Source organism: Acuticoccus kalidii, assembly GCF_021556395.1.
Taxonomy (GTDB): Bacteria; Pseudomonadota; Alphaproteobacteria; order Rhizobiales; family Amorphaceae; genus Acuticoccus; species Acuticoccus kalidii.
Map to the genome: position 1 here is coordinate 342820 of NZ_JAKGCS010000024.1, position 57671 is coordinate 400490.

A 57671-nucleotide genomic window follows, 5' to 3' on the forward strand; every position below is an offset into this window, starting at 1 on the left:
CGAGGGGCGGGCGAACGAGATTCCCGTCTCCGAACGGCACGATTACGACCAGTTCGATTACGGCTATGCGCTCACCGTCCATAAGGCGCAGGGTTCGCAATGGGACACGGTGTGCCTCTTCGACGAATCCTTTGCCTTTCGCGACGATCGCGCCCGGCATCTTTACACCGCGATCACCCGCGCCGCCGAACGGATCACGGTCGTCGCCGGTTGAGCCCGTGCCGAACCTGGCACCGGATCATCGGCACGGTCACCGGCGCAGTCACCGGCACCGTACATAGGTTCGCCGCCGCGACTGGCGGCGCCTGCAGCACGCCCGCACTGGAGAGCGCATAAACGCATGCGGTCCATTGAAGGCAGCGCCACAATTGAGCCCTAATCGGACAACGGCACTCGAACAAAATCAATACAACTAGATCGATTGCCCAGATGCAACTTTACATCCGCCCTATTCGGTAATCCGAGCCCTTCCCTCGCTCCCCATTGCGAGGTTCGCAGACGCTCAGCCGACTCTCTCCGCCTCGCCGATGCGGCGGCGAAGAGCGCAATTCACGAAATCGAAAATACGCTCAACGCCAGCCAAACCGCAGCTTGCGATCTTATATTCGATTGCCGCCTCAAGCTCACGATCGATCGCGAGCTCGAGTTCTCCCCCCACCTCGAACGCCATATCCGGCGACGACAAGGCTGCTTCAGAATGTGCCACCATAGAAACACCAATCACCCTGCGCGAACATCGACCCAACATAGAGACAATTCAGGAACGCAACCAAGAGTAACATGAGCCGAACAAAGTCTGCAACTTTAAAACCGCCATGCACGGCGCCCTACAAAATCCTCAAATAAGGGGATTTTTTATGCATGAAACTGTAAATTTTGACCTCGATCGCAGCGAAATGCTCTCGTAATAGACGATGAGCGACACAAAACGGTCACATCACAATCATCCATCGATGCATGAATGCAATGATGGATTGCCGATATACGAGCCGCGCAAGCAAAGGCGTCTCGATAGTCGCCAACAAAAAATGCGAAATTTCCAAAACGGCCGGAAAAAACGGTTGCCGGCCTAACGCCCCAGATAGGAAAGCCGCACCGTTCGGTCGTGCCGGCCGACCCGATGCTCGATCAAATAGATCGCCTGCCACGTGCCGAGTTCCAGCCCCGCATCGCCGACAGGCAATGTCAGCGTCGTGTCAGAAAGCATCGCCTTGATATGGCCCGGCATATCGTCGGGCCCTTCGAGCGTGTGGCGATAACGGGCCTCTTCCGGGGCAAGCCCCGCGAGCGCGGTGAGGAGGTCGCGCTGCACGTCGTCGTCGGCATTCTCCTGGATCGTCAGCGAGGCGGTGGTGTGCGCGACCATGAGGTTGAGGACGCCGTCACGGGCGCCGATCTCGGAAAGCCAGCGCGAGCACGCCTCGGTCAGGTCGAAGAAAGCCTGACGCCCGGTCGAAACGGTCAGCGTGCCCTTGACGAGACGGGACAGGCTCGTCTCGCCGTCGGTGCGGACGCGGATCATTGCACCTCATCGGAGGTCAGCGCGTCGTAAAGATTGCGGAAGCGCCGCACCGCATATTCGGTGACGTCGATCGCCTCGTCGATCCCGCGCCGCGCCTCGGAGCGCAGACGCACGCTCGCCGCCTCGTCTGCCGCCTTGTCGGCGTCATAGCCCTCGACGAGCGCCCCGATCTCATTGAGGCGGCGCTCCAACTCCGTGACGCGCGCCTTGAGGGAGGCGTTCTCGTCCGCGAGCGCCGTCGCCGCCTCCCCCCGCGAAAGCGGCACGGGCGCGACCACCTCGTTGCAGCGCCAAGCGCCGCCATCGGCCTCGGCGCACAATTCGATCGCCCCGGTCACCCGGTCGAGACGCAGAACCGTCTCGCCGACCGGCACGATCTGAAAGCGCTCCGCCGTCTCGGCGAAGGCCGGGGACGCGACCATCACCGTCGCGAGGGCCGCGGCCGAAAGGATACGCTTCGTCATCGTCGTCCTCCTTGATCGGACGGCCGGGCCCGGTGGCAGCGCCGGACCACGGGCAAGGCGCGCCGGCTGGAGCGCCGACGCGTTCACCGTCTTCAGGCGAAAGTCTTGGTGTCGAGGTCGATCAGCTCGACCTTGTAGCCATCGGGATCCTCGATGAAGGCGATGTGCGTCTTGCCGTGCTTCATGGGGCCGGGCTGACGGGGAATGTTTGCGCCCGCGGCCTCGAGCCCCTTGCACACGGCATAGATATCGCGGACGCCGATCGCGATGTGGCCGTAGCCGGTCCCGATCTCGTAACCGTCATCATTGTCCCAGTTGTAGGTCAGTTCGAGAACGGCCGTGTCCTTTTCCGGGCCGTAGCCGAGAAAGGCGAGCGTGAATTGCCCGCCCGGAAAGTCGTCACGGCGCAGCAGCGTCATGCCCAGAAGGCGCGTATAAAAATCGATCGATTTGTCGAGATCCTTGACGCGCAGCATGGTGTGCATGAGCTGAAAGTTCGAGCCGTCCATAAAAATCGTCCTGTTTCTTCGTGATGGTGCCGACGGCCCTCGGGCCGCTCCTCCCCAAAGGCGGGCCGCCTTTGAGCGCGACGCCGCTTTCGTACCGGCGGCGGCGCCGTCGCCATTTTAACAAGCGCCGCCGAAAAAGACACTGGCCCGCGGGGCGCGCGTGCGCCGCGCCGTCACCGCAACGATGAAGATGCGGCAAGCTATTCCGCTCAAATGCAATTCTTTTTTCTATCAGTCTCTCCACCATGACAGCGCCGACTGCGATCTTCCCGATAGTGTATCCGAACGGATACAGGAACAGGCCAAGCTCTGTGGCAGATTATGCGGCGTTCTCTACACGTGAGACTGCGAGAGCAATCAAAGGACGCAAACACTGTGAAACTCTTTCGTTCCTTCGGGATACTTCTTCTGGCGGTGGGGATCACCCATGCCGCCGATGCGGCGGACCTCGGTGCGCCGCCCCCCGAGCCGGAACTGCCTGCGTCGGCGAAGGATTGGCAGTTCGCCATCGCCGCGTATATTTGGGGAGCCGGCTTGGACGGTACGGTGGGTGTCGGAAGACTTCCCCGTGCTCACATCGATATGAGCTTCGGCGACATTCTCAGTGACCTTGATTTTGCAAGTTTTACGTCCGCCGAACTTCGGTATCGCCGTTGGATTGGCTTCATGGACCTTCAATATGTGAAGATCACGCCATCCGCGACGACGCCCAATTCGATCCTGACCGACCGCGTCAAGCTGCGCAGCGAGACGCTGTCCTGGATCTTCGCCGGCGGCTATCGCGCCTATGACGGCGACCGTATCCAGGTCGACGCCCTCGCCGGCGGCCGCCTCTGGAGCGTGTCGAACCGGGTGTCGGTCTCCGGCGGGCTCCTCGGCTCGCGCTCGCGCGAGTTGACCGAAACTTGGGTCGATCCGATCATCGGCCTCAAAGCCCGCGCCGACCTGAACCCCAATTTCTACGTCCTCGGCTGGGGTTTCGTCGGTGGCTTCGGCGTCGCCTCCGACATCGACTGGGACGTGCTCGGCGCACTCGGGTGGTCCCCGAAGGAGAACTTCTCGCTCCTCGTCGGCTACCGCGCCCAGGGCGTCGATTATTCGACGTCGAGCTTCGAGTTCGACGTGATCCAGCATGGCCCCGTCATCGGTGGCATCTTCCGCTTCTGAGCGGGATCGGCGCCGGGCGAGCCCCGGCGCCTCCTTCGTCAATTGGCGGAGCGGTCGGCCCAGCGCTCCATCAGGGCCTCATATCCCTCGTAGCTCGTGGGATTGTCCGGGCAGAGGCCGGTGCCGCACTCGGCGAGCGTCGACACGCCGTTGCCGAACGCCACCAGAAAGAACAGCACCGTCGCGAGCAGCCCCATCGGCGAACGGAAGGACCCGCCGATCCCCGGCCGCGGGCGGAACACCAACATGATCCCCGCGCCGACCAGCACCAGGGCGAACACGATGAACGCCCAGGTGTAGAAATGCAGCCCGAACACCGGATCGCCATAGGCGCCCGTGCCCGGAACGACATGCAGCGCGACCTGGCGCAGCGCCACCGCGCCCCCCACGACCGCGCCGAGGATCATCAGCCCATAATGCCGGGCCGACGGGCCGAAGATCACGTTGAGCGCGAGGCCCGCGCCGACGATGCAGAAGCCGACGCGCTGCAACAGGCAGAGCGGGCACGGCAGATCGCCGCCGACGAACTGGTCATAAAAGGCGAAGAGGAGGATGCCGGAGATCGCGAAGAGCGCGAGGATATTGAGGGCGTGAGCGAAACGTTCGGGCATGATCAAAGCGCAATGTCGAGAGCGTCGGTCGCATGGAAGCGGAAGAGGACGAGAAGGACGACGACCGAGATCAGCGTCATCGCGATCGCGCCGACCCGCAAGCCGCACCAGGCGAGCACCACCGCCAGGGCGCTCGTGAAAAATGGAATGCTCATCATCGCCGGCTCACCTCGTCGCTCCCGCGTCCGGCCGGCCTGGGGTCGGCCAGCCACGGCGAACCTACGGGGGCCGAGCCGCGTCCGGCAAGGCGAGCTGCCGATCCAACGCCGGTTCCACACCGGAGATTGCGCGATGAAGGCGCCTCAGACCGCGCGTGAATGGCGCCCGGCGCCGGTTCCCCGATAGGCGTCGAATGCGCTCGCGAGAAGGCGCACGAGGGGCCGGCCTGCCTCGGTCGCCCGGAGGTGGCCCGCGTCGAGCCGCGCGAACCCGTCGGCGATCAGGGGCGCCAGTGTGGCGATCGCCTCGTCCGCCCAACCCTCCACGGCCGCATGGGCGGTGCCGATCGCGCCGAGATCGGCCTCGCCGGTGCACATCAACGCCTCGATCACCGCCGCGCGGAGCCGGTCCTCCTCGCTGAGCGCGACGCCTTTGGCGATCGGCAAGCGCCCCTCCCCGACCGCGCGGGACCAGGCCCCCGTCTCGCCGATATTCTGCACATAGCCGGACGGGGTGCGGCCGATCGAGGTGGCGCCGATCCCGAGGAGCGTCGTCGCGCTGTCGGTCGTATAACCCTGGAAATTGCGGCGGAGCGTGCCCGAGCGGGCGGCCTGCGCCAACGTGTCGTCCGGGCGGGCGAAATGATCGAGCCCGATCGCCGTCATGCCGCCTGCGACGAGCGCGGCGGCGGCGGCCTCGGCCTGCGCGATCCGGGCGGTAGCGCCGGGCAATGCCGCCTCGTCGATGAGGCGCTGTTTCTTCGCCATCCACGGCACGTGCGCATAGCCGAAGAGCGCGACGCGGCTCGGGCCGATCTGGAGCGCGCGGGCGACGGTCGAAAGGAGCATGTCGCACGTCTGGTGCGGCAGGCCGTAAACAAGATCGAAGTTGACGCTCTCGATCCCCGCCGCGCGCAGCCACCCGGTCGCCGCCTCCACCATTTCGGGCGGCTGAACGCGGTTGATCGCGGCCTGGACCGCCGGATCGAACTCCTGGACACCGAAGCTCGCGCGATTAAAGCCTGTCGCGCCGAGCGCATTCGCCATGCTGCGATCGAAGGTGCGCGGATCGCATTCGATCGCGATCTCGGCGTCGGCGCGGATGTCGAAGCGGGCGGCGACGGCGTCCATCACGCGCGCAAGCTCCGCCTCGCTCAAGACCGTCGGCGTGCCGCCGCCCCAATGCAGATGGGAGATGGCGAAGCGGCCGGGGAGCCTCTCCGCGAGGAGGGTAAGCTCGGCGAGAAGCCCGTCGACATAGTCGGCGACGGGTGTGCGGCGGGGGCCGACGAGCTTCATGTTGCACCCGCAATACCAACACACCTGCCGGCAGAACGGCACATGAAGGTAGAGCGAGACCGGCGCGGCGGGATCGAGCGCGGCCAGCCATTCGCCATAGCGCGCCGCATCGATGCCGGCGTGGAAGTGCGGCGCGGTCGGGTAGCTCGTATAGCGCGGCACGGCCATCATCGAATAGCGGGCAAGGGTCGCCGACATCGCTGTCTCCTCGAACATGCGGCGCGTCCGAGAGACGGCCGGCGGAAGCGGCTCGCCTCCGCCATCGGCCTTGGCACGGGCCGTCTTCGGCTTCGTTGACCCGGATCAACCGGATCCTGCGCGCACGGACGAGGTGCCGCACGCGCGGCGCATGGCCTCGTCACCCCGTCGATCAAATTGCGGCGCGGGGCTCGACGGAGCCGGCCCGAGGGACCAATCTGCGGGCCGCCCGCGGCCCGGCCGACGGATGGCCCGCGCCATGTCGCGCGCCGTCGCCGGGCGACGATCGTGGGCCTTCCCGTCAGGCAACGCCCGACGACACGGCCGAATGAACAAGGAGAGTCTCATGCCGAACGCAGCCCTCAATCGCGGTTCCGTCGCCGTCATCACAGGCGGAGCGCAGGGGATCGGTTTGGCCGCGGCGAAGCGCTTCGCCGAGCGTGGTCTGAAGGTCTGCATCGCCGACATCGATCCGGACGCCCTCGAGGCGGGCGCCGCCGCGCTCGGCGCGATCGCCGCCGGCGGCGCAGACGACGTGATGACGGCGACGGTCGATGTCGGCAAGGTCGACGCGGTCAAGGCGCTCGAAGAGGCCGTCACCGCCCGCTTCGGCGGTACCGACATTCTCATGAACAATGCCGGCATCCAGCCCGGTAGCGGCATCTTCGGCCCCGCCGAGGCATGGACGCGCATTCTCGACGTCAATCTCTGGGGCATCATTCACGGCGCGCAGACCTTCGTGCCCAACATGATCGCGCGCGGCAAACCCGGCATCGTCATCAACACAGGCTCGAAACAAGGGATCACCACCCCGCCGGGCGATCCGGCCTACAATGTCGCGAAGGCCGGCGTGAAGGCCTTCACCGAAGCGCTGGAGCACGAGTTGCGCAACACTGCCGACGGGCGGATCAGCGCCCATCTCCTCATCCCCGGCTTCGTCTATACCGGCCTCACCGCGCGCGGACGGACGGAAAAGCCCGAAGGTGCATGGACGCCCGAGCAGACCGTCGATTTCATGATGGAACGCCTCGACGCCGGCGACTTCTATATCCTTTGCCCGGACAACGACGTGCCCCGCCCGGTCGACGAGAAGCGCATCTTGTGGGCGGCGGGCGATATCGTGGAGAACCGCCCGCCTCTGTCGCGCTGGCATCCCGATTATCAAGAGGCGTTCGCCGCCTTCCTGAAGGGCTGAGATGCGCGGGGGGAACGCCCCCGCCAGCCTACTGGGCGCCGGAGAAGAGGCTCTTTTGGAGCACGCCGTGGACGCCCCAATTGCCGTCGACGACTTGCGTCACGCCGAAATCGGTGGCGACCGACATCAGCGAGATGGCCTCGTCCTCATCGAGGCCATGGGCGGTCATCAAGAAGCGGCGCATCTTGCGAAAGGCGTCCTTCATCGCCCCGTCGATCGACGAGTTCGAGTAGATGTCGGACTGCGCCGTCTCGCCGAGCGCATCGAGATAATTCGCATAGCTGAAGCCGTGGACGACCCACTCGTCCGCGGTCTCGAGGAGCGGGAAATCGAGCCCTTCGAGCGGGGTTCCGCCGAGGCTGTCCGCCTTGTGGAGTGTCACGCGGACGATGCCGGTGAGCGAGGTCTCGATCGCCGTTCCGGCAAGCTCCGAATCGCCCTGCGCGGCGTGCGGATCCCCGGCCGATAGGAGCGCCCCCTCGACGGCGATCGGGTAATACATCGTGCCGCCGGCCCCGATGCGCCAATTGTCGATATTGCCGCCGAAATAAGACGGGGGGATCGAATCCACGAAATCCGCCTCGCGCGGCGCGACGCCCATCGTGCCGAAATGCGGGCGGATCGGCACGCGCACATCGGTCAGCACCGCTTCGTTCTTCTCCACGGTGTCGTGGTCGACGGGGACGCCCGGATAGTCGATCGTCTCGTGGACGACGCCGCTCGGGTCGGTCTGCGGCGTCCACTGATAGTTATAGACCGCCTTGGCCCAGTTCTTCATCCCGGTGCTGTCGATCTCGTAGATCGTGATCACCTCGCGCTTCTGGTCGTCGAGGAGGTCGTTATAATGAAAGCCCCACCACGCGGCGGCATTGCTCCCGAAGGTCTTGCCGGCATGATCCGGGTTGCCGGACGGGCGCGGCGCGAGGTCGAGGATCTGCACCTCGAGAACGTCGCCCGGCTCGGCGCCGCAGACATAAATCGGGCCCGTCAGGATGTGGACGCCGAAGCCCTCGCCCGCCCCGCGCCCATGGATCGATGCGTCGACGGGCCCCGCGCCGCGGCGGTCGACACCCTTCGCACCCTCCTCCCATTTGAAGACGCTCTCCGCGCCCGGATCGCCGTCGACCATGCGCGAGGCGTCATCGTTCGCGTGGTGGGTGAGCGTCTCGATGGTGACGAGATCGCCGGAGTGGATCACCGCTTTCGGCTCGGCCTCCTTGGAGAAATAGCCCCAATGGACCGTCTCGGCGTTCGCCTCGATGGTGTGATGGGCCGGCGTCGCGGGCGCATCGGCGCAATCGACTTGGGCGTGCGCGGTGCCGAGACCGGCGGCGAACAAAGCGATCATGCTCGCCGCCGTCCGCAGGCGGGACGGATTGATACTCATGGGCTCCTCCAATTTTCGGCGGCGCGGTTGTTCGCGCCAAAGGAGGAACCAGCAATTTCCGTGCCGTTAGGTTGTCGATAATTTCGCGGTCATGTGCGAAAGGTTCGCGCTGCGCACCCGGTTCGTGACGATATTGCGCTCCCGCCCCAATGAAGGCGGGCGGGGACGGGTTCGGCGGCTCCGCGTTTACGGGACGAGAGCCGCCTTCTCAGCGATCAGCGCATCGATATCCGCCGCCGCATAATGCGCTTCGGCGAGGATTTCGCGCGTATGCTCACCGAGCAGCGGCGCATGGCGCGTCACGGCGCCGGGCGTCGCGCCGAATTTGATCGGCAGCCCGATCGCCTTCGTCGCCCCGGCCACCGGATGCTGGAGGTCGACAATCATGTCGCGCGCCTGAACGTGCGGATCGGCGTGCATCTCCATGACCGAGAGGACCGGACCGGCGGGCACACCGGCCGCCTCCAGCTTTTCGAGCCATTCGTCGGTCGTGCGGGTGACGAAATGGGCGGTCAGGGCCTCCGTCAGCGCGTCGAGGTTCGCCATCCGGCCGGCATTTTCGGAAAAGCGCGGATCGCTGCCGAGCTCTGGCGCGCCGATGACCGTGAGGAGACGGGTCCAGTTGCTGTCATTGGCGGCGCCGATATTGATCCAGCCGTCTTTGGTCTCGAACGCCTGATAGGGCGCGTTGAGGGGGTGGGCCGAGCCCATCGGGCCGGGCGAGACGCCGGTGGCGAAGGCGATCGCCGATTGCCAATAAGTGTGGGTGATCGCCGCCTCGAGGAGCGAGGTGTCGACCATCTGCCCCTCCCCGGTCTTCAATTTGTGCGTATAGGCCGACGCGATGCCGAGCGCGGCGAGGATGCCGGCGGTGATGTCGGAGACCGGCGCGCCGACCTTCACCGGCGGCCGGCCGGCCCCTTCCCCGGTGATCGACATGAGGCCCGACATTCCCTGCGCGACGAGATCGAACCCGCCGCGCGTCGCATAGGGGCCGGTGCGGCCGAAGCCGGACACCGCGCAATAAATGAGGCCCGGATTGTCGGCTTTCAGCGTCTCGTAGCTGAGGCCGAGTTTTTCCATCGTGTCGTGGCGATAATTCTCGATCACCACGTCGGCGTCGGCGAGGAGGCGCTTGAGCGCGGCCCGCGCCTCCTCTTTCTTGAGATCGAGGGCGATCCCCCGCTTGTTGCGGTTCATCATCATGAAGGCGGCGCTGACGCCGTTGACGTGCGGCACGTTGCGCCGCGTGTCGTCCCCGCCCGGCTTTTCCACCTTCACCACGTCCGCGCCCATATCGGCGAGCATGAGCCCCGCAACGGGGCCCGCCATGATGTGCGCGAGCTCGATCACCCGCATCCCCGCGAGGGGGCCCTTGCCGCTCATCGTCCCGAAAACTCCGGTTTGCGCTTGCCGAGGAAGGCCTCCATTCCTTCGCGGAAGTCCTCGCTCATGTAGGTCATCAAAATGAGGTCGTCCCCCTTCGCCTCGGCGCCCTCGACGCGCAGGCGCCTGAGGCCCTCTTTCGTCGCCCGCAATGTCAGCGGGGCGAGGCCGGAGATCGTGGTCGCGAGCTCGTTCGCCCGCGCCATCAGCGCCGCATGATCCGGCAGCACCTCCGAGACGAGGCCGAGCGCCAACGCCTCGTCCGCCAGCACCAGGCGCGCGGTGAAGATCACCTCCTTGACGCGCGCCGGGCCGATGATGGCCGCGAGGCGCGACAGGTTGGAGATCGACAGGCAGTTGCCGAGCGTTCGGGCGATCGGGAAGCCGAATTTGAGGTTCGCGCTCGCGATGCGGATATCGCAGCCCGACGCGATCCCCGCCCCGCCGCCGGTGCAGGCCCCGGAGATCGCCGCGATCGTCGGCACCTTGCAGCGCTCGACCGCGCCATAGACGCGGTCCATGTTCCGCTCGTAATCGAGCGCGTCCTGCTCGGTCTTGAAGCCGCGAAACTGGGTCATGTCGGTGCCGGCGGCGAACGCCTTTTCGCCGGCGCCGGTGATGATGATGGCCTTCACCGAGCCGTCCGTCGGGACGGTGTCGCAAATCTCGGCGAGGCCGTCATACATCGCGAAGGTGAGCGCGTTGCGCGCTTCGGGCCGGTTGAGCGTGACGGTCAGGATGCCGTCACGCTGTTCGTGGATCAGTTCGTTCTCGCTCACACGTTCACCTGTAGAAGAATTCGACCAGGAACATCGGGATCGCCGGCACGTAGGTGCACATCAAGAGCACCACGAGCAGAACCCCGACGAAGGGCAGGTTTACCTTTGAAACCTCCCAGATGTTAGCCTTCGCGATCGAACAGGCGGTGATGAGCACGCTCGCGACCGGCGGCGTCTGCTGGCCGATGGCAAGGTTGAGCGTCACGACGAGACCGAAATGGACGGGGTCGATCCCGGCCTGGGTGATCAGCGGCACCACGATCGGAATGACGAGGATGATCGCCGCGGCCGAGTGCAGGAAGAAGCCGATGATCAGGAAGAAGACGTTGAGGATCAGGAGGATCAGGAACGTCTGCGTCGTGATGTCGAGGATCGCGGCGGCGAGCTGCTGGGGAATGCGCGCGGCGGTGAGATAGCCCCCCATCAGGACCGAAGCGGCGACGAGCAGCATCACCACGGCGGTCTGCATCCCGCCTTCGAGCATCGCCTGCTTGAGGCCGCGCCAGTTGATCTCGCGATACCAAAGGCCGACCACGATCGCCGCGAGCACCGCAAGCCCCGCGCCTTCCGTCGCGGTGACGAAGCCGCCGAAGATGCCGCCGAGAATGATCACGGGAAGCGCAAAGCACGGCAGCGCGTCCTTGAACGTGGCGCCGAGCCGGGCGAACTCGAACCGGCCTTCCGTCGGAAGATTGTAGCGCCGGGCGAGGAAATAGGCGACGCCCATCAGGCCCGCCGCCCCGATGAGGCCGGGCACGATCCCCGCGACGAAGAGCTCCTCGACGCTCGTCCCGGCCGAGACCGCGTAAAGGATCATCGGGATCGATGGCGGGATGATGATGGCGAGCGAGGCGGACGAGGACGTCACCGCCGCCGCGAACGGTCCGCCATAGCCGCGCTTTTTCATTTCCGGGATCAGGACCGAGCCGATCGCCGCGACATCGGCGACGGCCGAGCCGGAGATCTCGGCGAAGAACAGCGACACGCCGATCGTCACCATCGAGAGGCCGCCGCGCACGAAACCGATGAGGGCGGAGACGAAGGCGATGAGGCGCCGCGTGATCCCGGTCGCGTTCATGATCGCGCCGGCGAGCACGAACATCGGGATCGCGATCAGCGAGAAGGAGCGTGCCCCGCCATACATATCGAGGCCGACGGTGACGAGCGCACCAAGCCCGTCGGTGATCGCGATACCGACGACGGCCGCAAGAGCGAGCGCGATCGCGATCGGCACGTTGATCGACACCATGATCACGAGCGCGATGAACATGAGGGCGATGATCATCGTGCGCCCTCCCCGCTCGCGTGGTCCGCCGGGGTCTCGCCATGGGCGAGCGGCGGATGCTCGGAGAAGTGGCCGGACATGATGTCCTTCCAATAGGCCGGAAATGACAGGATTTCCGCGATGATGAAGAGGATCGCACCGATCGGGATCACCGACTGCGTGACCGACACCGGGACCCAGGTGAGGCTCACGAGCGTCTCCCCCTGGAGAATGTCGAGGATGGTGAGACCGGCCCACGCGAGGAGCGCGAAGAAGAAGATCACCAACGCCTCGGCGATCAGCACGGCGACCTTTCGCGCCTTGATCGGCAGCGCGAGGAGGACGTCCTCGAAGCCGATATGGCTTCGTTTCAGCGCCGCGAGGGCCGCGCCATAATAGGTGATCCAGGCAAGCAGGACCGAGGCGACCTCATCGTACCAGGACAACGAGGCGCCGGCTTTGCGGTAGATGACGGCGAACACGACGACCGCGGTCAGCACCACCATCAAGGTAATGACGATCCAGGTGAGGGCCTCACCAAGGAACCGGGCAAGCACACGCACGAAGGCGTCTCCTTCCGAGCCGGAACAAAAGTGTCGGGTGAGAGAGCGGCGGCGCGTGCGAGCACGGCCGCCGCCGATCGGTGAGGCTCGGCCTAGGAGGTCGAGTCGAGCGACTGGATCTTCTCGATCAGTTCCTTGCCGCCATCGACCTCGTTGCCGAACTCTTCATAGATCGCGCCGGAGGCGTCGATGAAGGCCTGCTTGTCGGCATCGTTGACCTCGACGCCGGCTTTCTTGATCTCGTCGATCAGGGCGGCGTCCATCTCGGCCGACTTCTCATAGGCGAAATCGCTCGCCTTGAGTGCGCAGTCGGAGACCGCCTGTTTCACGTCGTCGGGCCACTTGTTCCAATTGCGCGAAGAGGTCGCGAGATAGGCCGGGGAATAGACGTGCCCGGTCATCGAGAGGTACTTCTGCACCTCTTGGAACTTGCCGGAATAGATCTGCGCGAGCGGGTTTTCCTGCCCGTCAATCACGCCGGTCTTCAGCGCCGTGAAGACCTCCGAGAAGGCCATCGGCGTCGGGTTCGCGCCATAGGCCTGGAACATCTTCACACGCCACTGGCCCTTCGGCGTGCGCAACTTGATGCCTTCGAGATCAGCAGGGACGTTCACCGGCCGCACATTGTTGGTGATGTTGCGGAAGCCGTTCTCCCAGAAGCCGACGATCTCGTACCCCTTCTCGCGCGCGGCGTCGCGGAACGTGTCGCCCGCCTCGTCGCGCACATGGCGCATGTGGTCGCGATTCTTGATGATGTAGGGCATCTCGAACACGCCATAGACGGGCGAGACGGAGCTCATGATCGAGGACGGGATCGAGAAGGCGAGCTGGCCAAGCTTCAGCTTCTGCAGCATCTCCTCGTCATTGCCGAGCTGGGAGGAGCCGAAGGTCTGCACCTCCGCAGCGCCCGATTCCTCCACACAGGCGGCGAACTCGGCCGCCGTCGCCTCATAGAGCGATCCCGGATCGCCCACGTGGCCGAGTTTGAGGACCGGCCCGTCGGCGAGCGCCGGAGCCGACAACAGCGCAAGCGCTGCACCGGCCAACAAAAGCCCCTTCTTCATGCGTTTTCTCCCGGTTCATGTTGTTGTTCGTTGTCGCAGCCGCCCGAAGCGGCCTTACGCGCCCTTGCCGGTCTTTGCCGCCTTGGTGAGCACGTCCATCGCGGCCTCGGTCCCGCCCTTTCGGTGCGGCACGTCGGCAAGCTCCAGCCCCATCTCGACGCCGGACAGCGTTCCCATCAGCATCAAATCGTTGAAGTCGCCGAGATGACCGATGCGGAACACCTTGCCGCTCAGCTTGGACAGTCCGTTGCCGAGCGACATGTTGAAGTTTTCGAGCACCACCTTGCGGAAGGCGTCCGCGTCGTGACCCTCCGGCATCTTCACGGCGGTGAGCGCGCCGGAATGATGACGCGGGTTCTCGCACAGCACCTCGACCCCGCCATTGCCGCCCCAATGGGCGACCGCCGCACGCGTCGCCGCCGCATGGCGCTGGTGGCGGGCAAAGACGTTGTCGAGCCCTTCCGCGTTCAGGAGGTCGATCGCCTCGGCGAGGCCGTAAAGGAGGTTCGTCGCCGGCGTCGAGGGGAAGACGCCCTTGCTGTTCGCCTCCAGCATTTCGTCCCACGCCCAGTAAGAGCGCGGCAGGCCGGCATCCTTCTGCGCTGCGATCGCCTTGTCGGACAGGGCGTTGAAGGAGAGGCCCGGCGGCAGCATCAGCCCCTTCTGCGAGCCGCCGACGGTGACGTCGACACCCCATTCGTCGTGCCGATAATCGATCGAGCCGAGCGAAGAGATCGTGTCCACCATGAAGAGCGCCGGATGGCCCGCTGCGTCGATCGCGGCCCGCACTTCGTCGACGCGCGTGGTGCAGCCGGTCGACGTCTCGTTGTGGACGACGCACACCGCCTTGATCGCGTGGCCCGTATCGGCCCGCAAACGCTCCTCGATCTTCGCCGGATCGACACCGGAGCGCCAATCGCCCTCGATGAACTCCGGATCGAGGGAGAGCCGCGTCGCAAGACGCTTCCAGAGCGAGGCGAAATGGCCGGTCTCGTACATCAACACCTTGTCGCCGGGCGACAACGTGTTCACGAGCGCCGCCTCCCACGCCCCGGTCCCCGACGCGGGGTAGATGATGACGGGGTTCCGGGTGCCGAAGATTCCGCGAATGCCCGAAAGCACCCGCTCGGCGAGCGCCTGAAATTCGGGCCCGCGATGGTCGATCGTCGGCATGTCCATCGCGCGAAGGACGCGATCCGGCACGTTCGTCGGCCCCGGAATCTGAAGAAAGTGCCGACCCGGCATCGTGTTCATCCGTGCGCTCCTTGAAGCCCCAAGCGGTCGAACGTCGCGGCGTTGCGTCGATTTTCCGCGAATTTCAAACTTGCGGGCACATCCACATCGGAGCAAAGTGGATTATGAATTCATAATTTCGTCAAGGGGTCTCGATGACGGAACTTCTTCGGCCCGGTCTCGCGCGGCGGTTGGAGCGGGAGCTTCAGGGGAGCGCGCACGTCGACCCTTTCACGCGGGGCCGTTACGCGACGGATGCATCGATCTACCAGGTGATGCCGACGGCCGTCGTCCTTCCGAAGACGATGGACGACGTCGCCCTCACCCTCGATATCGCCCGCGAGGAAGGCGTTCCGCTCACCGCGCGCGGCGGCGGCTCCTCCCAATGCGGGCAGACCGTCAATTCCGGGCTGATCGTCGATTTCTCACGCCACCTCAACAAGATCATTTCGCTCGACATCGAGGGGCGGCGCGCCGTCGTCGAGCCGGGCATCGTGCTCGACGAATTGAACCGAGCATTGAAGCCGCATGGCCTGTGGTATCCGATCGACGTGTCGACCGCCTCGCGCGCCACGATCGGTGGGATGGCGGCGAACAATTCCTGCGGCGCGCGCTCGCTGCGCTACGGCATCATGCGGGACAATGTCCTGTCGATCGACGCGCTGAAGGCGGACGGGACGCCGGCCCATTTCGGCCCTCTCGCGCCCGGCACCAACGACGCCCTCGCCCACGACATGCTCGCCCTCGGCACGCGTGAGGCCGAGGAGATCGCGGCCCGTTTCCCCCACGTCTCGCGCCGCGTCGGCGGCTACAATATCGACGCGCTGGTCCCGAACGGCGCGCCGGTCAACATGGCCCATCTCCTCGTCGGCTCGGAAGGCACGCTCGCTCTGTCGACCGCGATCGAGATCAAACTCTCCCCCCTGCCGCCGAAGAATGCCGCCCTCGCGGTCTGCCATTTCCCGACCTTCCGCGCCGCGATGGAGGCGCCGCAGCACATCGTGCCGCTCGGGCCGACCTCGGTCGAATTGGTCGACGCGACGATGATCGGCCTCGGCCGCGACATCCCGATCTACCGGCAGACGCTGGAGCGCTTCGTGAGGGGCGCGCCGGCCGCCCTCCTCCTCGTCGAGTTCGCCGAGGAGACGGACGCCGAGAACGCCCGCCGCATCGAAGCGCTCGAAGAGGTGATGGCCGAGCAGGGCCTCTCCTTCGGCGGCGGCGGAACGCGCGAAGGCGGCGTCGTCGTGGTGGCGGATGCCGGGCTCAAGGCCAATATCGGCGAGTTCCGCCGCGCCGGCCTCAACATCATGATGAGCATGAAGGAGGCGGGAAAGCCCGTCTCCTTCGTGGAGGATTGCGCCGTCCCGCTCGACCATCTCGCCGACTATACCGAGCGCCTCACCGCCGTTTTCGAGCGGCATGGCACGCGCGGCACCTGGTACGCGCACGCCTCGGTCGGCTGCCTCCATGTCCGCCCCGTCCTCAACATGAAGCTCGAACAGGACGCGAGGACGATGCGCGCGATCGCCGAAGAGGCGTTCGCGATGGTGCGCGAATATAAAGGCTCTCATTCGGGCGAGCACGGGGACGGCATCGTCCGCTCCGAGTTTCACGAATCTATGTTCGGCTCACGCATCGTCCGCGCCTTCGAGGATGTGAAAGACCGCTTCGATCCCGAAGGCGTCCTCAATCCGGGGCGCGTCGTCCATCCCCCGCGCATGGACGATCGCGACCTCTTCCGCTACCCGCCCTCCTACCATGCCGAGCCGCGAGAGATCGCGCTCGACTGGTCGGCGTGGCCGGGCGGGCTCGGCGGTTTTCAGGGCGCCGTCGAGATGTGCAACAATAACGGCGCGTGCCGAAAACTCTCCGGCGGGGCGATGTGCCCGAGCTACCGCGTCACCCGCAACGAGCGGGACGTGACGCGCGGGCGGGCCAACACCTTGCGCCTCGCTTTGTCCGGTCAGCTCGGCGAAAACGCCCTCACCTCGGACGAGATGATGGAGACGCTGTCGCTCTGCGTCTCCTGCAAGGCCTGCAAGCGCGAATGCCCGACCGGCGTCGACATGGCGCGCATGAAGATCGAAGTGATGGCCGCGCGGGTGAAGGAGAAGGGCCTCACGGCGAAGGACCGGCTGATCGCCTACCTCCCCCGCTACGCGCCGAAGGCGGCGCGCGCTGGCGGCCTCCTCGCGCTGCGCGAGGCGATACCGGGGCTCGCCGCCCTCTCCCAGTCGATGCTCGGCTTTGCGAAGGACCGCTCGCTGCCGCGCTTTGCCCGCGATCCGTTCCGCGATGGCGAGGCGGAGGCCGGGGCCGTGGGGCGACCGGAATTCGTCCTCTTCGCGGACACCTTCAATCGCTGGTTCGAACCCGACAATTTGCGGGCGGCCGTCCGCGTCCTCGCCGCCTCGGGTGGGCGCGTCGTCCCGCTCTCGCCGCCGGCGGGTGAGCGGCCGCTGTGCTGCGGGCGGACCTTCCTCGCCGCCGGTCTCGTCGATGAGGCGCGGGCCGAGGCGCGGCGCATGGTCTGCGCTCTTGCCCCCCATGTCGCGGCCGGGCGGACGATCGTCGGCCTCGAGCCCTCGTGCCTATTCACCCTGCGCGACGAGTTCGCCGCCCTCCTGCCCGGCGAGACCGATGCGATCGCCTCACGCGCGAAACTCTTCGAGGAGGCGCTTGTCGCCGCAGTCGACGCGGGAGCGTTGACGCCGCCCTTCGCGCCGCGGCAAGGAAAGGCCTATCTTCACGGCCATTGTCATCAGAAGGCGTTCGGCGCCTTCTCCGTCTCGGAAAAGGCTCTGCGTCTGGTGCCCGAACTCGAAGTGTCGACGATCGAATCGAGCTGTTGCGGCATGGCCGGGGCCTTCGGCTACGATGCGAAGACCGCCGATATCTCCCGCGCGATGGGGGAAGCGGCGCTGCTTCCGGCCGTCCGCGCGGCCGAGCCCGACGCGATCATCGTCGCCGACGGCACGTCCTGCCGGCATCAGATCCACGATGGCGGCGGGCGCGAAGCGGTCCACGTCGCCGCCGTCCTGGCGCGCGCTTTAGAGGGGGCGCCGACATGAATGTCCTCGACACCGCGCTCAGCCGCCCGCCTCTGTCCGTCGAACTCGCCGACCGGATCCGCGCGATGATCATCGCCGGCGAGCTTGCCGATGACGAGAAGGTGCCGGAGAAGGCGCTGACCGAGCGCTTCGGCGTCTCCCGCACGCCGCTGCGCGAGGCGTTGAAGATCCTGTCGGCGGAAGGCTTCGTGCGCCTCGTCCCCAACCGGGGGGCGCGGGTCTGCCGGGTCACCGTCGACGAGGTGGAGGAGGCGTTTCCCGTCCTCGCCGCGCTCGAAGCGCTCGCCGGCGAGCTCGCCGTGCAGCGGATCGCCGAAGACGAGATCGCCGACGTCGCCGCGAAGAACGCCGCGATGCGTACGGCCTTCGAGGCGGCCAACATGCCGCTTTATTTTGAGCTCAACCAGGCGATCCACGGCGCGATCCTCGCCGCGGCGGGCAATCCGACCCTCACCCAATATCACCAGATGCTGTCCCAGCGGGTGCGCCGCGCGCGCTATCTCGCCAACATGACGCCCGATCGCTGGCGCCAGGCGATGGACGAGCACGACGAGATCCTCGCCGCGCTCGCCGCGCGCGATGGCACGCGTCTCGCCGCCGTCCTCGAGCAGCATCTGAAGAATAAGATGGAGACGGTGAAGCGCGCTTTATCGGAATAGCCGCGCCTCACGCGGGGCGGGACCAACGGTCGCGCCCGCCCTTTGACGCCGGCGAACCGTTTCTCGCCGCGAGATCATTTCCCCACGGCTTCGGGTGCTTTAAGGATCGCGTGCGAGTGCATTTTTGCACCCTCCGCCATCCAACGAGTTCGCCGCATGACACCGCACACCTTCCTCTGCATCGACGCTCACACCTGCGGCAATCCGGTCCGCGTGGTGGCCGGCGGCGGGCCGATCCTGCCGCACGCCTCGATGGCCGACCGCCGGCAGATCTTCCTTCGCGATCATGATTGGGTGCGCGAAGCGCTGATGTTCGAGCCGCGCGGACACGACGTGATGTCCGGCTCCATCCTCTATCCGCCCTTCCGGGAGGACTGCGAACTCGGCATCCTCTTCATCGAGACCTCGGGCTGTTTGCCGATGTGCGGCCACGGCACCATCGGAACGGTGACGGTCGCGCTGGAAGAAGGGCTCGTCACGCCGCGCGAGGAAGGCCGCCTCGCCCTCGAGGTGCCGGCCGGCCGGGTCGACGTCACCTTCCAGCGGTCGGGCCGCTTCGTCGACGAAGTGCGGATCTACAATATTGCAAGCTATCTTCATGCCGCGGACGTGAGCGTCACGGTGCCGGGCCTCGGCGAACTTGTCGTCGACGTCTCTTATGGCGGCAATTTCTACGCGATCGTCGAGCCGCAAAAGAATTTCGCCGGCCTGTCGTCGATGAGCGCCGCCGAACTCGTGCGGTGGAGCCCCATCGTGCGCGAGGTCGTCGAGGCGGCGGTGCGCCCTGTCCACCCGGAGGACAACAGGATCCGCGGTGTCTCGCACGTGATGTGGGTCGACGACGCGCCCCGCAACACGGAGGCCACCGCCCGTAACGCCGTCTTTTATGGCGAAAAGGCGATCGACCGTTCCCCCTGCGGCACCGGCTCCTCGGCCCGCATGGCGCAGCGCGTCGCCAAGGGCCGGCTCTCGGTCGGCGATCGTTTCGTCCACGAGAGCATCATCGGCACGATGTTCGATTGCCGCGTCGAGGCTGCCGCGACGGTTGCCGGGCGGCCGGCCATCATGCCGTCGATCGGCGGCTGGGCGCGCGTTTTCGGGCAGAACCGCATCACCGTCGATCCGCGCGATCCGCTGTGGCGCGGCTTCCAGCTCGTCTGACGCGCAAGACCGCCGCCCATCGTGTCGCAGCAACCTCCGAGCTCGAGCCCGTTCAAGGCCGACGTGCATTTCCTCTGGTGCGCGATCCTGGTCGGCGTCCTCGCCGGGCTGATCGGCTCGGGATTCCACCTCTCGATCGACTATCTGATCCAGTGGCCGCAATGGCTCAGCCAATCCTTGTCCGGCCTCGACCTCGTCCTCGCCGCCGCGCTCATCACGATGACGTCGACCATTCTCTGCGTCGCGCTCGTCCGCCATGTCGCGCCGGAGGCGGGCGGCAGCGGCGTTCAGGAGATCGAGGGCGCGCTCGAGGGGCTGCGACCGGTGCGCTGGATGCGCGTGCTGCCGCTGAAATTCGTGACGGGCGTGATGGCGATCTCTTCCGGCCTGGTGCTCGGGCGGGAGGGGCCGACGATCCACATCGGCGCGTCGGTCGCACAGGGCGTCTCCCGCGCCGGGCGGTTGTCCGATATCGAGCGTCGGTCGCTGCTCGCGGCGGGCGCGGCGGCGGGGCTTGCCTGTGCGTTTAACGCCCCGCTCGCGGCCATCCTCTTCGTCATCGAGGAGACGCGCAAGCAATTCCCCTATTCGCTGCGCGCTTATATGGGCGTCATCGTCGCGTCGTTGCTGTCCGCGGCGCTCACCGAATGGATCGCCGGTGTCGGCCCCGATTTTCGCCTTCTGGTGCCGGAGGTCGATCTCGCGCTGCTCATCGCCTTCGTGCCGCTCGGCGTGGCGCTCGGCATTCTCGGGGTGCTCCTCAACGCCGCCATTCTCTTCACCATCGAACTCTGCGCCACATGGCACCGGCGCTTGCCCTACTCCTTCCCGGCGCTGATCGGCCTCTTCACCGGTGCGGCGTTCATCGTGCTTCCCGCCACCGTCACCGGCGGGGAAAGCGTGATCATGCAGCTCGCCCAGCATCATTACACCGTCGCCGCGCTGCTCCTCCTCGCCGCGTTCCGCTTCGTGTCGATGGTCGCCAGCTATTCGACCGGCGTGCCGGGCGGCATCTTCGCCCCGATCCTGACGCTCGCGATGTGCGTCGGGCTCGGCTTCGGCTCTGGGCTCGAACATCTTCTGCCCGATGCCGACATCATGCCCCTCGCCTTCGGCATCGCCGCGATGGGCGGCCTGTTCACCGCCTCGGTGCGCGCGCCGATCGTCGGTGTCACGCTGGCGCTCGAGCTGACGGGCTCATATCCCCTCGTCCTGCCGCTTCTCATCACCTGCTTCGTCGCCAATATCGTCGCCGAATGGTGCGGCGGCCGGCCGATCTATGAGCAGCTTCTGGAGCGCACGTTTCGCCTTGCGGGCATCGAGCAGCCGACGGCGCGCGAGCGGACCGGCCTCGCCTGATCGGGCGCGGCCTGGCGCACGATCGCCCCGCAAGGCCGACGGCGGCCGCCTCTCCAACGATCGATTGAGGGAAATTTGCGGGCGCAGCGTCGCAAATGTGGCCATCAACATGAATGAAACACACCTGCGACGTATTTCAGCCATAAAATTTCACATAGACGTTTAATTCCGCTATAACTCGGAACAACGGCATCCCGCGAAAGAAAATTGCGCGCCATACGATTCATCGGGTCACAGGTCAGAAAAAATCCATTGCGATGGCCTTAGATTTCTTGACCCTTTACCTCATAATTTTATTCAATTTCCTGGCGCTATCTATTCTGTGGGGCGCGATAGCTTTTGCCTATCGCACTTTGAAGCCCGCCCGCTATTGGCTCGCCGCCTGTGTCCTCCTCACGGCCACCGGCGGCACCTTGATGCTCGTCGGCAACGGGGAGTCGCTCCGGCTGGAGATCTTCGGCAACGTTCTGTCGATTGTCGCCATCGGGCAGTTTTCCATCGGGCTGCGCATCTTTTTCGGCAAACCGGCGCGGCCGTCGATCACCCTGGCTGTGGTGCTCGGCGTCGTTCTCATGATGGTTTTGCCGGAAATCCGCGACTCGGTGGCCGCCCGCAATCTCGCCTTCTCCAGCGCTCGCATCGTTCTGCTGGTGATCGTGCTCGTCATCCTCCTCGACGAGACGCGCTATGCGGTCGGCCGGCGGATCGGCATCGTCGGCGTGTCGATCACGACCCTCGGCCATGTCGGCCTGATCGCCGGGGACTATCTGATGCTGCGTCAGATTACCGAGGAGGACGGCTATTATCTCCTCACCTCCTACGCCCTCCTCGCCTCGATCTTCGGCGCAGTGGTCTGGAGCCTCGGCTTTGCCGTGATGACGATCGAGCGCCTGCACGATGATGTCGCGATGATCGCCGATGTCGACGATCTGACCGGGCTTCCCTCGCGGCGGGTCATCACCCGCCAGTTCCGCTCCCTCGCGGCCGCGCCCGGCGACGTCCACTCGCTGCTGCTCTTCGATCTCGACAAGTTCAAGCCTGTCAACGACACCTTCGGCCACGCCGCGGGCGACGCGGCCCTTCGCCATTTCGCGACGATCGCGCGCCAATCGATGCGGGAGAGCGACGTTATCGCCCGGCTCGGCGGCGACGAATTCTGCGCCATCCTCCCCCACACCCGCGCCGCCGACGCGGAGGCGATCGCAAGCCGCGTGCTCGCCGCACTCCAGGCGACGCCCGTCGATTGGAAGGGCGATCCGATCCACGTCAGTTCGAGTGTCGGCATCGCCGAGTGGGACACGAGGGAAGACGCTCAATTCGCGGTGCTGATCAGCCGGGCCGACGCCGCGCTCTATACGATCAAGTCGGGCGGCGGCGGCAAGATCGCGATCTACGAGCCCGTCGTGACGGAGCACCGTCTCCTCGTCGCCTCGAGATAGCGCCTCGCCCTAACGCCGATTGCCGGGCGCATAGGCGCTGAACGCGCCCTCATAGGGTTTGGCGAGCGGCGCGGCGTAGCCGTGCCGTTTCGAGGTGCCGAGCCCGAGGGCGACGAGGCTTTCGACGAACTTCACCCCCGCGGCGACACCGTCGACCGCCGGCGCGCCGATCTCGCGCGAGATGCGCGCGGTGAGGTCGGCCATGCCCGCGCAGCCGAGAAGCACGCAATCGGCGCCGTCCTCCTCCACCGCCTTGCGACATTCTTCGAGAACGAGCGCCTCGGCGTTCGATCCTTCGACTTCGAGATCGAGCACGGGCAGATCCGTCATGCGGATCGATCGACACTGATGGGTCATGCCGTAGGCGGTGACGAGATGCTCCATCAACGGGCGCGAGCGTTCGAGGGTCGAGACGATCGAGAAGCCGCCGCCGAGGAAGCTCGCCGCGTGCATCGCCGCCTCCGCGATCCCGATGACGGGGCCCTTCGCGATCTCGCGCGCGGCCCCGAGGCCGGGATCGCCGAAACAGGCGACGACATATCCGTCGCACCCCTCCGCCTCGCCCTTCAGAACTTCGTCGATCACGCCGATCGCGGCGAACGCCTCGTCATAATGCCCCTCGATCGAGACGGGGCCCATTTGCGGGGAGACGGCGACGATCTCGGTGCCGGCCGCCGCGACGTCACGCGCGGCCGCGCCGATCTTCTCGGTCATCGACCAGGTGGTGTTGGGGTTGATCACTTTGATCTTCATCGCGCGTCTCCTCCGCTCGCCGCGAACGCGGCGGGTCTTACACCTCGGCGATCAGCCCATAATTCTGCGGCTGACGGTGGCGCTTGAAGTTGAAGATCTCGTCCCGGATCTCGCGGCACGCATCGAGATTGCAAGACGCGGTGATCACTTCGTCCTCGATGGTCGTCGACAAGGCGACGATCTCGCCGGTGGGCGCCACGATGCAGGAATGGCCGAGCAGCATCGAGCCCTCTTCCATGCCGGCCTTGGCCGCCCCAGCGGTCCACGCGCCGTTCTGATAGGCGCCGGCCTGCATCGACAGGAGGTGGTGGAAGGAGTTCAGATGATCGTGCTGCGGAACCGGCGGATTGTGCGTCGGGGTGTTGAAGCCCCCGCAAATCAATTCGGCGCCCTTCAGCCCCATCACCCGCCACGTCTCCGGCCAGCGCCGATCATTGCAGATGAACATGCCGATCTGCGCGCCGTCGGCCTCATAGACCGGGAAGCCGAGATTGCCGGGCTCGAAATAGCGCTTTTCGAGGTGCTGCCACGGCCGATAGGCCTCGTACTCGGCATGGCCCGGCAGATGGACCTTGCGATATTTCCCGACGATTTCGCCCTTCGTGTCGACGATGATCGAGGTGTTGAAACGGCGCACGCGCCCGTCTTCGCGGGTGAGTTCGGCATAGCCGAGATTGAAACCGACGCCGAGCGCCTTCGCCGCCTCAAAGAGCTTCATCGTCGCCGCGTTCGGCATCTCGCTCTCGAACCAGGTGTCGACCTCGGCCTGATCCTCCATGTACCAGCGGGGGAAGAAGGTCGTCAGCGCGAGCTCGGGGAAGACGACGAAGGTGCACCCGCGCCCGGCCGCCTCCTTCAGCATCTCGATCAACCGCGCGACGGCGGATTCCCGCGATTCGTCGCGCGCGATGGGGCCGAGCTGGGCGACGGCGAGGTTCAACTTTCGGGGCATTCGTTCCAGTCCTTCAGATGTCGGCGGCCGCCGTGTCGGAACGGCGGCGATAGCGCATCATCGCAATGACGGCGGCGCCGATCACGATAACGAGGAGAGACAATAAAAGCGCCGACTGATCGAGCCAGGCGATCGCCGGGACGCTGAGCGCCATGATCACCCCGATCGCCGCCATGCGCCAAGACGGCACGTGCACCCCTGCGACAAACGTGCCGAGCGACAGAAGCAGCAGGAGCACGAGACCCGTCCCGTCGGCGTCGATATCGGACTGGACGCTCGGCAGGAAGACGAGGTTCATCGCGAGCAAGAAGGCGGCCCAGTGCAGAAGCTGCGTGACGACGAGGCGGGTGCGCAATTGGCTCTGATTCGCGCGCGGCCACCCCGAGATCACGCACACGACGGCGATGAAGACCGCCACCACGTCCCAATAATAGAGAAGCGGCTGGTCCATCATGCTGACATAGGCGACGCCGCCGACGGTGAGCGCCAAGGCGGCGAGGTGCGGGCTTTCGCGCAGCCAGAAGCTGCGTGTCGTCGCCGGCTTCGCGGTGGCGGTCGCGTCGACATCGTTCATGGCTTTTCCTTTCCGGTTCGGCACATTGCGCCCCGCACCGGTACCGGCACCGGCGCGTTCGCGCGGCCCGACGATGCCAAATTCGGCCGCTCCCGCCCACCGCATCGTCCGAAATCGATGCGGTGCTTGCGTCAGGCGCTGCAACCGCCATGCCGATCCGGGCATGGGCCGGGCTCGGCGCGAGGTCGGCGCCGCTCTCAATCGCACCGATATCGGCGCCCCCTGGATCGCGCCGAATCGGCTCCCCACGAAATCGCGCCGATATCGCTTCGCACCAAATCGCGCCGGTATCGGCGCGGTGCAAATTTGCATTTGCTCGGCGTCGCCGTTTCCTGAAGAGTTCGAGCCCGACCCATGCGCAACGAGTAAGCCCCATGCATCTCGCCCGCTTCCCCCGGCACCGCCTCGCCCATCTGCCGACCCCGCTCGAGCCGATGACGCGCCTCTCGGCCCATCTCGGCGGCCCGGACCTGTGGATCAAGCGGGACGATTGCACCGGCCTCGCCTCGGGCGGCAACAAGACGCGCAAGCTCGAATTCCTGATCGCCGAGGCCCTCGCTGAAGGCGCCGACACCGTGATGACCCACGGCGCCGTCCAGTCGAACCATGCGCGGCAGACGGCGGCGGCGGCGGCGCTCGTCGGCCTCAAATGCCACCTCGTCCTAGAGGAGCGGATCGCGACCAACGATCCGAACTACAACGCGAACGGCAACGTCTTCCTCGACCGCCTCTATGGCGCGACGATCGAGCGGCGGCCGACCGGTGGCGACATGAACGCCGCGCTCGACGAAGTGGCGGAGAACCACCGGACCAAGGGGGCGCGCGTCTACACGATCCCCGGCGGCGGCTCCAACCCGACGGGGGCGCTCGGCTACGTCAATTGCGCGATGGAGCTCCTCGGCCAGGCCAATGATCGCGGCCTCGTGATCGACCATATCGTCCACGCGACCGGCAGCGCCGGAACCCAGGCCGGCCTCGTCACCGGCCTCAAGCTCCTCCATGCCGACATTCCCCTTCTCGGCATCGGCGTGCGCGCCCCGAAGGCGGTGCAGGAGGGCAACGTCTTCAAGCTCGCCGCCGCGACCGCCGAAAAGCTCGGCCATCCGGGCGCCGTCGCCGAATCCGATGTCGTCGCCAACACCGATTATGTCGGCGAGGGCTACGGCATCCCGAACGCCGGGACGATCGAGGCGATCGAGCTCTTCGCGCGCATGGAGGGCATCCTTCTCGATCCCGTCTATTCGGGCAAAGGCGCGGCGGGATTGATCGACCTCATCCGCAAGGGCCGGTTCGAGAAAGGCGAGCAGATCGTCTTCCTCCACACCGGCGGCTCAGCGGGTCTCTTCGGCTACACCGAAGCATTCGACTTCGCCGCCTGAACGCGGCACGACGGGAGGCGATGGGCGTGGCTGTCATCGGCATCATCGGCGGTATGGGACCGGAGGCGACGGTCCTTTTCATGAGCCGCATCATCGAGCGGACCCCGGCCGAGGACGATGCGGACCACATCCCCATGGTGGTCGACAACAACACCCGCATCCCCTCCCGCATCGCCCATCTCATCGAAAAACGCGGCGTCGACCCCGAGCCGACGCTCGTCGGCATCGCGCGCAAGCTCGAACGGTATGGCGCGACGCTCCTCGCGATGCCCTGCAACACCGCCCACAGTTACGCGGACGCCATCAAGGCGGCGATCGCGCTGCCCTTCCTCGACATGGTCGAACTCACCGTCGAGGCGGTGACGCGCGCCAATCCCGCGACGCGGCGCGTCGGACTTCTCGCGTCGCCCGCCGTCGAGATCACCGGCATCTACGACAGAGCGTTCGCGGCGGCCGGGATCGACGTCCTTTATCCAGACGACCGTGCGGCGCTTCTCGGCGCCATCAAGGCGATCAAGGCGGGCGCACGCGACGATCGCGCGCTCGGCCCCCTCGCCGCCGGCTACCGCGAGCTGACCGATCGGGGCGCGGATGCCGCGATCGTCGCGTGCAGCGAGTTCTCACTCCTGTCGGACGCGTTGACCGGCCCGCTCCCCGTCCTCGACAGCGTGACGGTGCTCGCCGAGGCGGCCATCGCCCTCGCCATGGCGCAAGACGCGCCGTAGCCCTCCGGCCTCCGCGCCCCGCCGCACGAAGGGGCCGGGCCGGGCGGCCTCACCATCGCCCGCGTGAGATACGGCTGGCCTCCCGCACCGTCATTTTATTAAGCTCACATCGTGGCAAGGTCCGCGAACAGACAGGACGGGCGCCGTCGCCGGAGCATCGGCGCTCGCGGGCGTGGCCGTTCATGCGGACAGGATCGGGCTTGAAGGATTCGGAGGGGATCGCAATGGATGATAGACCGTCGATGGCCATGACCAACGATCCGATCGCCCTTTCGCCGCCGAAACCGAAGCCGATCATCAACGCGGCCGGAACGATGACGTGGCTCGGCGCCTCGCGCATGATCCCGGACGCCCTCGAGGCCGCGACGGACATGGCGGGCCGCTTCGTCGATATCGATTCGCTCCAACTCGTCGCGAGCCGGGCGATCGCGCGGGCGACGGGCGCGGAAGCGGGCTGCATCACCGGGTGCAGCGCGGCGGGCCTCTCCCTTTCGGTCGCCGGAGCGATGACGGGCGCGAACCTTGCCCGCATCGAGCGCCTGCCCGATGTCGACGGGCTGAAGGACGAAGTCGTCGTTCAGGCCGGCCATCTCGTCAATTATGGCGCGCCGATCGCCCAGGCGATCCGCCTTACCGGGGCGAAGGTGATCGCCGCGGGAAGCGCCGCGCGCGTCGAGGAATACAATATCGCCGATGCGATCGGCGAACGGACCGCCGCCATCGTCTTCGTCATCTCCCACCATGTCGTGCAGGAGGGCCAGACCCCGCTCGCGGATGTCGTCGCCCTCGCCCGCGCGCACGGCGTCCCCGTCATCGTGGACGCGGCGGCGGAGTATGACCTCGAAGGGCCGATCAAGGCCGGGGCCGACCTCACGGTGTGGAGCTCCCACAAATTCCTCGGCGGCCCGACGGCGGGGATCGTCGCCGGCACGCGCGAGAGGGTGAAGGCGACCTATCTGCAAAATCGCGGGCTCGGGCGTCATATGAAGGTCGGCAAGGAAGGTATCGCGGGCACCATCGCCGCCCTCGAGGCCTGGTCGCGGCGCGATCACGACGCCGTGGCGGAACGGGAGTGCGCCCTCCTCGACGACTGGGAAGGCGCGCTCGAAGAGCTGCAGGGACTCACTTTGTCGCGCCATAAAGACTGGACCGGCAATCCGGTCGTCCGGCTCAAGATCGATGTCGGGCCGGATTCGGGCCTTTATGCCTGGGAGCTCGCCGACCGGCTCGCCGCGCGCAATCCTGCGATCATCGTGCGCGACGATCTCGTCGAGCATGGAACGATCTATCTCGACCCGTGCAATCTGTCGGAAGCCGAGGGGGCGATCGTGAGTTCGGCGCTGCGCGCCGAGGTGGAACGCGCCTGCCGCAAGGGCGACGGACGCGTCATGACGCTCGCGGCCCGCCGCCGCGCCAAGGCGGAGGCGGCACGGGCTTGGGGCGATCCGGTCCTCCTCTGAGGAGATCATGATGGACGAGCCGACACGCGCCCTCGCCGGACGCGCCGCGATCGTGACGGGGGCGGCACGCGGGATCGGGCTTGCCGCGGCGACGCGCCTTGCCCGCGCGGGTGCCCGCGTCGCATTGATCGACATCGACGCGGCGGCGCTGTCCGAAGCGGTCGAACCGCTCGCCGCCGAAGGGCTCGCCGTCTTTCCCGTCGAGGCGGACCTGTCGACCCGCGCCGATGCGATCGCCGCCGTCGCGCTGGTCGGCGAGCGGTTCGGCGGCCTCGACATTCTCGTCAACAACGCCGCGATCGTCGACGACACGCCGCTCGCGGCGCTCGACGACGAACGTTGGCGCGCGGTGATGGCGGTCAATCTCGACAGCGTATTATGGATGACGCAGGCGGCCTCAGACCTCCTCGCCGCGAGCGAGGCGGGACGGATCGTCAACCTCGCCTCGACACAAGGCCTTCGCGGCCAGCCCGACGCCCTCGCCTACTCGACGGCGAAAGGTGGGGTGGTGAACCTCACCCGCTCGCTCGCGGTCGATCTCGGCCCGCTCGGCATCTGCGTCAACGCGGTGGCCCCCGGCTTCATCGACACCCGCATGGCGCGGATGCCGGACGGCGGGCACGAGCATACGAGCGACTGGTACCAGGACATCTACGTCAAGCACGGGCGCATGCCGCTCCGCCGCGCCGGCACGCCCGAGGACGTCGCCGGGCCGATCCTCTTCCTCGCCGGCGACGATGCACGCTACATCACCGGCCAGATCCTCGTGGTCGATGGCGGCTTCACCGCGACCTACTGAGCGCCGTTCTCAGATCCCGTGCTCGACGATGAAACGGCGCACGGCGTCGAAACACACCTTCCACGCCGGCTCCCGATCGAGAAGGATGTGATTGCGGCTGTCGAGCGGGACGAAACGCGCATTCTTGATCCCCGCCGCGATCGCGCGCCCCTGCTCGAGCGGGATCCGCTGATCGTCGCGCGAGTGGAGCACGATCGTCGGCGCCTGCACCGCGGCGAGCCGGTCGCGCACGTCGATATAGCCGAACGCGTCCTGGAATCGCGCCGCGTTCTCCGGCGATGTCGTCTGGCGTTGGAACTCGTCGAACCAGGCAAGGTCCGCCGCGCTCGCCTCGGGCATGAAGGTCTGCGAGAAAATGTGCCGGTAGGCGGGATTGTCGGTGCCCCAGCCGAGCTTGGTAAGCTCCATCACCGCCTCGCGGCGGGCCTGCTCCTCCGCGCTCGCCGAGATCCGCCAGCCGGCCGCATAGCCGCCGACCAGGATGAGACCCGAGACGCGCTCGGGATGGCGCACCGCATATTCGATCGACACCGCGCAGCCTTGTGAGACGCCGAGCAGCGGGAAACGCTCCAGCGCGAGGGCGTCGGCGACCGCCTCGAGATCGTCGACGAAGGCATCGAAGCTGAGATCGTCGACGTCCCAATCGGAGAGACCACACCCGCGCTCGTCATAGCGGATGAAGGTGCGTTGGCGCGAGACGGCCTCGAAGCTGCGGCCCCAGATCGGGCTCGCCCAATCGAATTCGAGGTGGTTCAGCCAATTGGCCGTCTTCAGGATCGGTGGGCCTTCGCCGATGGTGGCATACGCGATCTTGGTGCCGTCGCGCGTGGTGCAGAAGCCGATCCTTTGGGCGCGGAGGGCGCGGCGGCGGGTCAGCGTCTGTGGTCGCCCCGCCCGCATGAGCGCTTGCCGGGCGAGCGAGACGTCGCCGAGCGGCGTGCGCGCAGGATGCTCCGGTGCCGTCTCGGCCTGAGGGGCGGACGCCGGCTCGCCGGACGCGCCGTTCGTCGCGGGGCCGGGCCCGGCCACCTTGCGATAGGCCTCGACCCCAACGGGATCGATGCTTTGCCAGATGCGAAGCCATTTCTCGGCCGCAAGGCGGCCGATCGCCGGATGGCTGACGAGGCGTTCGAGGACGAGGACGCGCGCCGTCCGCGCATCGTGACGGGACACCGTGAGCCAGGTGTCGAAAGCCGGATCGCCGACCCCGTCGAGCCCGTCGAGAAAGATCTGACTGAGGCGGTCCTCCATCGTCTCGAGGTCCGAAAGGTCGATGAGGTCGCGCCGCTTCAAGCGCGTTTCGATCTCGCCGAGATCGGTCCACACGCCGTCCGGGTCGAAACTGACGCGCTCGCGATCGGCGACGATGTGCGTCTTCAGCGGCGTGTCGACCACCTTGCGCAGCTTGGTGAGGGACCAGCGCAGTGCCGCCTTCGGATCGTCGGGCAGGCTCCAAAAGAGTTCGCACAGACGCTCGCGCCGATGCGGCCGTCCGGTCGCGACGAGGAAGGCGAGGAGCGCCCGCGCCTTCCTCGATGCCGGTAAGGCGACGGGAGCGCCGTCGAGGGTGACGCGGAGCTCGCCAAAGAGCGAGATCCCGAGATTGGGCTCCATCCGGCCCTCCCATCCCTGCCACGACGCAAATACAACGCTCGCCCCACGCAATTCCGTCGCGGGCGACAACGCTCGCCACAACGCTGACGACAACGCCCCGCCCTCAGCTCTGCAAAGACGGGGCCAGGCCGAATGCCGCGGCGCGTCACTCCCTTTTTACGACGAATTCGGGGCCCGGTCTCGGCCGGGATGGTTGGATGACAGTTTACGCCGACACGGACGCACGGACGAGCGCACCGCACCGGATCGCGGCGACGCCCCTGTCACGGCTCCGCGCCGGCGCGAACCATGCCGGACACGGTCGCGCCGCCCTCAGCGTCTCCCGACCTCGCGATGAACGCGGTCGAGGCGGAAAGGGTTGCGGCGAAATCCGTCCGCTTCCGCCGCGCCCGGTGACGATCAAACGAGGCCTCGACCGACACAGCGTGCGTCGCGATCGCGCCCGCGCCACGTCGTTCGACCGGAAACGAAAGACGCTGCCCATGAGTGTCGCGATCAATCTTCGGGACGATATCGACATCCTCAAGCTCTCCGGCGAGATCGTCGCCCGTCATTCGCAGGAGCTGTGCGAGCTTTTGCGCGAGCGGGTGGCGAGCGGTCGGCGCAAGCTGATCGTCGACCTGTCGCGCGTGAAGGCGCCGTCACGGATCGATGTGCGCCGGCTGATCGCCGCGGCGCGCGACTCGCGCATGGTCGGCGCCGAAACGCGGATCTGCGGCGCGCGCGGCGCGACGGACATCCTCTTGCGCAGCCTCGGCGCCAACGGGCTCCTGCCGTCCGACCGCACCCTCGCGGGGTCGATGGCCGCCTTCTCGCCCGCCCATCTCGGCGCGGCGAACGGCCGGCCGCACCGCCTCGCGGATGTCGGCGCGCGCGTCGCCTTTTCGATGAGGCGGGCAAAGCCCCTCGCCGCCGCGCCGGGCCTCGGCCACGACGACATGCCGGTCGCGGCGCTCTTCAGCACGCACGCGAAGGGACGAGCACCGCGCGCTCCATTGCAGCGGCACTGACCCATCGACCGCGGGACGCACCGACCATCGCCGCCCCGCGCCTTCACAACGCAACCCATTTCGGGAGAAGATCATGTCTTTGGACGAGACAGCCAAGCTATCGCTCGTCACCAGCGGGCCGCCCGCCGAGGCCGATCCATGGCCACGCTTTCGGGTCCTCCGCCGGATCACCCGCTATATCCGCTTCCGGCGGGATTATGAGACCTTGCTCGAGTTGCCCGATCACCTTCTGGAGGATGTCGGGATCGAACGCGCGCATGTCCGCTGCAAACGGCAGGATCTGCGTCTTTGACGATAATGGCGGCGGCGGGCGCGTTGAGGCGTCGCGTCGCCACATTTCTTACCGCCTCACGTGCCCTTCGATGATACGACCATGGTCGATAATAATGTTTGTCGACAAAGGGACGTCGAATGGCACCGCCCTCGAAGCCGGAGAAGTCCGCCGAGCGCAAGCGCGGCTCGGGCGCGCAATATGTCTATAATATCCTGCGCAACGAGATCATCGATCTGACATTGGAGCCGGGTCGCCCGATCGACGAGATCCAACTGTCGGAGCGGCTCCAGATGTCGCGCACGCCGATTCGCGAGGCGCTGGTGCGGCTTGCGGGCGAAGGGCTCGTCACCACGCTGCCGAACCGCTCCACCGTCGTCACCAATATCGACTTTTTGAACCTTCACCCGTTCTTCGACGCGATCACGCTGATGTACCGCGTGACGACGCGCCTCGCCGCCGATGCGCACAAGGCGAGCGATCTTGAAGTGATCCGCGCGCGGCAGGCCGAATTCGCCGAGGCGGTGATGGCACAGGACGCGCTGTCGATGATCGCGACGAACCGGGAGTTTCACGCCGCGATCGCCGCGGCGGGCCGCAACCACTATTATGAAGCGCTGTGCCTGCGCCTTCTCGACGAGGGCCGGCGCATCCTGCGGCTTTATTATTCCTCGTTCGACGACCGTCTTCCGCGTGAATATGTCGACGAGCACGAGGGACTGATCGCGGCGATCGAAGCGCGCGACATCGCGCGGGCCGACGAACTCGCGAGCGCCCATGCCGACCAGATCGTCGCCCAGATCCGCACGATGATCTCGCGCGATACGCGCCACAAGATCCCCCTCTGACGGTGCGCGTCGACGCCGCGCCGATCGGCGCACAAATCGTGTCGACACAGAAAATACAAGTGTTATCCTTTCTCCGTTCCCATGAGAGGATCGCTCGGCTCTGCCCGTTGGCACGGGCTTTGGCTTGTGGAGGTATCAAGAATGAAGAGCAGCGTTTTCGCAGGCTGCATTCCCGCGCTGATGACGCCGGCAAAGCCCGATCGCAGCCCGGATTTCGACGCCCTCGTGAAGAAGGGCAAAGCCCTCATCGATGCGGGGATGCGCGGGGTCGTCTATTGCGGCTCGATGGGTGATTGGCCGCTCCTCACCGACGAGCAGCGGATGGAGGGCGTCGCCCGCCTCACCGCGGCCGGTGTCCCGGTCGTCGTCGGGACGGGTGCGGTGAACACGGCGTCCGCCGTCGCCCTCGCCGCCCACGCCGAAAAGGTCGGCGCCCAAGGCTTGATGGTGATACCCCGCGTCCTGTCGCGCGGGACGTCGGCGATCGCCCAGAAGGCGCACTTCAAGGCCGTCCTCTCGGCCGCGCCGAGCCTTCAAGCGGTGATCTATAACAGCCCCTATTACGGCTTCGCGACCCGCGCCGATCTGTTCTTCGCGCTGCGTGCCGAGCATCCGAACCTGATCGGCTTCAAGGAATTCGGCGGCGCGGCGGACCTGCGCTATGCGGCCGAGAACATCACCAGCGGCGACGATGACGTGATGCTCCTCGTCGGCGTCGACACCAATGTGTTCCACGGCTACGTCAATTGCGGTGCCGCCGGCGCGATCACCGGCATCGGCAATGTCTTGCCGAAGGAAGTGCTCCACCTCGTCGCGCTGTCGAAGGATGCGGCGGCCGGCGACGCGACCGCCCGTCGCCAGGCGGCCGAACTCGACGCTGCGCTCGGCGTCCTCTCCTCGTTCGACGAGGGGCCGGATCTCGTCCTTTATTACAAGTATCTGATGACGCTGACCGGCGACGCGGAATATGCGCTCCACTTCAACGAAACGGACGTGCTGACCGACAGCCAGCGCCGTTATGCCGAGAACCAGTTCAACCTGTTCCGCACCTGGTACGCCGCATGGTGCGCGAAGGAGTTCGGCGCGGCCGCCGCGAAGGCCGCCTGAGGCATGAGCCCAAAAAAGCGCCCGCCATCGCGGCGGGCGCTTTTCCTTTAGTCGACCGCGCCGAGACCCTCGGCGGCCAAGCGCGCGAGTTCGGCAAGTTCGTCCGCATCGAGGACGATGCCGTTCTTCAGCGATTCGGCGCGCGCCGCGTAACGGCGCTGGGACGGAAGCCGCGCCCCCTGCCCGACGATCGCGTCGAAGAGGATCTCGGCCTTCGCGAAGGGATCGGTCCCACGTCCGGCCGAGAAGCGCACCGGATCGAAGGCGAGGACCAGCTCGCCATGGCGCGGCAGGAGACGGTTGCTGCCGAGAACCTCCGCCGCCTCCGTGCTCATCAGATCGCCGATCATGGCGCCGCCCAACAGTTCGATCATCGTCGAGATCGCCGAGCCCTTGTGGCCGCCGAAGGGCAGGAGCGCGCCTTCGAGCGCCTCGGCGGGCGTCGTCGTCGGGTTGCCGTCCGCGTCGATCGCCCAGCCTTCGGGAAGGGATGTGCCGGCGCGGTGATGAAGCTCCACCTCGCCGCGCGCCGCAACGCTCGTCGCAAAGTCGAAGGCGTAGGGATTGCCGCCCGGACGCGGCCAGCCGAAGGCGAACGGGTTGGTCCCGAACAGCGGCTCGCGTCCGCCGGTGGGGGCGACGGTGGAATAGCTCGGGCACATCGAGATCGCCGCGAGACCGAGATCGGTCAGCGCTTCGACCTCCGGCCATAGCGCGGCGACGTGCACGCAATCATTGATCGCCATCGCCGCGAAGCCGAGAGCCTTGGCCCGTTCGGCGAGCACCGGCACGCCGAGCTCGAAGGCGGGATTGGCGAAGCCGCCCTTGGCGTCGACGCGCACGATCGCGCCGTCGGCGTCTTGCAATTCCGGGACGGCCGTCACGTTGGCCTTGCCGGCCTTCACGGTCCTGAGACAGCCCGCGATCCGGTAGATACCGTGCGACTTGCAGCCGTCGCGCTCACCCGCGACGAGGACGCGGGCCATCGGCCCGGCCTGTCCCGTGCTGAAACCGCCGGCGACGAAAATTTCCTCGACGGCGTCCGTGAGCGCATCGACCGATATAGGGGAACTCAGCAATCGAATTGGTCCTCGTTTGGGCGGCAGATGCCACTTTTGCATTCATACTGGATGGCGCCATCGAGCGGCGCAAGTGGCCGCGCCGCGCCCTATCACCCCATCCGAAGCGTGCTCAACCACTGGGCATCCGGCCGCCTTTCAGAGACCGAATGCGCAGGATTATTCCGATAAGTCAGGGCGTTATCGACTGCAATCAAGACGCGCAGAATGTTGTATTATATGTGTCGACATGACATTTCAGTTCTGTGTACCGTGTGGAAACTCGGTCGTGGCCGATCAGCGCCACGGATTCCATGAGGAGGGAAGAATGACCAGAACATACAAGCGTCTGGCGCTCGCCGGTGCACTCACCTTCGTCGCCGTCGGCGCATCCGCACAGGACACGACGTGGCGCGTCCCGACGTCCGTGCCGGAAGGATCGCCCTTCTACATCAACTTCCTGGAGCGCTTCGCCGACAACGTCGACGTGTTGACCGACGGCACGGTCGAGATCGAGCCGTTCGGCGCGGGCGTCCTCGTCCCGGCGTTGCAGGTCTACCAGGGCGTGCGTGACGGTGTGGTCGAGGCCGGCCATTCGACGCCCTGTTTCCGCGTCAACGAAGACCCGACCAACGCCATCTTCTGCAGCTTCCCCGGCGGCATGGGCCCTGAGGCGCACTCCACCTGGATGCTCGAAGGCGGCGGCCGCGAGCTTCTCGAGGAGATGCGGGCCGAAGAGGGCTTCAAGACGCTGATCGTCGGCCTCGGCTCCTCCGAGATCATGGCGCACTCGAACGTTCCGATCCGCAGCGCCGAAGACCTCAAGGGCCTCAAATACCGCACCGCCGGCGCCTGGGGCGAAGTCCTGCGCGACAGCTTCGGCTCGGTCCCGACCACCGTGCCGCCGGGCGAGATCTACACGCTCCTCGAGCGCAAGGGCGTCGACGCCATCGAATGGGCCCCGCCCTCGGCGAACCTGCCCGAAGGGTTCCACGAGGCCGCGCCCTACATCATCACGCCGGGCGTCCACCAGCCGACCTTCGTGTGGGAAGTCGTCCTGAAGCAGGAGACCTGGGACGAACTCGACGAGGCGACGCAGGCGAAGATCGAAGCCGCCGCCGAGCTGACCTCCCTCCAGTCACTGATGCACTTCTACGATCAGGACATCAAAGCGATGGAGACGCTGCGCAACAGCAACGCCGAGATCATCGAGATCAGCCCCGAATTCCAGGCCGAGCTCGGTGCGGCGGGCGTCGAGTGGATGAAGAAGACCGCCGAGGCGCAAAAGGAAGCCGGCAACCCGCGCATGGCCGAGATCCTCGACGAATATCTCGCTTATGAGGATCGCTGGTCGAACGAGAGCGGCTATCTGATCCGCAACGGCAAATAGACGGCGGATTGCGATCATGAGACGAGCCTTCCTCGCGGTGGCGGATTTCATCTCACTCGTGCTGGGATACGTCTCCCAGGTCCTGCTTCTCGTCCTGATCGCATCCATGCTTTACGAGGTCGTGGCGCGCTATGTCTTCCGCGCGCCCACCCTGTGGGCGTTCGACGTCGCGTATATGGCGACCGGCGCCCTCTTCATTCTGGGCGCCGCCCGGTGTCTGCGGCAGGACGCCCATGTGCGGATCGACTTCCTGTCCTCCCGCCTTCCCGCCCGCGTCCGCGGGACGATCGAGGGGGTGGCCTATCTCTTCGTGCTGTGCCCGATCTATGGCTGGCTCGCTTATATCGCCGGCCAGCGGACCGTGCGGGCCTATATGACCGGCGAAGTCGAGACGGTGAGCCCATGGGCCCCGTTGATGTGGCCCTTTTATTCAGCGCTGATGATCGGTCTCGCGGCCCTCGCGCTCCAGCTCGCGGCGGAGGGCATTCGCATGCTCCTCGCGCCGAAGGGCGACGACACCTTCAAGCTCGAGGCCTGACATGCTGACCGCGGGATTGATGTTCCCGGCGCTCTTCGCGCTGATTTTTCTCGGCATCCCGATCGCCTTTTCGCTGACGATCGTCGCCGTCGTGGCCGGCCTCATGGCCTTCGGCGACGTCGCCTTTATCCAGCTTTACGGCTCGTTCTACTCCGCCTCCACGAACTTCATCCTGTCGGCCGTGCCGATGTTCATCCTGATGGGCGCGATCCTGGAACGCTCGGGCATCGCCGAGCGGCTCTATCAGGTCATGAACATGTGGCTCGGCCGCCTTCCGGGCGGCCTCGCGCTCGCGACGATCGCCATGGGCGCGATCTTCGCCGCCGCGGCCGGCGTTGTCGGCGCGGTCGAGGTGATGATCGGGATGATGGCGATCCCGGCCATGCAGAAGGCGCGCTACGACAACTCCCTGATCGCCGGGACGATCTGCGCCGGCGGCTCGCTCGGCACCATGATCCCCCCTTCGGTGATCGCGGTGATGTACGCCTCCCTCGCCCAGCTCTCCGTCGGCAAGCTCCTCGCCGCGATGATGCTGCCGGGGCTTTTGATGGTGGCGCTCTTCCTCGGTTATATCCTGATCAACGGGATGGTCTTCCCCGTCGCGCGCGATCCGAAAAATGTGCCGGGCATCGATCTGCCGCTGCGCGCCAAGATCCGCGCGACGATCGCGACTTTGGTCCCGGTCTTCCTGCTCATCTTCGCGGTGCTCGGCTCGATCATGGGCGGCATCGCCTCCCCGACCGAGGCGGCTGCCGTGGGCGCCGCGGGCGCCCTCGTCCTCACCATCGCGAACCGCCGGCTCTCGATGGGGGTGATGGCCGAGGCGCTGTCGATCACCGTACGCATCTCGGCGATGATCCTCCTCATCGTCGCGGCCGGGACGATGTTCATGGGCGCCTTCATGGCGAACGGCGGGTCCAAGCTGATCCGCGAGTTCATCGAGACGGCCGGCTTCGGCCCCACCGAGATGATGATCTTCTTCCTCCTCATCGTCTTCCTGCTCGGCTTCGTGCTCGACTGGACGGCCAATGTCCTCATCGTCGTGCCGCTCTTCACGCCGCTGATCCGGGCGGCCGGCATCGATCCGGTGTGGTTCGCGACGCTGGTGCTGGTGGTGATCCAGACGGGCTATCTGACGCCGCCAATGGCGCCGTCGATCTTCTATCTGAAGTCCATCGCGCCACCCGATATGACCTACGGGCAGATGTGCCGCGGGGTGCTGCCCTTCATCTTGATCCAGGGCCTCACCCTCCTCCTCATTATCCTCTTCCCGTGGCTCGCGACGTGGCTGCCCAGCCAGATCGTCGGGATTTAGGGCGGCGTTCATCGTGCCGGAGCATCCTCGCCGCGTTCGGCGGCGCTGAGACTGCGACCGAGCCTTGCTATAGGAGACGGTGGTGACATCCACCCTCATCGTCCCCGCGATTGCTGCGGGGACCGTTCTCGTCTCGCCGGAGGGGCTCAGCTTCTGGGGCGGGGTGGACCCTGCGACAGGGACCGTCATCGACGCGCACCATCCGCTCCGCGGCGCGAGCCTCGCCGGCACGATCCTCATGATGCCGACGAGCCGCGGCTCGTGCACCGGAAGCGGCGTTCTCCTGGAACTCGCGCTCAACGGCCATGCGCCCGCCGCCCTCGTCTTCCGCGAGGGGGAGGACATCCTGACCCTCGGCGCGCTGATCGCGGGCAAAATGTTCGCCCGTCCGCTTGCCGTCGTCCGCCTCGACCCGGCCGATTATGACACCCTCGCCGCCACCCCGACCGCCGAGATCGGCGCCGATCGCATGGTCGCGGGCGGGCGCGAGATCCCGCTCGCGCCGCTTGATCCGGCCGGGCTCGCCCTTTCCGATACGGACCAGGCGATGCTCGGCGGCGCGGAGGGGCCGGCCGCCCGGCTCGCGATGGAGGTCATCGCGGTGATGGCGGCGGCGCAAGGCGCGGAGCGGCTCACCGACATCACCCGCGCGCATATCGACGGGTGCATCTATGCGAGCCCCGCGAACCTCACCTTCGCCGAGGCAGTCGCCGACATGGGCGCGACGATCCGCGTTCCGACCACGATGAACGCGATCTCGGTCGATTATGCCAATTGGCGCACACAAGGCACGCCCGAGGCATTCGGCGCACCCGCCGCGCGCCTTGCCGACGCCTATGTCCGCATGGGCGCGCAGCCGACCTTCACCTGCGCCCCCTATACGCTCGGCGGCCCGCCCGAACGGGACGAGCCGATCGCCTGGGCCGAATCGAATGCCGTCGTCTACGCGAACAGCGTTCTCGGCGCGCGCACGGTGAAGCATCCCGACTTTCTCGACCTCTTCATCGCTCTCACCGGCCGCGCCCCGCTCGCAGGCGTCTATCGCGACGCCGACCGCGCGCCGCGCCGGGTGATCCGCGTCGCGCTGCCGGCCGCGTTCGACGATGCGCTCTGGCCGATGCTCGGCTGGCTCGTGGGCCGCCTCGCCCCCGACCGCATCCCTCTCGTCGAAGGTCTCGAAGCGACCGCGCCGAGCGCCGACGATCTCAAGGCCTTCTGCGCCGCCTTCGCCACCACCTCCGCCGCACCGATGCTGCACATTGCCGGCGTCACCCCCGAGGCGGACCTTGCTCCCATCGCGGGCGCGGAAACGGTCGACGTCACGCCCGCCGACATCGCGGGGGTATGGCGCGAATTCAATGGAGGCGACCACGAGGGGGGCAACGACAGCGACGGGCCGATCGACCTCGTCGCCTTCGGGAGCCCGCATTTCTCCCTCGCCGAATGCCGCGCGCTCGCCGGCCTCGTCGCCGGAAAGCTCTGCCACCCGCACACGAGCGCGATCGTCACGCTCGGCCATCACGCCCTCTCCGGTGCCCGTTGCGACGGAACGCTCGCGATCCTGCAAGCCGCCGGGATCAAGGTCGTGCCGGACCTGTGCTGGTGCTCGATCTCCGAACCCGTCTTCCCGCCCGACGCGCGAACGGTGATGACCAATTCCGGCAAATACGCCCATTACGGCCCCGGCCTTTCCGGCCGCACGGTGCGTTTCGGAAGCCTTGCCGCGTGCGCCGACGCAGCGGTCAGCGGCACGCGGCGGCCAGGGCTTCCCCACTGGCTCGCCGACGCGGAGACGGCCGGAACGTGATTGGGGACACATTGGCGCGCCCCCACATCCGCCGCGTCAAAGGGTAGGGACATCACGCCGAAGGTCGGATTAACTGGAGATCCCCTCCCCGCCTTCGGGCCAACGTTCAGGTGCACTCTTGGAGGATGACGCATGAGACCGTCGCCCGTCGCCGGCGCGATGCGGACGATCGCCCGCCTTGCCGCCGCCGTCCCGTCCGCCCTCACCCGCCCCGCTGAACCGGACCGCGCCTGATGGGGCGGTCGGATATCCGCCTCGGCGCCGATATCGGCGGCACGTTCACCGACATTGCCCTCGAGATCGAGGGCACGCTCCATTCGGCGAAGGTGCTGACGAACTATGCCGCGCCCGAGCAGGCCATCATCGACGGCATCGAGATCGTGATGGAAGCGGCCGGCATCGGCCTTGCCGATCTCGGCCTCGTCATCCACGGGACGACGCTCGCGACGAACGCCCTCATCCAGCGTTCCGGCGCAAGGACCGCCTTCGTCACCACCGAGGGCTATCGCGATGTCATCGAGATGCGGACCGAGAGCCGCTTCGCGCAATACGACCTCAACCTCGTCCTGCCAACGCCGCTGATCCCGCGCGAGGCGCGCTTTCCGGTGAGGGGCCGGATCGACGCGCACGGCGCCGAGCTTCAGGCGCTCGACGAGGCGGCGCTCGAACGGCTCGCCGACGACCTGGCGGCCGCCGGCTTCGAGGCGGTGGCGATCGGCTTCATCCACGCCTACGCCAATGCGGCGCACGAGAAGCGGGCGCGCGAAATCCTCGCCGCGAAGCTCGACGTCCCGATCTCGATCTCGGCCGAGGTCTCGCCGCAAATGCGCGAGTTCGAGCGCTTCAACACGGTCTGCGCCAACGCTTATGTGCGGCCGCAAATGGCGAGCTATCTCTCCCGCCTCCAGTCGCGTCTTGCCGAGATGGGCGCGGACTGCCCGGTGTTCATGATCCACTCGGGCGGCGGGCTGATCTCGGTGGAGACGGCGGCGGAATTTCCGGTCCGCCTCGTCGAATCGGGCCCGGCGGGCGGGGCGATCTTCGCCGCCGATATCGCACGACGGTTCGATCTGACGCGCGCCCTCTCCTACGACATGGGCGGGACCACGGCGAAGATCTGCCTCATCGAGGACTTTACCCCGCACACCGCGCGCACCTTCGAGGTCGCCCGCACTGCCCGCTTCGCCAAGGGCTCGGGCATGCCGATCTCGATCCCGGTGATCGAGATGATCGAGATCGGCGCGGGGGGCGGCTCGCTCGCCTGGGTCGACGCGATGGGCCGCATTCAGGCCGGCCCCGAATCGGCCGGCTCCGAGCCCGGCCCCGCCTGCTATCAGCGCGGCGGCACGCGGCCCGCGATCACTGATGCCGACCTCGTTCTCGGCAAACTCGATCCAGACAATTTCGCCGGCGGCAAGATCAAGCTCTCGGTCGACGAAGCCGCCGGCGCCATAGCCCGCGCGGTCGGCGACCGGCTCTCCCTCGCGGACGAGGCGGCCGCCTTCGGGATCGTCGAGGTGGTGGACGAGAATATGTCGAACGCCGCCCGCGTCCACGCCGTCGAGAATGGCAAGGACGTGTCGGAGAATGTGATGATCGCCTTTGGCGGCGCTGCGCCCCTTCACGCCGCCCGGCTCTGCGAGAAGCTCGGCATCGAGCGCTGCCTGATACCGACCGGGGCGGGCGTCGGCTCGGCGATCGGCTTCCTCAAGGCCCCGTTCGGCTACGAGGCGCTCGTCTCCAACGTCATGGCTCTGTCCGCCTTCGACGCCGAGGCCCTCAACTCGATGTTGGACGACCTCAAGACCACCGCCGAAGCGTTCGTCCGCGAGGGCACGAGCGCACCGATCGAGCGGGAGGTCACGGTCTATATGCGCTATCGCGGGCAAGGCTGGGAAATCCCGGTGCCGCTGCCCGACCGCGCCTTCATTGACGCCGACCGGACCATGATCGAAGAGGCCTTCCGCGCCCGCTACGCGCAGTTTTTCGGCCGCGCCATCGAAGGGCCGGAGATCGAGTTCGTCACCTGGTCGGTGAATGCGCACGACAAGCCGCCCGAGCCCGACACGGTCGGCCTCACCCTCGACGGCGAGGCCGCCACGAGCGAAACGCGGCGGCCGGTGTTCGATCCGGCGACGGGCGCGGCCCTCGAGAGCGCGATCTTCGAGCGGGCGGCGCTCGCCCCCGGCGCACGGGTCGAAGGCCCCGCGATCATCGTGGAGAGCGAGACCTCGACCGTCATCACCACACCGTTCGACGCCATCATCCAGACCGATGGAACCATCCTGCTGACGCGAAAGGCGCGCCGCCCATGAGCGATATCGACGATATCCGCCTCCAGGTGATGTGGAATCGCCTGATCTCGGTCGTCGAGGAGCAGGCGACCACCCTCGTGCGCACCGCCTTCTCGACCTCGGTGCGCGAGGCGGGCGACCTCTCGGCCGGCGTCTTCGACACCGAGGGGCGGATGCTCGCCCAAGCCGTCACCGGCACGCCGGGCCACGTCAACACGATGGCCGAGGCCGTCGGCCATTTCATCGAGGGGATCGGCCGCCAATTCATCTTCGACGGCGACACCTACCTCACCAACGACCCGTGGCTCGGCACCGGCCACCTCCACGACATCACGATGTGCACGCCGGTCTTCATGAAGGGCACGCTGATCGGCTTCTTCGCCTGCACGGCGCACGTCGTCGATGTCGGCGGGCGCGGGTTCGGGCCGGATGCGAAATCGGTCTACGAGGAAGGGATCCAGATCCCGATCATGAAGTTCGCCGAGCGTGGGACGGTCAGCGGCGAGCTCGTCCGCCTCGTGCGCGCCAATGTGCGCCAGCCGGACCAGCTCATCGGCGACTGCTATTCGCTCGCGGCGTGCAACGATGTCGGCAAGAAGCGGCTCATCGAGATGCTCGACGAAGTGGGGCTCGACGATCTCGAACGGCTCGCCGACTTCATCTTCACGCGCACGGCGTCGGCGATGGACGAGCGGATCGCGGCGCTTCCGCAGGGCACCTGGGCGAACGAGATGCTGACCGACGGATATGACGAGCCGATCACGCTCGCCGCGACGGTCACCATCGGCGAGGGCCGGGTCCATGTCGATTTCACCGGCTCCTCGCCGGTGAGCCGGTGGGGGATCAACGTCCCCCTCATCTACGCGAAGGCCTATGCGTGTTATGCGGTCAACTGCATCGTCGCGCCGGACATTCCGAACAATTGGGCCTCGCTCGGCTCCGTCACGGTCGCCTCACCCGAGAATATCGTGAACGCCAAGCGGCCGGCGCCCGTCTCGGTGCGGCACGTGATCGGCCACATGATCCCCGACCTCACCTTCGGCGCGCTCGCCAAGGCGTTGCCCGGTACGATCCAGGCCGAGGGCGCGGCCTCGCTCTGGAACATCCAGATTTCGGCCCGTCCCGCCCCCGGCGAAACCGGCGAGCGGGCGGAAATCCTGATGTTCAATTCCGGCGGATCCGGCGCCCGGCCGACGCTCGACGGCCTTTCCGCGACAGCCTTTCCCTCCGGCGTGATGACGATGCCGATCGAGGCGACGGAGCACACCGGGCCGATCGTCATCTGGCGCAAGGAGCTGCGGCCGGATTCCGGTGGCGACGGCCGTTATCGCGGCGGGCTCGGCCAGCTCATCGAGATCGCGCCGGCCGCGGGTCACGAGTTCGACTTCTCGGCGATGTTCGATCGCGTCACCGCCCCGGCGCGGGGGCGCGAGGGCGGTGGCTCCGGCGCGCCGGGCTCGGTGAGGCTCGATGACGGCACGACGCTGCGGCCGAAAGGGTGGCAGCACGTCCCCGCCGGGCGGCGCCTCATGTTGGAGCTGCCGGGCGGCGGCGGCTTCGGCGCGCCGTCCGAACGTGACGAAACGGCCCAAGAAGACGACCGGGTGAAGGGTTACGTCACCCGCAAGACATGAGACCGTCGGCGGCCGACAGGCCGACCGGCGCGAGGCAGATGGAGTGAAGCGGATGACGACGCCTTACGGTACGATCTTGATCACGGGTGCGGCCGGCAATCTCGGCACCGAGTTACGCCGCGGCCTCGCTCCCCTCGCGAAGACGCTGCGGCTTGCCGACCGCGTCGAGATCGCCGACGTGAAGGCCAACGAAGAGGCCATGATCTTCGATCTCGGCGACGAGGCGGCTACGATCGCGGCGACCAAGGGCGTCGACGCGATCGTCCATATGGGCGGCGCGCCGATGGAGCGCCCCTGGCAGGACATTCTGGATTCCTCGATCCGCGGCTCCTACCACATCTATGAAGGCGCCCGGCAACACGGGGTGAAGCGCATCGCCTACGCCTCCTCCGTCCACGCCATCGGCTATCATAGCCTGACCGATCATATCGACGCCGACACGCCGACCCGGCCGGACACCCTCTATGGCGTCTCCAAATGCTTCGTGGAATCGCTCTCGCGGCTCTATTGGGACAAGTTCGGCATCGAAACCGCGTGCGTGCGGATCTTCTCGTCCTTTCCGGAGCCGGCGGATCGGCGGCATTTGTGGTCTTGGCTCTCCTTCGAGGACATGATCCGCCTCTTTTCCGCCGCCCTCACCGCCCCTCATGTCGGCCACACGATCTTGTTCGGCATGTCGGACAACAAGGTGAAGCCGGTCGACAACACGAAGGCCGGCCATCTCGGCTTTCATCCGCAGGATTCGTCCGAGCCCTACCGCGCGGCGCTCGAGGCGCGCACGCCGGTCGCCGATCCGATGGCGCGCGCGACGCAATGCTATGGCGGCGCCTTCGTCGACTTTCCCCACCCGGACGACGCGCAATGAAGGCGGCCTATGACGTCGTGATCGTCGGCGGCGCCGTGATCGGCTCGGCCGTCGCCTATTTCCTCGCCGCCAATCCCGATTTCGGCGGCTCGATCCTCATCGTCGAGCGCGATCCGACCTATCGGACCGCGTCGACCTCGCTGTCGGCATCGGCGATCCGCACCCAGTTCTCGAACCCGATCAACGTGCAGATCGGCCAGTTCGGCGTCTCGTTCATCCGCTCTTTCGCGCAGACGATGGCCGTGGACGACGACCGGCCCGATCTCGGCTTTCACGAATCGGGCTATCTCTTCCTCGCAACGACACCCGAGCAGGTCGCGACGCTGCGCGAGAACAATGCGGTGCAGACCGCCCTCGGCGCCGATGTCGCCCTCCTCGAACCGGCCGAACTCGCCGCCGCCTTCCCCCATCTCAATGTCGAGGATATCGCCCTCGCCTCCTATGGGCGTTCGGGCGAAGGCTGGTTCTCCAACACCGGTCTGATGAACGGCTTTCGCAACAAGGCCCGTTCGCTGGGTGCGGACTTCGTCGCCGACGAGGTCGTCGCGATCGGCCGTGACGGGGGGCATGTGCGCAGCGTGACGCTGAAGTCCGGCGCCGTCATCGCGGCGGGGACCGTGGTCAACGCCTCCGGTCCGCGTGCGGCGCTGACGGCGCGCATGGCCGGGCTCGATGTGCCGGTCGAGCCGCGCAAGCGCACGCTGTTCGTCTTCGACTGCGCCCGATCGCCGGAGGGGAGCGCGACGGTGAATGGCGGCCGCCTTCCCCTGATGATCGACGTGACCGGCGTCCATTGCCGGCCCGAAGGGCGATATTTCCTCTGCGGCGCGGTCCCGCCGCACGATCCGGCCGTCGCCTTCGACGATTTCGACCCCGGCTATGACGAGTTCGAGGAGATCGTCTGGCCGGCGCTCGCGGCCCGCTCGTCCGCCTTCGAGGCGATCAAGCTCGTCAACCAGTGGGCCGGGCACTACGACTACAACACGCTCGACCACAATCTGATCGTCGGTCGCCATCCCGAGGTCGAGAATTTCATCTTCGCGAACGGCTTTTCCGGCCACGGCCTGCAACAGTCGCCGGCGGCGGGGCGCGCGGTGTCGGAGCTCATCGCCTATGGCGGCTACCGCTCGCTCGATTTCTCGGACGTCGGCTATGAGCGGATCGTCGAAAATCGCCCGTTCCTGGAAAAGGCGGTGATCTGACGCGCGCCGGGCGCGGCGGCCGCGATGGGGGGCAACCTTCCCGTCGCTTCCCTCACACTCTATACCGGGTTCGGATATTCCGGGATCGGACGGAGAGGCGCCGCGAGCCGAGGTGGCGCCTCGCCCGGACGCGAGACGAGCCCAAAGACCCGAGCGCTGCATGAACCACCACGTCCCCCTTGCCCAGATCGACACCAACCGCCTCAGCGCCGACCAAACGGCACCGTCGGACGAGACGCTGACGCGGTTCATCGCTGCACTGGAGCGGGACGGGTATCGCGGCGACATTGCGCGCGACCGGGCGACACGGACCGTCAACGCGACCGACAATTCGATCTACGAGCTCCTGCCCCGCCTCGTCCTGCATCCGCGTGAGGGCGACGATCTCAACCGCATCATGCGCGCCGCGCACGAGACCGCCGTTCCCCTCGTCGCCCGTGGCGGCGGCACCGGCACCAACGGCCAGTCGCTGACGGAAAGCGTCATCGTCGACTGCTCGCGCCATTTGACGGCGATCGAGGCGATCGATCCCGCGCGCGGCATCGCCATCGTGCAGCCGGGGGTGATCCTCGATCAGCTCAACCGCGAGGCGGGCAAGCATGGCCTCTTCTTCGCGCCCACCGTGTCGACCTCCTCGCGCGCGACGCTCGGCGGGATGGCGGCGACCGACGCCTCTGGCAAAGGCTCCCGCATTCACGGCCGCACCTCCGACCACGTGATCGCGATGGAGGTCGCCCTCGCCGACGGGAGCGACTGGCGCGCCGAGACCCTGTCTCCCGAAGCGCTCGAGACCGTGTGCGCGCGCGAAGATCTCGCCGGGGCCGTCCACCGCACGGTGCGCGAGGTGATCGCCACCGAGGCCGACGAGATCGACCGCGTCTTCCCCGTGATGAACCGCGGCCTCACCGGCTATAATCTCGACGAGATCGTCGACGCGGCCGGCGATTTCCACCTCGGCAAGCTCCTCGCGGGCTCGGAGGGCACGCTCGCCCTCACGAAGCGCCTCACTTTGAAGCTCACTCGCAAGAAGGCCCATCGCGCCCTCGTCGTCGTCGCCTACGACGATGTCCTCGAAGCGCTCGGCGACGTCGAGCGGCTCGTCGCGCCGAACCCCGTCGCGATCGAGTTCGTCGATGACAAGGTCGTCCGCCTCGCCCAGGACGATCCGATCTGGGGCGATATCGAAGCGGTCCTCGCCCATGAGGGGCCGCGCGCCGTGCGGGGGCTCAACTTCATCGAGGTCGAGCACGACAGCCTCGCCGAGATCGACGCGACGCTCGCCGCCTTCGCCGCCCTCTCGGCGACCGCGCCCGCATCCGTCGTCAGCGAGACGGTGGTGCGCGAGCCGAAGGTGATTTCGCAGCTCTGGGCCTTGCGGGCGAAGGGCGTCGGTCTTCTCGGGCGGATGGATCCGACCCGCCAAGGCACCGCCTTCGTCGAGGACGCAGCCGTGCCGCCGGAGAATCTCGCCGCCTTCGTCGCCGGGTTCCGCGATATTTTGGACGCGAACGGGGTCGCCTTCGGCATGTATGGGCACGCCGATGTCGGCTGCGTCCATGTCCGCCCGGCGCTCGATATGCGCATTCCAGAGGACGCGGCGAAGATCCGGCCGATCTCCGATGCCGTCCACAAGCTCGCCCTCACCCATGGCGGTCTCATCTGGGGCGAGCATGGCAAGGGATTTCGCGGCGAGTACGTCCCGGACGTCTTCGGCGCGCGGCTTTATGCGGCGCTCTGCCGGATCAAGGCGGCGTTCGATCCGGCCGGGCTTCTCAATCCGGGGAAGATCGCCGCGGGTTCACCGGACGCACCGCTGCGGGCGATCGACGTCGTGCCGTTCCGCGGCCCGCTCGATGCGGCGATCACGCCGGAGCGGCTCGACGGGTTCGAGAAGGCGGTGAAGTGCAACGGCAACGGCGCCTGCTTCAACCGCGATTATGACGACGTGATGTGCCCCTCTTACAAGGCGAGCGGCGACCGTCGCCAATCGCCGAAGGGCCGGGCGGCGCTGCTGCGGGAATGGCTGCGCCCCGAGCGCGAGGCCCGCACCCTCTCCGGTCTCGACGATGGCGGCCCGCTCGACGCGCAGCTCGACGCCGCGCTCGCGACCTGTCTCGGCTGCAAAGCCTGCGCCTCGCAATGCCCCGTGAAGGTGGACATTCCGGCGATGCGCTCGCGCTTTTACGCCGATTATTATCGCAACCACCGCCGTCCGCCCCACCATCACCTCCTCGCGATGATGGAGCGCATGGCGCCGTTGATGCGCGCCGCGCCGGGCCTTGCCAACATCATGATGCGCGCCGGTGGCCCCGTCCTTCGTGCTGTCGGCCTCGTCGACCTTCCGGCCGTCCGCACGCCGCGCCGCTCGCGCCGGCCGCTTCATGCGCCGGCGGACGCGCGCGCCGTTCTCCTCGTCGAGGACACGTTCTTGTCGACCTTCGATGGCGGGGTGATCGACGCGGCCGAAACGCTTCTCGAGCGGCTCGGCTACACGGTGCTGCGCGCTGCGCCGGTCGCCAACGGCAAGGCGTTTCATGTCCTCGGCATGCGCGAGGCGTTCGACAGGACGGCCCGCCGCGCGATCGCGCACGCGCGCGAACTCCAAGCGCTCGGCCTTCCGGTGATCGCGCTGGAGCCTGCCGTGCGCGACCTATGGCGCGACGAATATCGCGAGCACGGCTCGACGGGCGAAGAAGTGCGCTCGCTGGAGGCGTTCTTGCTGGAGGAGGCCGACGCCGGCCATCTCGGCGAGCGCCGTGACGACGGCGACGGGCCGGCGGTGAAACTCTTCCTTCACTGCACGGAGAAGACCTCCGACCCGCAGGCCGCCGAGCGCTGGCGCCGTCTACTCGCCCATTTCGGCGTCGCGGCCCGCGTTCAGGCGACGGGGTGTTGCGGGATGGCCGGCACCTTCGGCCACGAGCGCCAGAACCTTGCGATGTCCCGCGCGGCGTTCGACCTGTCCTGGCGCGACCGGCTCGAGGAGCCGGAGACCATCGCGCTCGCGACCGGCTTTTCCTGCCGCTCGCAGATCGCCCGTTTCGGGGCCATCTCCTCCCAGCATCCGGTGGAATTTCTGAGCGCGCGGATCGCCGCCTGATCGGTGAGCCCGCGCGCGGCGCGTCGTCAGCGGCAGGTGCTCAACTGGCGGGCATAATCGTCGGCGAAGTTCGCCGTGCGCGCGGCGGACTTGCGGGCGCCGTCATTATAGCGCCAGTTGCCGCGGCTATAGCCGGTCCAGCCATAGCGGTAGCTTAGATAGAGATTGAACGCATCGTCCGGCGGCACGCCATATTTCGTGACGGTCTTGGAATAGTACCAGCCGATGAAGTCGATCGAGTCGGAGAAGTTGGTCCGGCGCGCCATGCCGTTGCCGGTCTCCTCGCGATACTGTTTCCAGGTGCCGTTCAACGCCTGACTATAGCCGAACGCCGTCGATTGACGCTTCCACGGAACGACGCCGAGAACCTTGCGCCGTGGCGGGCGGGCGTCACCGTCGAAGCCTGATTCCACCCGCATCGTCGCCATCAGCACGTGGACCGGGATGCCATAACGGCGCTCCACCTTGCGGGCGTCGCCGTACCAGTTGGTGAAAAAGCCGTCCCGTTGCGAGAAGACCTGACACACGTCGTTGATGGACGACGGCGGCGTGCTTCCGCAACCGGCGAGCGCCAGAAGACCGAGGACGATCAGCAAGGGCTTCAACGGATATCGCATAGGCGGCAGTTTATGCCCCCGGACGTGAAGGCGAGTTTTCGAGGGTTGGTTAAGACTCCGCTGCCGCTTCCATGACAATGAAACCGGCCGGCGCCCCGGCGACGCGCCGCCGACCGCCAAGAAAAGACCGGGCGCGGCGCATGATTCCCGCAGTATTTCCGCGCCACGGCCCGCGCCGCACAATCGACGTCCAGTTGCGCGCCCTCCCGCGGAGGGTCATCATCGCGCCGTCCACGGCGTTCTCCGGTCCGGTGAGACGGGATGCATATCGCGATCGGGTGGTGTCCCACACCGGAGGAAAGACGGGGAAATCCGGCATCGTTTCGTCGGAAAAGCATCGTCGCAGCCCGGACGCACCGACGGTCCGCACCGGCGCTCTGCCCCCTCCGGCACCCCCTACCCCCAATTGTACGCTTGCACCCGCCCGAAAGACGAGATCATAGTATTGGAGCGCCGGCGCGACCGAGCCGTTTGTCGGCAACCGCGTGACCGGGGCCCAAAACGCACGACGGTGGCCACGCGGCAAACAAACGTGCCGCAGCCCTCTCGTGACGACAGAACAATTACGGGAAGGAGCACGCCTTGACGAAACGATCGGACATCGACCGCCGCCGATTTCTGCGCAATGCCGGCCTCGCTGCCGGCGCCGCGGGGGGCGCGTTCGCCGGAATGGCCGGCGACCCGCGCACCATGCTCGCCATGGCGCAGGACATGGGCCGTTCCGAAAAACCGCTGAAGGCCGCATTCTCGAACGCCGGCCTTCAGGCCACCTGGTGCGCCCAGGGGAAGGCCGCCGCCGAATATTGGGGCGACCTCTTCAACGTCGACGTCACCTGGTTCGACGGTGAGCTGTCCGCCCCCAAACAGCGCAGCGCCATCGACACCATGGCGACCCAGGATTGGGATTTCGTCGCCATCCAGGCCTTCGGCATCGGCACCCTCACCGATCCGGTGCAGCGGATGATCGACAAAGGCATCCCCGTCATCGACATGGACACGCTGATCGCCCCGCTCGAGCAGATCGAGGTCCACTCCTTCCTCGCCCCCGACAACGAATTCATGGGCGCCTCGGTGACCCGCGCGCTCGTCGATGCGATGGGCGGCAAAGGCGGGATCGTGATGACCCAGGGCGCACTCGGCCACACCGGCGCACAGGGCCGCGCCCGCGGCTTCCACAGCGTCGTCGATTCGATGCCGGACATCGAAGTCCTCGACGAGCAGCCGGCCGACTGGGACGTCACGAAGGCGACCCGCATCTGGGACAGCCTGCTGACGAAATATGGCGACAAGATCAACGCCGCCTTCTTCCACAATGACGACATGGCGCTCGCCGCTCAGAACATCATGAAAGCCCGCGGCCGGGACGACATCATCGTCGGCGGTGTCGACGCGATGCCGCCGGCGGTGGAAGCCGTCATCGACGGGCGGATGCACGCGACGGTGCGCAACCCGTCCTGCCGGATCCATGGCGGCGCGGTGATGGCCGGCGTCGCCGCGGTGCTGACCGGCGAATCGACCGGGGAAGGCATCCCCAAACACGTCATCACCGACGGGCCGGTCGTCACCAAGGACAATGCGCCCGGCATGTTGTGGATGCAGAACCATTATCTGATCTGAGCGTGAGCGACACGTCCGCCGCTCGGCCCGCGCCCTTGGCGCCGGCCGAGCCTCTCCTTGAGCTGAGCGGAATCTCGAAGTCGTTCGGCGGGGTGCGCGCCCTGTCGAACGTCGATTTCACGCTCAATCGCGGCGAGGTGCACGCCCTCGTCGGCGAGAACGGAGCCGGCAAGTCGACCCTTATGAAGATCATCGCCGGCGTCCAGTCGGCCGATGAGGGCCGGCTCGTCCTCGACGGGGTCGAAGCGCATTTCCGCTCCGCCCGCGACGCGCGCGACCATGGTGTCGGCATGGTCCATCAGGAGCTGAGCGTCGCGCCGGACCTTTCGGTCGCCGAGAACGTCTATCTCGGAAGCCAGCCCGGCTCGCGCTATGGCATCGTCGACTGGAAGGCGATGTATCGTGGCGCTGCGACCCTCCTCGAACGGCTCGGCCTTGAGATCGACCCGCGCGAGCGGCTCGGCGATCTGCCCGTCGGCCTGCAACAGCTCGTGGAGCTTGCCCGCGTCCTCTTCTCCGGCGCGCGGGTCATCATTCTCGACGAGCCGACCTCGGCGCTGTCGCCGCCGGAGATCGCCCGCCTCTTCGAGGTTCTCGAACGCTTGAAGCAGGAGGAGGGCCGCAGCTTCGTCTTCATCTCCCACTTCATCGAGGACGTGCTCACCGTGGCCGACCGGGTGACGGTGCTGCGCAATGGCGAGAAGGTCGCGACCGCGAATGCCGACGCGATCGACAAGCGCTGGATCATCCAGAAGATGATCGGCACCGGGCATGGCGAACTCGAAAACATGTACACCGGCGCCGTTTCGATGGGCCCGCGCCCGACGGACGCCCCCGTCCTGTCGGTCGAGCACCTGACGCGGCGTCCGAACTTCGAGGATGTCAGCTTCACGGTGGCGCCGGGCGAAGTGCTCGGCGTCTATGGCTTCATGGGGTGCGGCCAGCTCGAACTCGCCCGCGCCCTCTTCGGCAAGATCCGCCCGAGCGAGGGCGACATCACCGTCGACGGAACGGTCCGCCGCTTCGGCTCGACCGCGAAGGCGAAGGTCGCGGGGATGGCCTTCGTGCCGGAAAGCCGGGGACAGATGCTGTTCGCCGACCAGCCGGTGTTCACCAACATGTCGATCAGCGTCCTCGAGGACATCGACAAATTCTGGCTCCGGCCCAACCGCGAGCGGGAGATCGCCCGCGGCCACATCGAAACGCTCGGCGTGCGTCCGGCGAACGAGCTCGCGCGGCTCGGCGTCCTGTCGGGCGGCAACCAGCAAAAGGTGGCGCTCGGCCGTTGGATGACGCGCCTGCCGCGCGTTCTCGTCATGTGCGAACCGACACGGGGAATGGACGTCGGCGCGAAGGAGGATGTTGTGAAGATCGTGAAGGGCCTCAGCGCCGAAGGCGTCGCCGTGGTGGTGCTGTCCACGGAGCCCGAGACCGTGCTCGCGCTCGCGACGCGCGTCATCGTCATGCGCAAAGGGCGGATCGTCGAGGAGTTTGCCGGCCGGGCGATCGCCAAAGACGATCTGTTGGCCGCAGCATGAGCGTCGAGGGTCTCGGTACGCAGCGCGCCGGCGGCTTGCGCGGCTTCTTCATCAGCCGGGTGCGCGAGATCGCGCCGCTCGCGACGCTCTTCTTCCTCGTCGTGGTGTTCGCGGCCGCGAGCCCGTCCTTTATGACGGCGGACAACGCGGCGAACATCCTGCGCCAGATCTCGATCACCGCGATCATGGCGACGGGGCTGACCTTCGTCCTCCTGTGCGGCGAGATCGACCTGTCCTTCGCCGCGGTCGCCAACGCGGCGGGCATCGTCGTCGCCTTCTTCACGACGCAGGAAGCCTATGTGAACATCGCGAACGTTCCCCTGCCGGGCGCGTTCGCGATCGTCCTCGCGATCCTGACGGCGTGCGGGCTCGGTCTCGTCAACGCGGTCGGCCTCACCCGGATCGGGATCCCGTCCTTCATCGTAACGCTCGCGATGATGCAGATCGCGGCCGGCATCTCCGCGCTGCTCGTGCGCGGTCAGATCGCCTATGCCGTGCCGGACGTCGTGCGCACGCTCGGCGCGGGGCACATTTTCGGCATCCCGTGGATCGTGATCGTGGCGGGGCTCTTCCTCCTCGTCGCCCACCTCGTCCTCACCTACACGCGGTTCGGGCGATACGTCTACATGGTCGGCGGGAACCGCGAGGCGGCGGAATATTCCGGCGTCAACGTCAAGCTGATCCTCGGCGCGGTGATGGTGATCTCCGCCTTCTGCGCCGGCATTTCCGGGATGCTGGGGGTCGCCTATTTCGGCTCGGCGCAGCAGAACGAGTTCGACGCCTACCTCCTCGATGCGATCGCCGCCGTCGTCCTCGGCGGGACGAGCCTGTTCGGCGGCCGGGGCGGCATTCCCTATACGATCATCGGCCTTCTGGTGCTCGGCGTCCTCAATAACGGGCTCGACCATGTGGACATCGATTCGTTCCTGAAGATCCTGATCCGCGGCCTCATCCTGCTCGCCGCGCTGATCATCAACGTCTATGCGCAGCGGCTGACGGCCAAGCGTTAGACGAGGGGCGGCCGCGCCGCCCCTCACCTCACCTCACCCGAAGAGCTGTTTGAACTGGCGCGGCTGAGATCTCAGATACTGATCCGGCGCCTTGACGCTCGCGCCGAGATGGGCCGCCGCGTGCCAGGGCCAGCGCGGGTCATAGAGAATGCCGCGCGCGAGCGCGATGAGATCGGCGTCCCCCGTGCCGACGATCGCCTCGGCCTGATCGTAATCGGTGATGAGGCCGACGGCGACGACCGGCATCTTCACCGCCTGCTTGACCGCCCGCGCGAGCGGCACCTGATAGCTCGGCCCGACCGGGATCTCCTGGCGCGGATCGTTTCCCCCGCTGGAGACGTGCACCGCGGCGCACCCGCGCGCGTCGAGCGCCACGCAGAAGGCGACCGCCTCTTCGATATCGAACCCGCCCGGCACCCAGTCGGTCCCGGAAACACGGTAGGTGACGGGCCTGTCGGACGGAAAATTCGCCCGGACGATGTCGTAGATCTCGAGCGGAAAGCGCATCCGGTTCTCGAGACTGCCGCCATAGGCGTCGCTCCGCTGGTTGGAGAGCGGGGAAAGAAACTGGTGCATCAGATAGCCGTGCGCGCCGTGGATCTGCACGGCATCGAGGCCGAGCCGCGCGGCCCGTTTCGTCGCCTCGGCGAAGCCCTTGCGCACCCGGTCGAGAGCGGCATCATCCATCGCCGTCGGCGGCACGTCGTCGGGTGCGAAGGGCAGCGCCGACGGGGCGACGGTCGGCCACCCGTCCGCCTCGTCGGGACGGATCTGCCGGCCGCCCTTCCACGGTTTTTCGTGCGAGGCCTTGCGCCCGGCATGGCCGAGCTGGAGCGCGATCGGCATGTCCGACCAGCGACGCACGCCTTCGAGGACACGCCCCATCGCGGCCTCGGTCGCATGGTCCCAGAGGCCGACATCGGCGTAGCTGATGCGCCCTTCCGGCACGACGGCCGTCGCCTCGATCGTCAGCACCGCGGCGCCGGAGAGGGCGAGCTGGCCGAGATGGATGAGGTGCCAGTCGTTCATCTGGCCGTCGGTCGCCGAATATTGGCACATCGGCGCGATGACGATGCGGTTGGCGAGCGACAACGACCCGACCTCGAACGGGCTGAAGAGAGCGGATGACATCGAGAACTCCTGTCTTGCCGCGATGGACGGCCGCCTGACCATGGCGGCGCGATCGCGGATGCGCCGAAGATAGCAAGTTCCGTGCGCAATGGAGGGCCACACTTTTCAAGGCCGTCCGCGGCCTCCCCGCCACATCCCAAAACACCGCAGAACGCCAAGGTGCGCGGGGCTGTTCGGCCCATCGCCACATCCGCGCTTATGGATGAATAAGGATTACTGGTGTTGTTCCGCCCCCCGTTGCACCGCACCGTAGGGCTCCGATGGCGTTGCGCTTCACCGCAACGCGCAACGGCACATCAGGATCCCGAACGCGATGAACCACCCTTTCGGTGACGATACCGGCTTTGCCGCCCTTCACGACGATCAGGGCGACCCCGGCGACATCGGCAGCATCGACACGCGTTCCGGCCTCGCCAAGGCGATGTCCTACTCCTCGCCCTACGGCTATCGCGGGCGTATCGGCCTCATCGCCCCGTCGACCAACACGACGATGGAGCCGGAATTCTCCCTCGTCCTTCCCTCCGGCGTCAGCCTCCACACGAGCCGGGTCCACCAGTCGGGCGGCCAGGAGCCGGCCTCCTATCGGCGGATGGCCGACCATGTCGGAGGCGCCGCGGCTCATCTTGCGACCGCCGAAGTCGATCTCGTCACCTTCGGCTGCTCCTCCTGCACCTATTTCGTCTCCCCCCAGGAGATCGCCGAGAGCATCACCGAGAATGCCGGATGTCCGGCCGTTCTGGTGCTCGATGCCGTGATCGCCGCCTTCGGCGCGTTCGGCGCCAAGCGGATCGGACTCGTGACGCCGCGCACCTCGTTCGTGACGGAGCGCGAGAAGGCCTTCCTGATGGCGCGCGGGCTCGACGTGCGGCGCAGCACCGCGCTCGGTCTCGGCAGCGACGAGGAAGAGCGGCGCGCGATCGGCCGCATTCCGCCGAACACGCTCTATCGCATGGCCGCCGAGGTCGCCGAGGACGTCGATGCCGTCTTCATCACCTGCACGCAGCTCGCAACGCTGCCGGTGATCGACGACCTCGAAGCCCGTCTCGGCGTGCCGGTCATTTCGAGCAATCAGGCGACGATCTGGCGCTGCCTGCGCCGCATCGGCGTCCACGACAAGATCACCGGCTACGGATCGCTGCTGACGCACTTCTGATCCCGCCATTCCCGTTTATTTCGACAAAGGACGACCCTTCCGACATGACCGTTCACGTGATTGCCTACGACACGCGACACCCGGGCGACGTCGACGCGCTGGGCGCGACGCTCGAACGGTTCGCCCCCGATCGGATCCGCCGCATCGCGATCCTGGCGAAGACCGAGGGCAACTCGGACGTCAACGACTTCTCCCGTGAATACGGCCTTTTGAGCGCCCGCCTCGCACTCGTCGCCCATGGCGGCGAGGCGCTCGCGGACGCGGCGACGATGCTGTTCTCGACCGGCTGCGAAGGCGCGATGACGCCGTTCGGCTATCTCATCGTCGACACCGAGGACGACACGCCCGTCACCCAGACCGAGGCGCTCGCCTTCGGGCTCGCGAACAGCCGGCCGATCGCCCCCGAGGAGGTCGGCACGCCGGCCCATGCCGATCTCGTCACCGACGCGGTGAAGGCGGCGATGGCGGATGCCGGAGTGACCGCGGACGAGGTCGGCCTCGTCATCGTCAAGACCCCCGTCATGAGCCACGCCAAGACGACGGCGCCCGGTAAGGGCAAGCGCATCACGTCGGGCTTCTCGAAGGCGGTCGCCGCGCTCGGCGCCGGCGTCGCGCTCGGCGAGGTCGACAGGGCGCGGGTCACGAGCGACGCCTTCGACTCCGATCATACGCTTCACGCCAACCGCGCGATCGTTTTTTCCGGCTCCGAAACCGACCGCGCCGAGGTGATCCTCTTCGCCAACCGCAAGGGTGCGCCGGGAACGCTGCGCGTCCATGCCGGCGTTCTCGCCGATCTTCTCGACGCGCCGGGCGTGCGAAAGACGCTTTCGGACGCCGGCCTCACCCTTGAAGACGGCACCGTCACCGACCCGGACAAGGTCGCGGCGATGATCCTCAAGGTCGGGCTCAACCCGGACGGGCGCCTGCGCGGGCATCGCACGACGATGCGCTCCAGCCACCTCGACATGGACAAGCACCTGCGCGCCACCATGAGCGGCATCATCGGCTCGATCCTCGGCACACCGCGCACGTTCATTTCGGCAAACACGGTGCACCAGGCTCCGCCGGGCGGCGGCATCTGCGCCTGCATCGTCTCGACAGGCGAATAGACCGCATGACGACACCCGGCAGCGTCCCCCAAGCCGATCCCTCGGCACCGACGAACCATCTCGCGCCCGAAACGGACGCGAACCATCCCTTCCTCGGCGAGTGGCGCTGGCCGGGTTACGTCTTCGCGGCGTGCGTTTCCCTCTATTATATGTGGGTCGCCTGGTTCGGGATCACCGATCCGGCGTTCGATCGCAGCCTCTTCATCTTCACGGGCATCGCGGTTTCGCTGTGCTTCTACCCGCTCGGCCGCACCTATTGGGCGCGGTCGGTCGACGTGGTGCTTCTTGCGATCGCGCTTTGGGCGACGGT

Annotated in this window: 52 protein-coding genes (2 of these 52 only partly in view); 31 read left to right on the plus strand and 21 right to left on the minus strand. The window is 66.9% G+C overall.

The features are described from left to right. Positions 1-214 carry the end of an ATP-dependent DNA helicase gene (locus tag L1787_RS15100; RefSeq protein WP_235709658.1) on the plus strand. It extends 893 nt beyond the left edge of the window, so only the last 214 of its 1107 coding nucleotides appear in the window; its start codon lies beyond the left edge, outside the window; the stop codon is at positions 212-214. Positions 215-502: 288 nt separating this feature from the next. Here L1787_RS15100 and L1787_RS15105 read toward each other — a convergent pair whose 3' ends face one another. The 4 genes from L1787_RS15105 to gloA all read right to left on the minus strand — a co-directional run bounded on the left by L1787_RS15105 (position 503) and on the right by gloA (position 2495). Continuing rightward, complete coding sequence (locus L1787_RS15105) at positions 503-709, minus strand: hypothetical protein (protein WP_235709659.1); 207 nt, start codon at positions 707-709, stop codon at positions 503-505. A 360-nt stretch (positions 710-1069) separates the two neighbouring features. Then, the gene (locus L1787_RS15110) at positions 1070-1522 is read right to left on the minus strand and encodes a secondary thiamine-phosphate synthase enzyme YjbQ (protein ID WP_235709660.1); all 453 of its coding nucleotides are present in this window, start codon (positions 1520-1522) and stop codon (positions 1070-1072) included. Continuing rightward, positions 1519-1986 (minus strand): hypothetical protein, encoded by a 468-nt coding sequence (locus L1787_RS15115; protein WP_235709661.1) that lies wholly within the window; start codon positions 1984-1986, stop codon positions 1519-1521. Before L1787_RS15115 ends, L1787_RS15110 begins: the two co-directional genes overlap by 4 nt. Positions 1987-2078: 92 nt before the next feature. Then, positions 2079-2495: a lactoylglutathione lyase gene (gloA, locus tag L1787_RS15120; RefSeq protein WP_235709662.1), complete on the minus strand. Its 417-nt coding sequence runs from the start codon at positions 2493-2495 to the stop codon at positions 2079-2081. 375 nt (positions 2496-2870) lie between these two features. Between gloA and L1787_RS15125 the strand changes: the two genes are divergently transcribed. Beyond that, on the plus strand, positions 2871-3662 hold the full coding sequence (locus L1787_RS15125) for a hypothetical protein (RefSeq protein WP_235709663.1): 792 nt from the start codon (positions 2871-2873) through the stop codon (positions 3660-3662). Positions 3663-3700: 38 nt separating this feature from the next. On the opposite strand, the gene L1787_RS15130 is transcribed toward L1787_RS15125, so the two are convergent. From L1787_RS15130 to hemN, 3 genes are all read right to left on the minus strand, one after another. Then, positions 3701-4273: a disulfide bond formation protein B gene (locus L1787_RS15130; RefSeq protein ID WP_235709664.1), complete on the minus strand. Its 573-nt coding sequence runs from the start codon at positions 4271-4273 to the stop codon at positions 3701-3703. A gap of 2 nt (positions 4274-4275) precedes the next feature. Beyond that, on the minus strand, positions 4276-4431 hold the full coding sequence (locus L1787_RS15135; RefSeq protein WP_235709665.1) for a DUF5993 family protein: 156 nt from the start codon (positions 4429-4431) through the stop codon (positions 4276-4278). A gap of 144 nt (positions 4432-4575) precedes the next feature. Next, entirely contained in the window at positions 4576-5946 is a 1371-nt protein-coding gene (gene hemN, locus L1787_RS15140) for an oxygen-independent coproporphyrinogen III oxidase (protein ID WP_369415101.1), read from the minus strand. Positions 5947-6274: 328 nt separating this feature from the next. On the opposite strand from hemN, the gene L1787_RS15145 reads away from it, so the two are divergent. Continuing rightward, positions 6275-7123, plus strand: a complete 849-nt coding sequence (locus L1787_RS15145) for an SDR family NAD(P)-dependent oxidoreductase (RefSeq protein ID WP_235709666.1) — start codon at positions 6275-6277, stop codon at positions 7121-7123. A gap of 28 nt (positions 7124-7151) precedes the next feature. Here the strand turns inward: L1787_RS15145 and L1787_RS15150 are convergent, their stop codons facing one another. From L1787_RS15150 to L1787_RS15180, 7 genes are all read right to left on the minus strand, one after another. Further along, positions 7152-8510: an acetamidase/formamidase family protein gene (locus L1787_RS15150; RefSeq protein ID WP_235709667.1), complete on the minus strand. Its 1359-nt coding sequence runs from the start codon at positions 8508-8510 to the stop codon at positions 7152-7154. Between the two features lie 186 nt (positions 8511-8696). Further along, positions 8697-9896, minus strand: a complete 1200-nt coding sequence (locus tag L1787_RS15155) for a CaiB/BaiF CoA transferase family protein (protein WP_235709668.1) — start codon at positions 9894-9896, stop codon at positions 8697-8699. Beyond that, positions 9893-10675, minus strand: a complete 783-nt coding sequence (locus L1787_RS15160; protein WP_235709669.1) for an enoyl-CoA hydratase/isomerase family protein — start codon at positions 10673-10675, stop codon at positions 9893-9895. Before L1787_RS15160 ends, L1787_RS15155 begins: the two co-directional genes overlap by 4 nt. 4 nt (positions 10676-10679) lie before the next feature. After that, the gene (locus L1787_RS15165; RefSeq protein WP_235709670.1) at positions 10680-11960 is read right to left on the minus strand and encodes a TRAP transporter large permease; all 1281 of its coding nucleotides are present in this window, start codon (positions 11958-11960) and stop codon (positions 10680-10682) included. Then, a complete protein-coding gene (locus tag L1787_RS15170; RefSeq protein ID WP_235709671.1) occupies positions 11957-12502 on the minus strand; it encodes a TRAP transporter small permease in 546 nt (181 codons plus the stop codon). The genes L1787_RS15165 and L1787_RS15170 overlap by 4 nt, the downstream gene beginning before the upstream one ends. A 92-nt stretch (positions 12503-12594) precedes the next feature. Beyond that, entirely contained in the window at positions 12595-13566 is a 972-nt protein-coding gene (locus L1787_RS15175; RefSeq protein WP_235709672.1) for a TRAP transporter substrate-binding protein, read from the minus strand. 54 nt (positions 13567-13620) lie between these two features. Beyond that, entirely contained in the window at positions 13621-14820 is a 1200-nt protein-coding gene (locus L1787_RS15180) for a pyridoxal-phosphate-dependent aminotransferase family protein (protein ID WP_235709673.1), read from the minus strand. 134 nt (positions 14821-14954) lie between these two features. On the opposite strand from L1787_RS15180, the gene L1787_RS15185 reads away from it, so the two are divergent. The 5 genes from L1787_RS15185 to L1787_RS15205 all read left to right on the plus strand — a co-directional run bounded on the left by L1787_RS15185 (position 14955) and on the right by L1787_RS15205 (position 22491). Continuing rightward, entirely contained in the window at positions 14955-17873 is a 2919-nt protein-coding gene (locus L1787_RS15185) for an FAD-binding and (Fe-S)-binding domain-containing protein (protein WP_235709674.1), read from the plus strand. Then, a complete protein-coding gene (locus L1787_RS15190; protein WP_235709675.1) occupies positions 17870-18532 on the plus strand; it encodes a GntR family transcriptional regulator in 663 nt (220 codons plus the stop codon). The genes L1787_RS15185 and L1787_RS15190 overlap by 4 nt, the downstream gene beginning before the upstream one ends. 156 nt (positions 18533-18688) lie before the next feature. Then, a complete protein-coding gene (locus L1787_RS15195; RefSeq protein WP_235709676.1) occupies positions 18689-19693 on the plus strand; it encodes a 4-hydroxyproline epimerase in 1005 nt (334 codons plus the stop codon). A gap of 21 nt (positions 19694-19714) precedes the next feature. Further along, entirely contained in the window at positions 19715-21052 is a 1338-nt protein-coding gene (clcA, locus tag L1787_RS15200; protein ID WP_235709677.1) for a H(+)/Cl(-) exchange transporter ClcA, read from the plus strand. A gap of 272 nt (positions 21053-21324) precedes the next feature. After that, positions 21325-22491, plus strand: coding sequence for a GGDEF domain-containing protein (locus L1787_RS15205; RefSeq protein WP_235709678.1), 1167 nt, complete (start codon positions 21325-21327; stop codon positions 22489-22491). 9 nt (positions 22492-22500) lie between these two features. Here the strand turns inward: L1787_RS15205 and L1787_RS15210 are convergent, their stop codons facing one another. Genes L1787_RS15210 through L1787_RS15220 form a run of 3 tightly spaced genes read right to left on the minus strand, consistent with a single transcriptional unit; the run spans position 22501 to position 24770 of the window. Further along, positions 22501-23244: an aspartate/glutamate racemase family protein gene (locus L1787_RS15210; protein WP_235709679.1), complete on the minus strand. Its 744-nt coding sequence runs from the start codon at positions 23242-23244 to the stop codon at positions 22501-22503. A gap of 37 nt (positions 23245-23281) precedes the next feature. Beyond that, positions 23282-24196, minus strand: coding sequence for an N-carbamoyl-D-amino-acid hydrolase (locus L1787_RS15215; RefSeq protein ID WP_235709680.1), 915 nt, complete (start codon positions 24194-24196; stop codon positions 23282-23284). A 13-nt stretch (positions 24197-24209) separates the two neighbouring features. Further along, positions 24210-24770 carry a hypothetical protein gene (locus tag L1787_RS15220; RefSeq protein WP_235709681.1) on the minus strand — a complete coding sequence of 187 codons (561 nt, stop codon included), beginning with the start codon at positions 24768-24770 and terminating at the stop codon, positions 24210-24212. Between the two features lie 374 nt (positions 24771-25144). Between L1787_RS15220 and cuyA the strand changes: the two genes are divergently transcribed. The 4 genes from cuyA (at position 25145) to L1787_RS15240 (ending at position 29133) form a co-directional block, all read left to right on the plus strand. Further along, on the plus strand, positions 25145-26149 hold the full coding sequence (gene cuyA, locus L1787_RS15225) for a D-cysteate sulfo-lyase (protein ID WP_235709682.1): 1005 nt from the start codon (positions 25145-25147) through the stop codon (positions 26147-26149). Positions 26150-26175: 26 nt separating this feature from the next. Next, the gene (cuyB, locus tag L1787_RS15230) at positions 26176-26874 is read left to right on the plus strand and encodes a cysteate racemase (protein WP_235709683.1); all 699 of its coding nucleotides are present in this window, start codon (positions 26176-26178) and stop codon (positions 26872-26874) included. A 224-nt stretch (positions 26875-27098) separates the two neighbouring features. Then, complete coding sequence (locus L1787_RS15235; protein WP_235709684.1) at positions 27099-28334, plus strand: aminotransferase class V-fold PLP-dependent enzyme; 1236 nt, start codon at positions 27099-27101, stop codon at positions 28332-28334. Positions 28335-28344: 10 nt separating this feature from the next. Beyond that, positions 28345-29133, plus strand: coding sequence for an SDR family NAD(P)-dependent oxidoreductase (locus tag L1787_RS15240; RefSeq protein WP_235709685.1), 789 nt, complete (start codon positions 28345-28347; stop codon positions 29131-29133). Positions 29134-29142: 9 nt separating this feature from the next. On the opposite strand, the gene L1787_RS15245 is transcribed toward L1787_RS15240, so the two are convergent. Next, the gene (locus tag L1787_RS15245) at positions 29143-30747 is read right to left on the minus strand and encodes a bifunctional AfsR/SARP family transcriptional regulator/alpha/beta hydrolase (RefSeq protein WP_235709686.1); all 1605 of its coding nucleotides are present in this window, start codon (positions 30745-30747) and stop codon (positions 29143-29145) included. 482 nt (positions 30748-31229) lie between these two features. Here L1787_RS15245 and L1787_RS15250 point away from each other — a divergent pair, with 482 nt between their 5' ends. The 4 genes from L1787_RS15250 to L1787_RS15265 all read left to right on the plus strand — a co-directional run bounded on the left by L1787_RS15250 (position 31230) and on the right by L1787_RS15265 (position 33983). Next, entirely contained in the window at positions 31230-31757 is a 528-nt protein-coding gene (locus L1787_RS15250; protein ID WP_235709687.1) for an STAS domain-containing protein, read from the plus strand. A gap of 73 nt (positions 31758-31830) precedes the next feature. Further along, positions 31831-32049, plus strand: coding sequence for a DUF1127 domain-containing protein (locus tag L1787_RS15255; protein WP_235709688.1), 219 nt, complete (start codon positions 31831-31833; stop codon positions 32047-32049). A 119-nt stretch (positions 32050-32168) separates the two neighbouring features. Continuing rightward, complete coding sequence (locus L1787_RS15260) at positions 32169-32876, plus strand: GntR family transcriptional regulator (protein ID WP_235709689.1); 708 nt, start codon at positions 32169-32171, stop codon at positions 32874-32876. 141 nt (positions 32877-33017) lie between these two features. After that, positions 33018-33983, plus strand: a complete 966-nt coding sequence (locus L1787_RS15265) for a dihydrodipicolinate synthase family protein (RefSeq protein WP_235709690.1) — start codon at positions 33018-33020, stop codon at positions 33981-33983. A gap of 47 nt (positions 33984-34030) precedes the next feature. Here L1787_RS15265 and L1787_RS15270 read toward each other — a convergent pair whose 3' ends face one another. After that, positions 34031-35062, minus strand: coding sequence for an Ldh family oxidoreductase (locus L1787_RS15270; protein WP_235709691.1), 1032 nt, complete (start codon positions 35060-35062; stop codon positions 34031-34033). A 307-nt stretch (positions 35063-35369) separates the two neighbouring features. Here L1787_RS15270 and dctP point away from each other — a divergent pair, with 307 nt between their 5' ends. The 9 genes from dctP to L1787_RS15315 all read left to right on the plus strand — a co-directional run bounded on the left by dctP (position 35370) and on the right by L1787_RS15315 (position 49186). Then, positions 35370-36431 carry a TRAP transporter substrate-binding protein DctP gene (gene dctP, locus L1787_RS15275; RefSeq protein WP_235709692.1) on the plus strand — a complete coding sequence of 354 codons (1062 nt, stop codon included), beginning with the start codon at positions 35370-35372 and terminating at the stop codon, positions 36429-36431. 16 nt (positions 36432-36447) lie between these two features. Further along, positions 36448-36969 (plus strand): TRAP transporter small permease subunit, encoded by a 522-nt coding sequence (locus L1787_RS15280; RefSeq protein WP_235709693.1) that lies wholly within the window; start codon positions 36448-36450, stop codon positions 36967-36969. A gap of 1 nt (position 36970) precedes the next feature. Further along, complete coding sequence (locus tag L1787_RS15285) at positions 36971-38284, plus strand: TRAP transporter large permease (protein WP_235709694.1); 1314 nt, start codon at positions 36971-36973, stop codon at positions 38282-38284. Between the two features lie 82 nt (positions 38285-38366). Further along, positions 38367-40091 (plus strand): cis-3-hydroxy-L-proline dehydratase, encoded by a 1725-nt coding sequence (gene lhpI / locus L1787_RS15290; protein WP_235709695.1) that lies wholly within the window; start codon positions 38367-38369, stop codon positions 40089-40091. Between the two features lie 233 nt (positions 40092-40324). Further along, the gene (locus tag L1787_RS15295) at positions 40325-42406 is read left to right on the plus strand and encodes a hydantoinase/oxoprolinase family protein (protein WP_235709696.1); all 2082 of its coding nucleotides are present in this window, start codon (positions 40325-40327) and stop codon (positions 42404-42406) included. Continuing rightward, positions 42403-44019 (plus strand): hydantoinase B/oxoprolinase family protein, encoded by a 1617-nt coding sequence (locus L1787_RS15300; protein ID WP_235709697.1) that lies wholly within the window; start codon positions 42403-42405, stop codon positions 44017-44019. The genes L1787_RS15295 and L1787_RS15300 overlap by 4 nt, the downstream gene beginning before the upstream one ends. 52 nt (positions 44020-44071) lie before the next feature. Continuing rightward, a complete protein-coding gene (locus tag L1787_RS15305; protein ID WP_235709698.1) occupies positions 44072-44884 on the plus strand; it encodes an NAD-dependent epimerase/dehydratase family protein in 813 nt (270 codons plus the stop codon). Then, entirely contained in the window at positions 44881-46086 is a 1206-nt protein-coding gene (locus tag L1787_RS15310; RefSeq protein ID WP_235709699.1) for an NAD(P)/FAD-dependent oxidoreductase, read from the plus strand. Before L1787_RS15305 ends, L1787_RS15310 begins: the two co-directional genes overlap by 4 nt. Before the next feature lie 160 nt (positions 46087-46246). Then, a complete protein-coding gene (locus L1787_RS15315) occupies positions 46247-49186 on the plus strand; it encodes an FAD-binding and (Fe-S)-binding domain-containing protein (protein ID WP_235709700.1) in 2940 nt (979 codons plus the stop codon). 26 nt (positions 49187-49212) lie between these two features. Here the strand turns inward: L1787_RS15315 and L1787_RS15320 are convergent, their stop codons facing one another. Next, positions 49213-49803: a transglycosylase SLT domain-containing protein gene (locus L1787_RS15320; RefSeq protein ID WP_500793366.1), complete on the minus strand. Its 591-nt coding sequence runs from the start codon at positions 49801-49803 to the stop codon at positions 49213-49215. Positions 49804-50385: 582 nt separating this feature from the next. Here L1787_RS15320 and L1787_RS15325 point away from each other — a divergent pair. Genes L1787_RS15325 through L1787_RS15335 form a run of 3 tightly spaced genes read left to right on the plus strand, consistent with a single transcriptional unit; the run spans position 50386 to position 53968 of the window. Then, positions 50386-51420, plus strand: coding sequence for a sugar ABC transporter substrate-binding protein (locus L1787_RS15325; RefSeq protein ID WP_235709702.1), 1035 nt, complete (start codon positions 50386-50388; stop codon positions 51418-51420). A 2-nt stretch (positions 51421-51422) separates the two neighbouring features. After that, positions 51423-52958, plus strand: coding sequence for a sugar ABC transporter ATP-binding protein (locus L1787_RS15330; protein WP_235709703.1), 1536 nt, complete (start codon positions 51423-51425; stop codon positions 52956-52958). Beyond that, the gene (locus tag L1787_RS15335; protein ID WP_235709704.1) at positions 52955-53968 is read left to right on the plus strand and encodes an ABC transporter permease; all 1014 of its coding nucleotides are present in this window, start codon (positions 52955-52957) and stop codon (positions 53966-53968) included. Before L1787_RS15330 ends, L1787_RS15335 begins: the two co-directional genes overlap by 4 nt. Before the next feature lie 33 nt (positions 53969-54001). Here L1787_RS15335 and L1787_RS15340 read toward each other — a convergent pair whose 3' ends face one another. Next, positions 54002-55099, minus strand: coding sequence for an NADH:flavin oxidoreductase/NADH oxidase (locus tag L1787_RS15340; protein WP_235709705.1), 1098 nt, complete (start codon positions 55097-55099; stop codon positions 54002-54004). 313 nt (positions 55100-55412) lie between these two features. Here L1787_RS15340 and L1787_RS15345 point away from each other — a divergent pair, with 313 nt between their 5' ends. The 3 genes in view from L1787_RS15345 to L1787_RS15355 are tightly spaced (at most 44 nt apart) and all read left to right on the plus strand, a layout consistent with a single transcriptional unit that may run on beyond the window. After that, positions 55413-56252, plus strand: a complete 840-nt coding sequence (locus tag L1787_RS15345) for a maleate cis-trans isomerase family protein (RefSeq protein WP_235709706.1) — start codon at positions 55413-55415, stop codon at positions 56250-56252. A gap of 44 nt (positions 56253-56296) precedes the next feature. Beyond that, entirely contained in the window at positions 56297-57361 is a 1065-nt protein-coding gene (locus L1787_RS15350) for a ring-opening amidohydrolase (protein WP_235709707.1), read from the plus strand. 5 nt (positions 57362-57366) lie between these two features. After that, positions 57367-57671, plus strand: partial view of a TRAP transporter permease gene (locus L1787_RS15355; RefSeq protein WP_235709708.1) — the 5' end (the start) only. It continues 1660 nt past the right edge of the window; the window shows 305 of its 1965 coding nt (coding positions 1-305); the start codon lies at positions 57367-57369; its stop codon lies beyond the right edge, outside the window.

Excerpts from the sequence above, each read along its gene's own strand:
- L1787_RS15110 (WP_235709660.1), bottom strand. The coding sequence starts at position 1,522 with ATGATCCGCGTCCGCACCGACGGCGAGACGAGCCTGTCCCGTCTCGTC.
- L1787_RS15265 (WP_235709690.1), top strand. The coding sequence starts at position 33,018 with ATGAAGAGCAGCGTTTTCGCAGGCTGCATTCCCGCGCTGATGACGCCG.
- gloA (WP_235709662.1), bottom strand. The coding sequence starts at position 2,495 with ATGGACGGCTCGAACTTTCAGCTCATGCACACCATGCTGCGCGTCAAG.
- L1787_RS15315 (WP_235709700.1), top strand. The coding sequence starts at position 46,247 with ATGAACCACCACGTCCCCCTTGCCCAGATCGACACCAACCGCCTCAGC.
- L1787_RS15295 (WP_235709696.1), top strand. The coding sequence starts at position 40,325 with ATGGGGCGGTCGGATATCCGCCTCGGCGCCGATATCGGCGGCACGTTC.
- L1787_RS15350 (WP_235709707.1), top strand. The coding sequence starts at position 56,297 with ATGACCGTTCACGTGATTGCCTACGACACGCGACACCCGGGCGACGTC.
- L1787_RS15115 (WP_235709661.1), bottom strand. The coding sequence starts at position 1,986 with ATGACGAAGCGTATCCTTTCGGCCGCGGCCCTCGCGACGGTGATGGTC.
- L1787_RS15255 (WP_235709688.1), top strand. The coding sequence starts at position 31,831 with ATGTCTTTGGACGAGACAGCCAAGCTATCGCTCGTCACCAGCGGGCCG.
- L1787_RS15175 (WP_235709672.1), bottom strand. The coding sequence starts at position 13,566 with ATGAAGAAGGGGCTTTTGTTGGCCGGTGCAGCGCTTGCGCTGTTGTCG.
- L1787_RS15185 (WP_235709674.1), top strand. The coding sequence starts at position 14,955 with ATGACGGAACTTCTTCGGCCCGGTCTCGCGCGGCGGTTGGAGCGGGAG.
- dctP (WP_235709692.1), top strand. The coding sequence starts at position 35,370 with ATGACCAGAACATACAAGCGTCTGGCGCTCGCCGGTGCACTCACCTTC.
- L1787_RS15190 (WP_235709675.1), top strand. The coding sequence starts at position 17,870 with ATGAATGTCCTCGACACCGCGCTCAGCCGCCCGCCTCTGTCCGTCGAA.
- L1787_RS15245 (WP_235709686.1), bottom strand. The coding sequence starts at position 30,747 with ATGGAGCCCAATCTCGGGATCTCGCTCTTTGGCGAGCTCCGCGTCACC.
- L1787_RS15165 (WP_235709670.1), bottom strand. The coding sequence starts at position 11,960 with ATGATCATCGCCCTCATGTTCATCGCGCTCGTGATCATGGTGTCGATC.
- L1787_RS15345 (WP_235709706.1), top strand. The coding sequence starts at position 55,413 with ATGAACCACCCTTTCGGTGACGATACCGGCTTTGCCGCCCTTCACGAC.
- L1787_RS15145 (WP_235709666.1), top strand. The coding sequence starts at position 6,275 with ATGCCGAACGCAGCCCTCAATCGCGGTTCCGTCGCCGTCATCACAGGC.
- cuyA (WP_235709682.1), top strand. The coding sequence starts at position 25,145 with ATGCATCTCGCCCGCTTCCCCCGGCACCGCCTCGCCCATCTGCCGACC.
- hemN (WP_369415101.1), bottom strand. The coding sequence starts at position 5,946 with ATGTTCGAGGAGACAGCGATGTCGGCGACCCTTGCCCGCTATTCGATG.
- L1787_RS15280 (WP_235709693.1), top strand. The coding sequence starts at position 36,448 with ATGAGACGAGCCTTCCTCGCGGTGGCGGATTTCATCTCACTCGTGCTG.
- L1787_RS15240 (WP_235709685.1), top strand. The coding sequence starts at position 28,345 with ATGGACGAGCCGACACGCGCCCTCGCCGGACGCGCCGCGATCGTGACG.
- L1787_RS15335 (WP_235709704.1), top strand. The coding sequence starts at position 52,955 with ATGAGCGTCGAGGGTCTCGGTACGCAGCGCGCCGGCGGCTTGCGCGGC.
- L1787_RS15250 (WP_235709687.1), top strand. The coding sequence starts at position 31,230 with ATGAGTGTCGCGATCAATCTTCGGGACGATATCGACATCCTCAAGCTC.
- L1787_RS15155 (WP_235709668.1), bottom strand. The coding sequence starts at position 9,896 with ATGAGCGGCAAGGGCCCCCTCGCGGGGATGCGGGTGATCGAGCTCGCG.
- L1787_RS15285 (WP_235709694.1), top strand. The coding sequence starts at position 36,971 with ATGCTGACCGCGGGATTGATGTTCCCGGCGCTCTTCGCGCTGATTTTT.
- L1787_RS15235 (WP_235709684.1), top strand. The coding sequence starts at position 27,099 with ATGGATGATAGACCGTCGATGGCCATGACCAACGATCCGATCGCCCTT.
- L1787_RS15300 (WP_235709697.1), top strand. The coding sequence starts at position 42,403 with ATGAGCGATATCGACGATATCCGCCTCCAGGTGATGTGGAATCGCCTG.
- L1787_RS15150 (WP_235709667.1), bottom strand. The coding sequence starts at position 8,510 with ATGAGTATCAATCCGTCCCGCCTGCGGACGGCGGCGAGCATGATCGCT.
- L1787_RS15260 (WP_235709689.1), top strand. The coding sequence starts at position 32,169 with ATGGCACCGCCCTCGAAGCCGGAGAAGTCCGCCGAGCGCAAGCGCGGC.
- L1787_RS15135 (WP_235709665.1), bottom strand. The coding sequence starts at position 4,431 with ATGATGAGCATTCCATTTTTCACGAGCGCCCTGGCGGTGGTGCTCGCC.
- L1787_RS15340 (WP_235709705.1), bottom strand. The coding sequence starts at position 55,099 with ATGTCATCCGCTCTCTTCAGCCCGTTCGAGGTCGGGTCGTTGTCGCTC.
- L1787_RS15220 (WP_235709681.1), bottom strand. The coding sequence starts at position 24,770 with ATGAACGATGTCGACGCGACCGCCACCGCGAAGCCGGCGACGACACGC.
- L1787_RS15310 (WP_235709699.1), top strand. The coding sequence starts at position 44,881 with ATGAAGGCGGCCTATGACGTCGTGATCGTCGGCGGCGCCGTGATCGGC.
- L1787_RS15180 (WP_235709673.1), bottom strand. The coding sequence starts at position 14,820 with ATGAACACGATGCCGGGTCGGCACTTTCTTCAGATTCCGGGGCCGACG.
- L1787_RS15195 (WP_235709676.1), top strand. The coding sequence starts at position 18,689 with ATGACACCGCACACCTTCCTCTGCATCGACGCTCACACCTGCGGCAAT.
- L1787_RS15130 (WP_235709664.1), bottom strand. The coding sequence starts at position 4,273 with ATGCCCGAACGTTTCGCTCACGCCCTCAATATCCTCGCGCTCTTCGCG.
- L1787_RS15305 (WP_235709698.1), top strand. The coding sequence starts at position 44,072 with ATGACGACGCCTTACGGTACGATCTTGATCACGGGTGCGGCCGGCAAT.
- L1787_RS15105 (WP_235709659.1), bottom strand. The coding sequence starts at position 709 with ATGGTGGCACATTCTGAAGCAGCCTTGTCGTCGCCGGATATGGCGTTC.
- L1787_RS15320 (WP_500793366.1), bottom strand. The coding sequence starts at position 49,803 with ATGCGATATCCGTTGAAGCCCTTGCTGATCGTCCTCGGTCTTCTGGCG.
- L1787_RS15210 (WP_235709679.1), bottom strand. The coding sequence starts at position 23,244 with ATGAAGATCAAAGTGATCAACCCCAACACCACCTGGTCGATGACCGAG.
- L1787_RS15215 (WP_235709680.1), bottom strand. The coding sequence starts at position 24,196 with ATGCCCCGAAAGTTGAACCTCGCCGTCGCCCAGCTCGGCCCCATCGCG.